48 protein-coding genes and 2 pseudogenes (2 of these 50 running past the window's edge) are annotated in these 56,463 nt (G+C 61.6%); 28 read left to right on the top strand and 22 right to left on the bottom strand.

Features of this window, described 5'->3' with window-relative positions; translation table 11 throughout:
- The 12 genes from ACQ4WZ_RS12920 to ACQ4WZ_RS12865 form a co-directional block, all read left to right on the top strand.
- On the top strand, positions 1-723 hold the 3' portion of the coding sequence (locus ACQ4WZ_RS12920) for a hypothetical protein (RefSeq protein ID WP_436573604.1). The gene continues 150 nt to the left of window position 1, outside the view; the window shows 723 of its 873 coding nt (coding positions 151-873); the start codon falls outside the window, past its left edge; it ends in the stop codon at positions 721-723.
- A gap of 380 nt (positions 724-1,103) precedes the next feature.
- Positions 1,104-2,528 carry a TolC family protein gene (locus ACQ4WZ_RS12915; RefSeq protein WP_436573603.1) on the top strand — a complete coding sequence of 475 codons (1,425 nt, stop codon included), beginning with the start codon at positions 1,104-1,106 and terminating at the stop codon, positions 2,526-2,528.
- A 2-nt stretch (positions 2,529-2,530) separates the two neighbouring features.
- Complete coding sequence (locus ACQ4WZ_RS12910; protein WP_436573602.1) at positions 2,531-3,505, top strand: HlyD family secretion protein; 975 nt, start codon at positions 2,531-2,533, stop codon at positions 3,503-3,505.
- Between the two features lie 6 nt (positions 3,506-3,511).
- Positions 3,512-4,693, top strand: coding sequence for an ABC transporter permease (locus ACQ4WZ_RS12905; RefSeq protein WP_436573601.1), 1,182 nt, complete (start codon positions 3,512-3,514; stop codon positions 4,691-4,693).
- Positions 4,690-5,847 carry an ABC transporter permease gene (locus ACQ4WZ_RS12900; protein ID WP_436573600.1) on the top strand — a complete coding sequence of 386 codons (1,158 nt, stop codon included), beginning with the start codon at positions 4,690-4,692 and terminating at the stop codon, positions 5,845-5,847. The genes ACQ4WZ_RS12905 and ACQ4WZ_RS12900 overlap by 4 nt, the downstream gene beginning before the upstream one ends.
- A 74-nt stretch (positions 5,848-5,921) precedes the next feature.
- Positions 5,922-7,499: an AAA family ATPase gene (locus ACQ4WZ_RS12895; protein WP_436573599.1), complete on the top strand. Its 1,578-nt coding sequence runs from the start codon at positions 5,922-5,924 to the stop codon at positions 7,497-7,499.
- A 17-nt stretch (positions 7,500-7,516) separates the two neighbouring features.
- Entirely contained in the window at positions 7,517-7,984 is a 468-nt protein-coding gene (locus ACQ4WZ_RS12890) for a hypothetical protein (RefSeq protein WP_436573598.1), read from the top strand.
- Positions 7,985-7,993: 9 nt separating this feature from the next.
- Positions 7,994-8,965 (top strand): hypothetical protein, encoded by a 972-nt coding sequence (locus ACQ4WZ_RS12885; RefSeq protein WP_436573597.1) that lies wholly within the window; start codon positions 7,994-7,996, stop codon positions 8,963-8,965.
- Positions 8,962-10,749 (top strand): VWA domain-containing protein, encoded by a 1,788-nt coding sequence (locus tag ACQ4WZ_RS12880; RefSeq protein WP_436573596.1) that lies wholly within the window; start codon positions 8,962-8,964, stop codon positions 10,747-10,749. Before ACQ4WZ_RS12885 ends, ACQ4WZ_RS12880 begins: the two co-directional genes overlap by 4 nt.
- Before the next feature lie 87 nt (positions 10,750-10,836).
- A complete protein-coding gene (locus ACQ4WZ_RS12875) occupies positions 10,837-11,430 on the top strand; it encodes a hypothetical protein (protein WP_436573595.1) in 594 nt (197 codons plus the stop codon).
- Positions 11,427-12,806, top strand: a complete 1,380-nt coding sequence (locus ACQ4WZ_RS12870) for a capsule biosynthesis protein CapK (RefSeq protein WP_436573594.1) — start codon at positions 11,427-11,429, stop codon at positions 12,804-12,806. Before ACQ4WZ_RS12875 ends, ACQ4WZ_RS12870 begins: the two co-directional genes overlap by 4 nt.
- Positions 12,803-13,837 (top strand): AAA family ATPase, encoded by a 1,035-nt coding sequence (locus ACQ4WZ_RS12865; protein WP_436573593.1) that lies wholly within the window; start codon positions 12,803-12,805, stop codon positions 13,835-13,837. Before ACQ4WZ_RS12870 ends, ACQ4WZ_RS12865 begins: the two co-directional genes overlap by 4 nt.
- Here ACQ4WZ_RS12865 and ACQ4WZ_RS12860 read toward each other — a convergent pair.
- Positions 13,803-14,390: a TetR/AcrR family transcriptional regulator gene (locus ACQ4WZ_RS12860; protein ID WP_436573592.1), complete on the bottom strand. Its 588-nt coding sequence runs from the start codon at positions 14,388-14,390 to the stop codon at positions 13,803-13,805. The two genes, ACQ4WZ_RS12865 and ACQ4WZ_RS12860, sit on opposite strands and share 35 nt — an antisense overlap.
- Positions 14,391-14,556: 166 nt before the next feature.
- Here ACQ4WZ_RS12860 and ACQ4WZ_RS12855 point away from each other — a divergent pair, with 166 nt between their 5' ends.
- Entirely contained in the window at positions 14,557-15,366 is an 810-nt protein-coding gene (locus tag ACQ4WZ_RS12855; protein ID WP_436573591.1) for an SDR family NAD(P)-dependent oxidoreductase, read from the top strand.
- Here the strand turns inward: ACQ4WZ_RS12855 and ACQ4WZ_RS12850 are convergent.
- The 11 genes from ACQ4WZ_RS12850 to ACQ4WZ_RS12800 all read right to left on the bottom strand — a co-directional run bounded on the left by ACQ4WZ_RS12850 (position 15,363) and on the right by ACQ4WZ_RS12800 (position 30,608).
- Positions 15,363-16,649, bottom strand: a complete 1,287-nt coding sequence (locus tag ACQ4WZ_RS12850) for an O-acetylhomoserine aminocarboxypropyltransferase/cysteine synthase family protein (protein WP_436573590.1) — start codon at positions 16,647-16,649, stop codon at positions 15,363-15,365. The genes ACQ4WZ_RS12855 and ACQ4WZ_RS12850 overlap by 4 nt on opposite strands.
- A gap of 94 nt (positions 16,650-16,743) precedes the next feature.
- Positions 16,744-17,655 carry a carbohydrate kinase family protein gene (locus ACQ4WZ_RS12845; protein ID WP_436573589.1) on the bottom strand — a complete coding sequence of 304 codons (912 nt, stop codon included), beginning with the start codon at positions 17,653-17,655 and terminating at the stop codon, positions 16,744-16,746.
- The gene (locus ACQ4WZ_RS12840) at positions 17,652-19,283 is read right to left on the bottom strand and encodes an alpha-amylase family glycosyl hydrolase (protein ID WP_436573588.1); all 1,632 of its coding nucleotides are present in this window, start codon (positions 19,281-19,283) and stop codon (positions 17,652-17,654) included. Before ACQ4WZ_RS12840 ends, ACQ4WZ_RS12845 begins: the two co-directional genes overlap by 4 nt.
- A 10-nt stretch (positions 19,284-19,293) precedes the next feature.
- Positions 19,294-20,184 (bottom strand): maltose ABC transporter permease MalG, encoded by an 891-nt coding sequence (malG, locus tag ACQ4WZ_RS12835; RefSeq protein WP_077402472.1) that lies wholly within the window; start codon positions 20,182-20,184, stop codon positions 19,294-19,296.
- Positions 20,185-20,194: 10 nt separating this feature from the next.
- Positions 20,195-21,706: a maltose ABC transporter permease MalF gene (malF, locus tag ACQ4WZ_RS12830; protein WP_101480614.1), complete on the bottom strand. Its 1,512-nt coding sequence runs from the start codon at positions 21,704-21,706 to the stop codon at positions 20,195-20,197.
- 137 nt (positions 21,707-21,843) lie between these two features.
- Positions 21,844-23,064: a maltose/maltodextrin ABC transporter substrate-binding protein MalE gene (malE, locus tag ACQ4WZ_RS12825; protein WP_180338408.1), complete on the bottom strand. Its 1,221-nt coding sequence runs from the start codon at positions 23,062-23,064 to the stop codon at positions 21,844-21,846.
- 98 nt (positions 23,065-23,162) lie between these two features.
- A complete protein-coding gene (locus ACQ4WZ_RS12820) occupies positions 23,163-24,248 on the bottom strand; it encodes an ABC transporter ATP-binding protein (RefSeq protein WP_101480615.1) in 1,086 nt (361 codons plus the stop codon).
- An 84-nt stretch (positions 24,249-24,332) separates the two neighbouring features.
- Complete coding sequence (locus tag ACQ4WZ_RS12815; RefSeq protein ID WP_436573587.1) at positions 24,333-25,973, bottom strand: alpha-amylase family glycosyl hydrolase; 1,641 nt, start codon at positions 25,971-25,973, stop codon at positions 24,333-24,335.
- A gap of 301 nt (positions 25,974-26,274) precedes the next feature.
- Complete coding sequence (locus ACQ4WZ_RS12810; RefSeq protein ID WP_436573586.1) at positions 26,275-27,288, bottom strand: substrate-binding domain-containing protein; 1,014 nt, start codon at positions 27,286-27,288, stop codon at positions 26,275-26,277.
- 340 nt (positions 27,289-27,628) lie between these two features.
- Entirely contained in the window at positions 27,629-28,846 is a 1,218-nt protein-coding gene (locus tag ACQ4WZ_RS12805) for a maltoporin (protein ID WP_101480618.1), read from the bottom strand.
- Between the two features lie 220 nt (positions 28,847-29,066).
- Positions 29,067-30,608, bottom strand: a complete 1,542-nt coding sequence (locus ACQ4WZ_RS12800) for an MFS transporter (RefSeq protein ID WP_436573585.1) — start codon at positions 30,606-30,608, stop codon at positions 29,067-29,069.
- A 125-nt stretch (positions 30,609-30,733) separates the two neighbouring features.
- Here ACQ4WZ_RS12800 and ACQ4WZ_RS12795 point away from each other — a divergent pair, with 125 nt between their 5' ends.
- From ACQ4WZ_RS12795 to ACQ4WZ_RS12785, 3 genes are all read left to right on the top strand, one after another.
- Positions 30,734-31,654, top strand: coding sequence for a LysR family transcriptional regulator (locus ACQ4WZ_RS12795; protein WP_436573584.1), 921 nt, complete (start codon positions 30,734-30,736; stop codon positions 31,652-31,654).
- A 310-nt stretch (positions 31,655-31,964) separates the two neighbouring features.
- Positions 31,965-33,080, top strand: a complete 1,116-nt coding sequence (locus tag ACQ4WZ_RS12790) for a patatin-like phospholipase family protein (RefSeq protein WP_101480621.1) — start codon at positions 31,965-31,967, stop codon at positions 33,078-33,080.
- A gap of 79 nt (positions 33,081-33,159) precedes the next feature.
- Positions 33,160-34,806 carry a methyl-accepting chemotaxis protein gene (locus ACQ4WZ_RS12785; protein WP_101480622.1) on the top strand — a complete coding sequence of 549 codons (1,647 nt, stop codon included), beginning with the start codon at positions 33,160-33,162 and terminating at the stop codon, positions 34,804-34,806.
- A 472-nt stretch (positions 34,807-35,278) separates the two neighbouring features.
- Here ACQ4WZ_RS12785 and ACQ4WZ_RS12780 read toward each other — a convergent pair whose 3' ends face one another.
- The 4 genes and pseudogenes from ACQ4WZ_RS12780 to ACQ4WZ_RS12765 form a co-directional block, all read right to left on the bottom strand.
- Positions 35,279-35,782, bottom strand: a complete 504-nt coding sequence (locus ACQ4WZ_RS12780; RefSeq protein ID WP_436573583.1) for an imm11 family protein — start codon at positions 35,780-35,782, stop codon at positions 35,279-35,281.
- Positions 35,783-35,857: 75 nt separating this feature from the next.
- Positions 35,858-35,977: pseudogene (locus ACQ4WZ_RS12775) on the bottom strand (hypothetical protein); the annotation flags it as partial.
- A 79-nt stretch (positions 35,978-36,056) separates the two neighbouring features.
- On the bottom strand, positions 36,057-37,715 hold the full coding sequence (locus tag ACQ4WZ_RS12770; protein WP_436573582.1) for a glycoside hydrolase family 13 protein: 1,659 nt from the start codon (positions 37,713-37,715) through the stop codon (positions 36,057-36,059).
- 322 nt (positions 37,716-38,037) lie between these two features.
- Positions 38,038-39,786, bottom strand: a complete 1,749-nt coding sequence (locus tag ACQ4WZ_RS12765) for a serine hydrolase domain-containing protein (RefSeq protein ID WP_101480625.1) — start codon at positions 39,784-39,786, stop codon at positions 38,038-38,040.
- Positions 39,787-40,358: 572 nt separating this feature from the next.
- Here ACQ4WZ_RS12765 and ACQ4WZ_RS12760 point away from each other — a divergent pair.
- A pseudogene (locus tag ACQ4WZ_RS12760) lies at positions 40,359-41,280 on the top strand (IS3 family transposase); the annotation flags it as partial.
- Between the two features lie 166 nt (positions 41,281-41,446).
- Here the strand turns inward: ACQ4WZ_RS12760 and ACQ4WZ_RS12755 are convergent.
- Both ACQ4WZ_RS12755 and ACQ4WZ_RS12750 read right to left on the bottom strand, forming a co-directional pair.
- The gene (locus tag ACQ4WZ_RS12755) at positions 41,447-42,913 is read right to left on the bottom strand and encodes an aminotransferase-like domain-containing protein (protein WP_436573581.1); all 1,467 of its coding nucleotides are present in this window, start codon (positions 42,911-42,913) and stop codon (positions 41,447-41,449) included.
- 10 nt (positions 42,914-42,923) lie between these two features.
- Complete coding sequence (locus tag ACQ4WZ_RS12750) at positions 42,924-43,508, bottom strand: LysE family translocator (RefSeq protein ID WP_101480629.1); 585 nt, start codon at positions 43,506-43,508, stop codon at positions 42,924-42,926.
- 345 nt (positions 43,509-43,853) lie between these two features.
- On the opposite strand from ACQ4WZ_RS12750, the gene ACQ4WZ_RS12745 reads away from it, so the two are divergent.
- Positions 43,854-44,156 (top strand): HNH endonuclease, encoded by a 303-nt coding sequence (locus ACQ4WZ_RS12745; RefSeq protein WP_101484460.1) that lies wholly within the window; start codon positions 43,854-43,856, stop codon positions 44,154-44,156.
- 1,020 nt (positions 44,157-45,176) lie between these two features.
- On the opposite strand, the gene ACQ4WZ_RS12740 is transcribed toward ACQ4WZ_RS12745, so the two are convergent.
- Entirely contained in the window at positions 45,177-45,596 is a 420-nt protein-coding gene (locus tag ACQ4WZ_RS12740; RefSeq protein ID WP_436573580.1) for a hypothetical protein, read from the bottom strand.
- 454 nt (positions 45,597-46,050) lie between these two features.
- Here ACQ4WZ_RS12740 and ACQ4WZ_RS12735 point away from each other — a divergent pair, with 454 nt between their 5' ends.
- The 6 genes from ACQ4WZ_RS12735 (at position 46,051) to ACQ4WZ_RS12710 (ending at position 50,682) form a co-directional block, all read left to right on the top strand.
- Positions 46,051-46,518: an SRPBCC family protein gene (locus tag ACQ4WZ_RS12735; protein WP_436573579.1), complete on the top strand. Its 468-nt coding sequence runs from the start codon at positions 46,051-46,053 to the stop codon at positions 46,516-46,518.
- A gap of 153 nt (positions 46,519-46,671) precedes the next feature.
- Positions 46,672-47,565 (top strand): creatininase family protein, encoded by an 894-nt coding sequence (locus ACQ4WZ_RS12730; protein WP_436573578.1) that lies wholly within the window; start codon positions 46,672-46,674, stop codon positions 47,563-47,565.
- Between the two features lie 57 nt (positions 47,566-47,622).
- Complete coding sequence (locus ACQ4WZ_RS12725; protein WP_436573577.1) at positions 47,623-48,894, top strand: YncE family protein; 1,272 nt, start codon at positions 47,623-47,625, stop codon at positions 48,892-48,894.
- A gap of 141 nt (positions 48,895-49,035) precedes the next feature.
- Complete coding sequence (locus tag ACQ4WZ_RS12720; protein ID WP_101480634.1) at positions 49,036-49,407, top strand: VOC family protein; 372 nt, start codon at positions 49,036-49,038, stop codon at positions 49,405-49,407.
- A gap of 26 nt (positions 49,408-49,433) precedes the next feature.
- Positions 49,434-49,769, top strand: a complete 336-nt coding sequence (locus tag ACQ4WZ_RS12715) for a hypothetical protein (protein ID WP_133992435.1) — start codon at positions 49,434-49,436, stop codon at positions 49,767-49,769.
- Positions 49,770-50,043: 274 nt separating this feature from the next.
- Positions 50,044-50,682 (top strand): phasin family protein, encoded by a 639-nt coding sequence (locus ACQ4WZ_RS12710; protein WP_436573576.1) that lies wholly within the window; start codon positions 50,044-50,046, stop codon positions 50,680-50,682.
- A gap of 115 nt (positions 50,683-50,797) precedes the next feature.
- Here the strand turns inward: ACQ4WZ_RS12710 and ACQ4WZ_RS12705 are convergent, their stop codons facing one another.
- Both ACQ4WZ_RS12705 and ACQ4WZ_RS12700 read right to left on the bottom strand, forming a co-directional pair.
- The gene (locus ACQ4WZ_RS12705; RefSeq protein WP_133992431.1) at positions 50,798-51,817 is read right to left on the bottom strand and encodes an alpha/beta hydrolase; all 1,020 of its coding nucleotides are present in this window, start codon (positions 51,815-51,817) and stop codon (positions 50,798-50,800) included.
- Between the two features lie 105 nt (positions 51,818-51,922).
- The gene (locus tag ACQ4WZ_RS12700) at positions 51,923-52,813 is read right to left on the bottom strand and encodes a LysR family transcriptional regulator ArgP (RefSeq protein WP_035817600.1); all 891 of its coding nucleotides are present in this window, start codon (positions 52,811-52,813) and stop codon (positions 51,923-51,925) included.
- A 204-nt stretch (positions 52,814-53,017) separates the two neighbouring features.
- On the opposite strand from ACQ4WZ_RS12700, the gene ACQ4WZ_RS12695 reads away from it, so the two are divergent.
- A complete protein-coding gene (locus ACQ4WZ_RS12695) occupies positions 53,018-53,623 on the top strand; it encodes a LysE/ArgO family amino acid transporter (RefSeq protein WP_436573575.1) in 606 nt (201 codons plus the stop codon).
- A 4-nt stretch (positions 53,624-53,627) separates the two neighbouring features.
- Here ACQ4WZ_RS12695 and ACQ4WZ_RS12690 read toward each other — a convergent pair whose 3' ends face one another.
- A complete protein-coding gene (locus ACQ4WZ_RS12690) occupies positions 53,628-55,070 on the bottom strand; it encodes a coniferyl aldehyde dehydrogenase (RefSeq protein WP_436573574.1) in 1,443 nt (480 codons plus the stop codon).
- Between the two features lie 147 nt (positions 55,071-55,217).
- On the opposite strand from ACQ4WZ_RS12690, the gene trxC reads away from it, so the two are divergent.
- The 3 genes from trxC to ACQ4WZ_RS12675 all read left to right on the top strand — a co-directional run.
- Positions 55,218-55,670: a thioredoxin TrxC gene (gene trxC, locus ACQ4WZ_RS12685; protein ID WP_436573573.1), complete on the top strand. Its 453-nt coding sequence runs from the start codon at positions 55,218-55,220 to the stop codon at positions 55,668-55,670.
- Between the two features lie 70 nt (positions 55,671-55,740).
- On the top strand, positions 55,741-56,262 hold the full coding sequence (locus ACQ4WZ_RS12680) for a MarR family winged helix-turn-helix transcriptional regulator (RefSeq protein WP_436573889.1): 522 nt from the start codon (positions 55,741-55,743) through the stop codon (positions 56,260-56,262).
- Positions 56,259-56,463, top strand: the 5' end (the start) of a protein-coding gene (locus ACQ4WZ_RS12675) for a HEAT repeat domain-containing protein (protein WP_436573572.1). It continues 542 nt past the right edge of the window; only the first 205 of its 747 coding nucleotides appear in the window; the start codon lies at positions 56,259-56,261; its stop codon lies beyond the right edge, outside the window. The genes ACQ4WZ_RS12680 and ACQ4WZ_RS12675 overlap by 4 nt, the downstream gene beginning before the upstream one ends.

Below are 56,463 nucleotides of genomic sequence, written 5' to 3'. Positions count from 1 at the left end.
ATGGCGCTGGCGCGTTCGGGCCAGGCGTATGCATTGCGCCGTTCGGAACTGCGCATGGTGCAGACGCGTGCCATGCAGGAAATCGCCACGGCGTCGGGCAGCGTCGATGTCGTCTGGGCCATGACGAGCCGCGCGCGCGAAACGCAATTGTTGCCGGTGCGCATCCCCATCGACCGGGGCCTGATCGGCTGGCGCGTGGCGCTGATCCAGGCGCGCCAGCCGCAGCTGCTGCGGTCCGTACGCAGCATCACCGCCCTGGCGCGGCTGTCTGCCGGCCAGATGCGCGACTGGCCCGACTCCGCCATCCTGCAGGCGAACGGCTTGCGCCTCGATACCTCGAGCACCTACGAAGGCCTGTTCCAGCAACTGGCGGCAGGGCGCATCGATTACTTTCCCCGTTCCGTCATCGAGGTGCAAAGCGAGTTTGCCAGCCATGCGCAATTGCCGCTGGCACTCGATGCCCATCTGGTCATCCGCTACCCGGCGGCGCTGTATTTTTTTGTCGGCAAGCACCGGCCGGAACTGGTACGTCACATTGAAATCGGGCTGGAAACCATGCTCGCCGATGGCAGTTTCGCGCAGCTGTTCCAGCGGCATTTTGGTCGTCTCGCAGATGGCTTGAAGCTGTCCCATCGGTACGTGCTGGAACTGGCCAATCCTGACTTACCCGAGGAGACGCCGCTGGCGCGCAAGGCACTCTGGTATCGTCCAAACCATTACTAGTCACGCCCTTGCAGGCGCAGAGGATCCTGTTCTTTCTGTTCTCCCCGATGAATGAAGAGCAAAAGTACAAGTAGTCGATGAAGCGCTGGCCGCGCAAATGCATGGCGCGGAGTTTTCGCAGGGGCGGCTGAACGGGATGAAGCCGAACGACGCGGCGTTCCGCCTGGCCGAGGAAACGGGCGTCAAGTAGGCGAAGCAGCAAGTGGGTAGCTGCTTGCTCCAAGTCAAGCGGGCACCCCGCAAGAGGCGCCCGTTTTGACATGGCAGCTACCGTAACCAATAGTGCAGGCTGGAATAGACATCCGTAGATATAATTGCTATTGTGAAAGTATAAACATGGCAACCCCGTGCTTTCCCCTCATTCATTGACTGGACGCTACATGGGCAGATTGCAAGGACACTTATCAGTATTGCTGGCGAGCGCGCTAGGCGCGGCCCTGCCCGCCCTGGCGCAGATGCCGGGCGGTGCGCCGCTGACCTTCAGCGAAGCGCTGCAGCAAGCGGCAAAGGCTTCGGGCGCCGTGCAGGGCGCCGCGCTCGACGTGCGCGCAAAAACACTCAAAGCGGAAGCCTTGTCGAATATCGACGGACCTTCCGTGGACTTGACGGCGTTTCGCGGCCGTCTGTCGACGGACTTGAGTATCGATACGAGCGGTTTGTCGGGCGTGGTGGGCGGTATCGAATCAGTGCTGCCGCCCATCCCCGGCTTGCCCACGCCGCACATCCCCAATTCCCTGAACCGCGAAGTGGTGACGGATTTGACCTCGTTCGGCTTGCTGGGCATGTGGCCCATCTACACGGGCGGGCGCCTGGACGCCGTCAAAGGACTCGCTTCCAGCCTGACCCTGGCCGCACAGGCGGAGCGCACGGAAGCGGAAGAGCAACTGGCTACCCTGGTGGCGCAGCGCTATTTCCAGTTGTTGCTGGCCAAGCGTGTGGTGGCCGTGCGGGCCGAAGTGACGGTCGGCGTGACGCAGCACCAGCGCGACGCGGCCAAGCTGGAAAAGGGCGGCCTGATTTCGCGCGCGGAACGCTTGCGCGCCGACGTGGCCCTGGATAGCGCCCGCAGCGAGGAAGCGCAGGCGCGCAGCGATGAGGAAATCGCGCAAGTGGCGCTCGACCGTTTGCTTGCCGTCAACACGCAAGTGCGGCCCAGCACGCCGCTGTTCGTCAATAGCTTGCCCGTTGGCACCTTGCAATCGTTCATCAGCACGGGTATGCGGGAAAATGCCAACTGGAAAAAGATCGACAGCAAGCGCGTGCAGGCCGAGCAAGCCTTGAAGTTGCATGGCAAGGAATACGCGCCCACCGTGTTTGCCATCGGTAACTACAATTTGAATCGCGGCAACGAAAAACTCGTGCGCTCAAACTGGGCAGTCGGCCTGGTCGTGTCCGTGCCGCTGGTGCACCGCATCAATACAGGCAAGATGATCGCCGCCGCCAAGCTCGACCAGGAGCGGGTGGAAGTGGTGGCGCGCCAGGCTGAGCGAGACATTCCCACTCTGATCGAAAAGAACTGGCGCGCGCTGGAAAACGCCCGCATCCAGTATCTGTCCACGGCGTCGTCGGTGGAGCTGGCGCGCGAAAATATCCGTTTGCAAACGGTGGCCTTCCAGCAAGGGCAAGTGACCTCGCTGGAAGTCGTCGACGCGCGCCTGAACCTGGCCAAGGTGGAAACGCAGCGAGCGCAGACTGCCTATAACTATGTGATGGGGCTGGCGCAATTGCTGGAAGCGACAGGCGAGACGCAGCGCCTGGGCAGCCTGGCCGCTGCGGCCGATATCCAATTACCTGTGGACAAATAATAATGAGTACCTCCAAAAAACCATTGGCCATCGGCGCCGCCCTCATTGTTCTGGCCTTCGTGGGCTGGGGCCTGTACCAGGCATTTCAGCCGCAGCGCCTGCCTTTGCAGGGACAGATGGATGCGCAGGAAGTCAATGTGTCGTCGAAAGTGCCGGGCAGGGTGGGCGAACTGTACGTCAAGCTGGGCCAGACGGTGCCGAAAGGCCACTTGCTGTTCCAGCTGACGAGTCCGGAAGTCGATGCGAAGATAGCGCAAGCGACGGCCGCCACGCAGGCGGCCGATGCCGTGGCAAAGAAGGCGCAAGCGGGCGCACGGCCCGAGGAAGTACGTGCCGCCAAAGCCAACTGGGAGCGGGCGCAAACGGGGGCGAATATTGCCAAAACCACTTATACCCGCGTCAACAATATGTTCGAGCAAGGCGTGATTGCGCAACAGAAACGTGACGAGGCGCAAGCGCAATGGCGCGCCGCCGACCAGCTGGCGCAAGCTGCCCGCGCGCAGTATGACATGGCGCAAACGGGCGCCCGTCCGGAAGACAAGACAGCCGCCGCCGCCCAGGCGCGCCAGGTGGGCGCCGTGTTGACGGAAGCGCAGATCGCCCTGGCGGAAACGAAGATCGCCGCGCCGGTGGCGGGCCAGGTCAGCAAGATCCAGATACAGCCGGGCGAACTGGCGCCGCAAGGTTTTCCCGTGATCACCCTGGTGAACCTCGATGATGCCTGGGCCGTGCTGCAAGTGCGCGAAGATGACATGGCGGCGTTTGGCATGGGCAGCACGCATGCGGCCAACGTGCCAGCGCTGAAACAGCAAGTGAGCTTCAAGGTCAGTTCGGTGGCCGTCCTGCCGGACTTCGCCACGTGGCGCGCGGCCCGTCCGGGCGGCACGGATTTGCGCACCTTCGAAATCCGTTTGCGCCCCGCCATCAAGGTCGAGGGCTTGCGTCCGGGCATGTCGGTCGTGTTTCCACCGCTCTGATAGCCGATGAACGAAGCGGATAAAGGGCCGGTCTCTACGCTGGCGCGCGAGTGGGCGCGGCTGCGCGGCGATTTTTGGGACTTCGGCATGCTCAGCTGGATTCCCATCGTGCTGTGCGGCATGTTGTGGCTGGTGTTTTCTGCCGGCATCGCGCGCGACTTGCCCATCGTCGTCATCGATAACGATAACTCCACCCTGTCGCGCCAGCTGACGCGCTGGCTCGACGCCTCACCTGGTATCGAGGTCACGGCGAAAGTGGCGTCCAGCGACGAAGCCCTGCATCGCTTGCGCGAACGCACGGCGTTTGGCTATCTGCTGATCCCGAATGATTTTGAACAGAAATTGCTGGGTGGCCGCCAAGCCACCGTACAGTGGTTGTACAACGCGCAGTTTTCCTCGCATGCGGGCGCCTTGCTGCGTGATGTGCGGACGGTCAGCACGACCTTGTCGGCCGGCATCGAGATGACGGCGAGGATGAAAAAGGGCATGTCGGGCGTGCAGGCGGCGGCCCAGTTCGAACCGATACGCACGACCTTGAACAGTTTGTATAATGAAAACATCAGCTATGAAGCGTTTTTGACCTTGGCCCTGATGCCGGCCATGCTGCAGATTTTCATCGTCGTCGCCGTGGTCACCTCCATCGGACGCGAGTTGCGCGACGGCACGGTGCCGCAATGGCTGGCCTCGGCCAATGGTAGCTGGCTGCGCGCTGTCGGCGCCAAGCTGTTGTTTCCCCTCATCGCCTACAGTGCGCTGGCGCTGCTGTATCTCTTGTTTTTCAGCCTGGCGCGGGACTGGGCCGTGGCGGGCAGCTTGCCGGCCTTGCTGCTGAGCATGTTGCTGCTGGTGCTCGCCTACTGCGGTCTGGCCACTTTGTTGATAGCCGCTACCCTGTCCTTGCGCCTGGCCCTGTCGGGCGCGGCATTTATTACGGCGCCGGCGTTCGCGTTTGCGGGCCAGGCCTTTCCCTTGATGGCCATGCCGGCGCCGGCCCGCGCCTGGGCGGAAGCCTTGCCGCTCACGCACTATTTGCAGTTGCAAACCAAATACTGGCTGGCCGGCGCGCCGTGGCGCTATGGCGTGCAGGAAATGTTGATACTGGCTGGCTTTGCCATCGGCTGTGGCACCGTGGGCGTATTCCTGCTGGCGCGCCGCGCGAATGCCCCGGATGCCTGGGGGCGCACATGAATAGCTGCTGGTCCGCCTTTATTGCCACCTGGCGCGCCATGCTGACAGACAAGGGCGCGCTGACCTTGCTGTTCATCGGCGGCATCATTTATTCCTTCTTTTATCCTTTGCCATACTCGACGGAAATCGTCCAGCGCGTGCCCGTGGCGGTCGTCGACCAGGACCGCAGCGCCATGTCGCGCCAGTTGACGCGCTTTGCCATGGCCCATCCGTCGCTGGACGTGATCGCCGTCACGCCGGACTTGCCCGTCGCACAAGATTTATTGTGGCGCGACAAGGTCATGGGTGTGCTGATCCTCCCCGACGGCTTGCAGACAGATGTGCTGGCCGGCCGCGCCGCCCACGCGCAGGTGGCGGGCAATGGCTTGTATCTGATGCTCAACAAGGTGGCCCTGAATGGCCTGGCCGAAGTGGTGGGCACCGTGTCGGGTGGTATTGAGCTCAAGCGTTTGGGCGCGGGTACGCCGTCCACCATCCAGGCCAACCAGCAGCGCTCGCCCATCGCCTTCACCGCCGTGCCCCTGTTTAACGTCAAGGAAGGCTATGGCGCGTATGTTGTGCCAGGAGTGGCGACTCTCATTGTGCAGCAGACCTTGCTGATTGGCGTGACCATGCTGTTCGGCACCTGGTATCAGCGCAAGCGTTTTCCCCTGGCGGGCCGGCGCAGGGCGGGCGGTTATGCGGGCATGCTGCTGGCGTTTGCCAGCGTGGCATTCATCAACTGCTGCTATTTCTTCGGTTTCGTCTTCTGGTTCCAGGATTACCCCCGTGGCGGCAACTTCGGCGGCATGCTCTTGCTGCTGGTGCTGTTCTCTCTGGCGGAAGCGGCTTTCGGCATGCTGCTGGGCATGCTGTTCCGCACGCGCGAACGGGGCACGCAGCTGATGATCGCCACCTCGATGCCCGTGCTGTTCCTCGCTGGCCTGACCTGGCCCGTGTCGTCCATGCCCGTCGTGCTGCAATGGCTGCGCTGGCTGCTGCCATCCACGGCCGGCATCCAGGGCTTTGTCGCGCTCAACCAGATGGGCGCCTCGCTGTATGAAATCCGCCATGAAGTGGCGGGTTTGCTGGCCTTGCTGGTGGCCTGCGTGGCGCTGGGCTGGTGGCGCTGGCGCAGGATGGATGAAACGGTTGTTGATTTGAACAAGGCGTAATGGGAACGATATGCAATAATTTCGTACCCGGGGTCAGACCCGCCGGGTCTGACCCCATTTAAAGTAAACGAACCATGTCCGCCTTCAATTTGTTCCAGCGCCTGTCCCAAGCCCCCACCAAGCCCAAGGCCGCGCCTGCCGCGCGGCAGTTCGACGTGGCGGACCTGTACCAGGGGCCCATCGCGCTGGGAGCAGAAGGCGAGGCGCAAGCGCGACCTTTCGATGAAAAACTGCGCCAGGCCTATTTCTGGATCGTCAACCACGCCATCATCAGCCCCCATTACGACATCGAGTACAACGATGGCCCGTCGCAGACGTATTCGGTGGGCGACAGCCGCCGCACCCTGAACTTGCCGTCGGCGCAAAGCTATTCCAGTTTTATTTTGCTGCCCCTGCTGACCTTTGCCACGCGCCGCAAATGTCTGTTCGTCGGCGGGCCGGGGCGGGGCAAGACGGCCAGCGCGCTGCTGATGGGCGTGCTGGCCGGTTCCTCCGTCAAGGAAGTCAAACGCGCCATGCAGCATGGCCACCCGCAGATGACGGTGGCCGACTTGCTGGGCAATCCGCTGCCTGCCGACCTGGTGAACGCGCAAAGCATGGACGATATCCGCATCGCCTGGCGCGCCTGGCTGGGCATGCGCGTCAAAATCGTCGATGAATACAATCGCATCCCCACGCGCACGCAGAGCGCGCTGCTCACCGTCATGGGCGACAATTACGCGGAAGTGCTGAACCATATTTACGAATGCCCGGAAGCGGCCTGGTATTTGACGGCCAACGACGACCAGGGCGGCGGTACGTATCAGGTGATCGAAGCGCTGCGCGACCGGGTCGACGTGACGGTGCAGGCGCTGGCTTTCAATCCGCGCTTCCTGAATGAACTGCTGCTGCGCGTGGAAGAAAACGTGCGCCCCGAAGAACTGGTACCGCCCGAGATCATCTTCACGGAAGGGGAGGTGGATCAAATTGGCGTATCCATCCGCCAGGTGGGCATACCCGACGCCGTGCGGCGCCGCCTGGAATTTTTCGCCAGCCAGTTCGAGCTGTTCGAGACGGCGGGCGGCCAGTTCGAATACATGACCAAGGATACGGCCCGCCTGGCCGGCGCCGACCGTGGCGCCGCGCAGGCGGCCGACAATGGGCGCGACCGTTTGAAGGACCTGGGCTGCCAGACCCTGAACGGCATCTCCGTGCGCACCCTGATGGCGCTGCTGATCTACGCCAAGGCCATGGCCTACTTCCGCGGTAACGGCGAGGTGGAGCTGGAAGACTTGCGCCAGGTGCTGCCCTTCGTCCTGCATAACAAGCTGCAGCCGGACCCGGACGCGCCATTTTTCGCGCTGCCGGAAAACGCCGCCTACCGCAGCGATAGATTGGGCTGGCTGCGCCGCCTGTTCGATTTGTCGAACGATGAATTCAACCGCCTGGACCTGGACCGCGATGATCCGGTGGGCGTGCTGTCGGCCGAATTCGACCTGGGCCTCGATGGCGTCAGCGAGCGCGAAACCCTGGCACGCCTGAACCGCATTGAAAAGCTGATCGGCGAACGCACCAAGGGGCGCAAACTGTATGGTCCCCTGTACGACGATCTGCTCAAGCTCAAATACCTGCACCAGCGCTATACCAATTACCGCAGCTGGCTGCGTTCGTAATGAATTACGCTCTGACTATGGATCACTGCCGAGGTTTTCTCGGCGCGCTTGAGAGGCTGAACAGCGAGGCCAGCGACCTGTGCGCAAGCTACGAGCTGCAGCGCCTGCCGGACGCGCCCGACCTGCTCACGGCGCTGGGCATGCGCGTGGAAGACCATGCCTTGCACGGCATCGAGCCCGCGCGCGACTTGCCGGCGCCCCTGTGGCACCTCAAGGTAGCGCCGTGCGGGCGCGCACAGCTGGAGCAGGTATGCCAGCGCTGGTTCTTCTCGTCGGACCACATGCAGACGGCGCCGCCGGGCCGTTTTCGCACCTGCCTCGTCGACGCATTCCTCGAAGCGCTGGACATGTCGCTGGCCGGATTCACAGTGCATGTCGTGAAGATGGCGCCGCCGCCTGGTTTCTGGTACGCCATCCACTGGGACGAGATCGCGTTCGAACTGGGGGATGAACGTTATTTGCTGCACTTCTCGCACAGCGATTGAGGAGCGGCGATGATCTCTCCTGCTTTTGCCTCGATACTTGCCAGCGGCCGCGCCCAGTTCAACGGCCGCGCTGCGGAAGCGCGCCGGCGTTTTCCATCGCTGGACATGGCCGCCTTCGGCGCTTTCCTGCACGATGGCGTCGATCCGCTGGTAGTGGCCGTGGCCGACGTTGCGCCTGAGCGCGCAGGCGGCGTCACCTTGGCCGCCTACGACATGGCCCTGGAGCTGGTGGGCCACGGCCTGGCAGGTCCGGCGGCGAAAAATCCCCTCCTCAATAGCGTCTGGCGCGAACTGGCGCCATCGTTTGCGCCGTTGCTGGCGACGGCGCCCGTCGAGGTGCTGGGCATGCTCAGCAACGCCGCCATCCACATAGCCTCCGTGGCGGGCGCGCGTCCCGCGCAGTGGCAGCGCGAGCTGGCTGCCCTGGCAGCGCAGATCGCCACGGTGGCGCAGCTGCGCGCCGTGGGCCAGGTCCTGGCCTGGCGCGCCGGTGTCGCGCATTTCCGCCTGGGCGCGCTGGCCGCCGCCGATACCTTGCCGCCTGCGCTGGCGCTGGCCGCCTTTGGCGAACCGGCTGCGCACTGGCCGCAGGTGCATGCGCAGTTGCTGGCGAATCCCTGGCGCGGCAATGCCGAGGGCAGGGAGTTTGGCAGCTTCAGCGGCCTCGGTGGCGCTTTCGGCACGCCGCCGCAAGTGCGCGCGACAAAGGACGGTTTTGTCGTGCGCAGCGCCGAGCTCCACTACCTGCTGGTGGCCGATGCCTGCGGCGCCGTGCTGCACAGCGCCACGGCGCAGGAGTTCGAGCAGGCGCCAAACGAGCAGCCATCGTCCGTGCGCGTCGATGGTGCGAGCCTGCATATCGGCGCGCGCAGCATCGTGCTCGATGTGCCGCCCGGCGACATCGCTATCGCCGCCAATGCGCATACAGTTGCCATTACGTCGCCGTGGACGCACGCGATCCGCTTGCTGCCGCTCGCATGAAAAAGGACGCCGAACCCGCCCTGATCGACGCCTGGCAGGCTGCCTGGCCCGAGGCCCTTGCCGTGTGGAGCAAATTTACGCGCCTGCGCGACCCGAGCCTGTGCACCAGCCACGTCCAGGCCAGCAAGAAGGGGCTGTCCGGCAGCTTTGCCATGATCCGCCTGCTGGACCAGAGCGTCGTGGTCGACTTGCCGCTGGTGACGGAGCTGGGGCTGGATGACTATGCGCTGGAAATCCTCGCGCATGAAATCGGCCACCACATCCTCGCGCCAGGCAGTGCCAGCGACCAGTTCCGCTTGCTGGCGCGCATGCGCCGTGCCTTGCCCACCCTGGAGCAGCACGCACCCATGGTGGCCAACCTGTATACGGACCTGTTCATCAACGACCGGCTGCAGCGCCAGGCGAATTTGCGCATGGCCGACATTTATCGCAAGCTGCAGCAGGGCCGCGAGCCTTCGCCGGACGGCAAGGCCAGGGCCAGCGGCGGCGTGTGGACCCTGTACATGCGCATCTATGAAAACCTGTGGCAGCTGGAAAAGGGTGAACTGGGCGGCGGCCAGGCCGACGAGCGCCTGGACACGGATGCCTGGCTGGGTGCGCGCCTGATCCGCGTCTACGCGAACGACTGGATGCTGGCGGCGGGGCGCTTCGCCACCTTGCTGTTGCCTTACCTGGTGGACGACACGGATGCCCTGGGTGGCAGTCTTGACCCAAGCCGCTACCTGCAGGACACGCGCGACGCGGCCCGTGGCTGCCAGACGTATGGCGCGCAGCAGATCGAGGATGACGAAGAGGGTGGCGCCATCCATCCCGTGCACGACAAGCGCATCTCCGGCCTCGACGGTGAAGAGTCGCAAGCCGAGGCGCCGGCCAGGGCGGGTGGCGGCCAGTTGCGCGAGCCGTTCGAGCTGGGCGACATTTTGAAGGCCTCGGGCATCAACCTGAGCGACCATGAGATCGCTATCCGCTACTACCGCGAACGCGCCTTGCCGCACCTGGTGGCGTTTCCCAGCCGCCCCGCGCCCGAGTCGCAGGAGCCGCAGATGGAAGGGCTGGAAGCGTGGGAGATCGGTGACCCTTTGGAAGACATCGACTGGCTGCAATCCGTGATGCAGTCGCCGCGCCCCGTGCCCGGCGTGACCACCATGCGCCGCGTGGTTGGCCGCGAACCGGCGCGCGCCATCGACGCCGTGCCCGTCGACCTGGACATGTACGTGGACAGTTCCGGCTCCATGCCCAACCCTCAGGCACACACCTCGTTCCTGACCCTGGCTGGCGCCGTCATCGCCTTGTCCGCCCTGCGCGCTGGCGCGAAAGTGCAGGTGACCCTGTGGAGCGGCAAGAATGAGGTGATGCAGACGCCAGGTTTCGTGCGCGATGAAGACATGATCCTGGGCGTGCTGACGGATTTTTTTGGCAGCGGCACCTGTTTCCCCATCCATTGCCTGCGCAAGACCTTTGCGGGCAAGCGCGAACGGCCCGTACACATCCTGATGATTTCCGACGATGGCATCACCACCATGTTCGACGACGATGAACTGGGCAACAGCGGCTGGGATATTTCCGCCAAGGCGCTGGCGCAGGGCGGTGCGGGTGGCACCATGGCCCTGAACCTGGAGCGCGGCTGGGATGGCGTGGCGGCCAACAAGTGGCTGCAGCAAACCTATGACGATCTGAAACGGGCGCGCCGCGAGCAGGGCTGGGATATCCACGCCGTCGAGCGCTACGAAGACTTGCTGGACTTTGCGCGGGCGTTCAGCCGCAGGCATTATGTGAAGAGTTAAATAAGATGAATATGCGCAGCAGAATTCCGGGGTCAGACCCGGCGGGTCTGACCCCAGCATTTGCCGTTGGGTTGAGGTAATGACATCATGATGCAAATCGGTCCCCACCTCGAAACACTGACCCACCGCCTGGCCGACGCCCCCGTCGAGTTCCTCGCCGAGCCCCGCATCGCCGGCGTCGCCAACGCGCAGGCGGTGGCGGTTGCCGCACTGGTCAACGACATTTTGCTGCTGCATGGCACCCGCGCGCCGGCCGCGTCACTGCAGGGTTTTATCGGCGCGCAAGTGAAGGCGGACCGCAATCGCCTGGCGCTGGCCATGATCTTGTGCTGGCTGCTGGCCGACGAGTGGTTCATCGGCCAGCAATTGCGGCAGCAGGATTTGCTGCAGGTGCTGGGCGAGACGGCGCGCGAACTGGCCGCCGCCACGCCAGCCCACCAGTTCACGCACGACCCGGAGCGGCGCGAGGAGCTGGCGCGCATCGTGCTGGCGCGCCTGGCCTTTCGGCCCCGTGACGAAAGCGTGGCGCAGGCGACGGACAGATTGTCCGCCATCAGCGGCACGGAGCGCCGCCGCCTGCTCGAAGCGAGCCGGCTGGCCGAACAGCGCGCGCGGGAGATCCGCGAGGCGCTGGCGAAGAAGGCGGCCGAGGAATCGGCCGACAAGTGGTCGCGCGAATGACGCTCGCTGGCAAACCTGATGTCAATCTGCCGGGCGGCGCCTGGGAATCGGACCGCCACTACTGTCCCACGCTGACGCAAGCAGGTGCGCGCATGCTGGAAAGACTGCGCAGCCATCCGGCCGCCCCCCAGTACCGCAACCGCAGCGGCAACAAGCTGCTGGCGGCGGAAGTGGCTGCCCTGCGTGTCTATGAGCAGGAAGTCATGGATGCGGCGATCTGCTGGAGCCGCGCCGCGCCGCCATCCTGGCTGCCGGATTTTCTCAGGGCGACTTATGCCACGGTGCCCTACTATCGTGCCTGCGGTTCGCCACCGGCGCGTCTCATCGATGCAACGCCCATCAGCCGCGCCGAACTGGCGCACGATATCGCCGCCTTCGTGCCCGACGATGCGGACTTGGCGCGCATGATCAATTTCCAGACCACGGGCACCACGGGGCACCCGTTGCTGATCGCTTCGCACCCGCTGGTGGCGGGGCGCTACCTGGCCTTCCACAAGCGCTCGCTGCGGCGTTTTGGCGTGACTTTACGCCATGGCGCGGGACAGGTGGGCGTCATGCTGCTGGGGCATCAGCGCCGCTGCTTCACCTATGTCTCCGTCACGCCCACGATGGGCGAATCGGGCCTGGCGAAGATCAACCTGCACGTGGACGACTGGCGCGAGCCGGATGACCGCGCGCGCTACCTGGACGCCATGGCGCCCGAATTGATCGCGGGCGACCCCATCTCGTTTGCCGAGCTGCTGACCTTGTCCATGACGCACAGGCCGGCCGCGCTGCTGTCCGTGTCGATGATGCTGTTGCCCGGCATGCGGGCGCGCCTCGAAGAACGTTTCGGCTGCCCCGTGCTCGACATCTATTCGCTCAATGAAGTGGGTCCCGTGGCCGTCTACGACGAACAGGCGGGCGGCCACGTGCTGCTGCAGCACCGGCTGTACGTGGAAATCCTCGACAGGGAAGGGCGGCCCGTGGCCGACGGGGAGCGCGGCGAAATCACCGTGACGGGCGGTTTTAACTTTTGCCTGCCCCTGGTGCGCTACCGCACGGGCGATTACGCGTCGCTGACGCATGGACCGCACGGTCCCGTGCTGGTGGGCCTGGCGGGGCGCAGCCCCTTGCGCTACAGGATGATCAACGGCGAATGGATCAACAATATCGACATCACGCACGCCCTGAAGCCGCTGGCCATCGCCCTGTTCGGCGTGCACCAGCATGGTGACGGCAGTGTCGTACTGCGCCTGGCGCCGGGCGCCATGCCGCAAGCCGACCGGGCGCGCGCCTTGCTCGCCCCCTTTTTCGGCGCCATTACGGTCGAGACTTTGCAGGCGGAAGACAAGATCATTCAATACACCTCGGATTTGCAGGAAGCAGTGGCATGAACCTTTATAAACGCGGCCTCGTGGTGGGCAAATTCTGCCCGCTGCACAAGGGCCACGAACTGTTGATCAATCGTGCGCAGGGGGCCTGCGAAGAGCTGCTGGTGGTTAGCTACACCAAACCCGAATTTCCCGGCCTGGACCCGGCGCGCCGGGAAGGGTGGCTGCGGGCGCAATTTCCCCAGGCTGTGATCGTCGTGCTGGACGATGCGCGCCTGGCCGCCCTGTGCGCGGTGCGCGGCGTGCCTGCGCGTTCGCTGCCGCACAATGACGACGAGGGCGACGAGCATCGCCACTTCATGGGCTGGCTGTGCTGGACGCTGCTGGCGCTGCCCGTCGATGCCGTGTTCAGCAGCGAAGACTATGGTCCCGGCTTTGCGGGCGTGCTGGAACGGCATTACGCGATGGGAGCGGTAGCGCATGTCAGCGTGGATCAGGCAAGAGCGCTGGTGCCCGTGTCCGGGACCTTGGTGCGGCAAGACCCGCAGGCGCACAGCGCCTTCCTGTCACCCATCGTGCGCGCCGATTTCGTCACGCGCGTGTGCGTGCTCGGTGGCGAATCGAGCGGCAAGACGACCTTGGCGCAGGCGCTGGCGCGGCATTTCGAGACGGAATGGGTGGCCGAATATGGCCGCGAGCTGTGGGAAAGCCAGGATGGCGTGCTGGCCTATGATGATTTGCTGAAGATCGGCCGGGAACAGCTGCGCCGCGAAGCGCAGATGCTATTGGCTGCGCGGCGCTGGCTGTTTTGCGATACATCGCCCCTGACCACCTATTTTTACTGTGTCGAGATGTTCGGCAAGGCCGAGCTGGAGCTGGCGCAACTGGCCGAGCATCGCTACGACCTGGTGTTGCTGTGCGCGCCCGATTTCCCCTTCATCCAGGACGGCACCCGCCGCGACGGGGATTTCCGCGCGCGCCAGCATGCGTGGTATCAGGCAGAGCTGGCGCGGCGGGGGATCGCCTTTGTCGATGTCTCCGGCACGGTGGATGACAGGGTCAGGCAGGTGGCGCAGGTGTTGGCGGCGCCATAGGGGCAAACGTGGCACTGACCGCCGCCAGGATCTCATCGGAAAACGCCGCATCGTCGACGGCGCGCGCGAGCGCCACGGCGCCCACCATGGCCGACAGCATGACGATGGCTTCCTGTCGTGGCTTGCGCTTTTTCTGCCACGGAAAATGCGTGGCCAGCTTGCCGATGATGGCTTTTAGGTGGAAGGTGAATGCGGGGCGCACGGCCGGCTGTTTGCGCGCATCGCCGGCCAGCGCGGCCAGCAGGCAGCCATTGCCGGGCACGTCGCGGTGGCCGGCGCTCACGTAATCACGCACATACTGGCGCATCGTTTCAGGACTGGCCATGGCCGCGTCAAGCGCCACGCGCGAGCGCTCCGAGCCGTGCAGGGTGCTTTCGGCCATCAGCGCTTCCTTCGAAGCGAAGTGGTTGTAGAAGGGGCCATGCGTGAGCCCCGTCGCCTGCATGATCTCTCCCACGCTGACGCCGTCGTAGCCCTTTTCACGGAACAGCCGCGCCGCTTGGGTCAGGATGCGCTGGTGCTTTTCGGCGGTTTCTTCGGCGGGATAACGCATGGCAGGCTCCTGATCGCGGCTTAAAAATAATAGTTGACATCATACATGATGTTCGTCATGCTTCAACACATTAAACATGATGATCGTCATGTTTAATGTGTTGAAGCATGATAGCTGTCATGTTTGACGGCGCCTATCCACCCCTATAGTTGAAGAAGGAATGATCATGAATGCAGTCACTACCCAAGGCACGGCCCTCGTCACCGGCGCCTCCTCCGGCCTGGGCGCCGTATATGCGGACCGCCTGGCCGCGCGCGGCTTTGATTTGATCCTGGTAGCGCGCAGGGTCGAGCGCCTGGGCACGCTGGCCGCCTCGCTGGCGGAAAAGTATGGCGTGGCCGTGCGCGCCATGGCGGCCGATCTGGCCGATGCGGACGATTTGCGGCGCGTGGCCGGCGAACTGTCGTCGAACGCGGCCATCACCATGCTGGTGAATAATGCGGGTGTATCGACCCTGGGTGCCGTAGCGGACGCGCCCCGCGAGGGCATCACCGCGATGGACCAGGTCAATGTGACGGCGCTGGCCGAGCTGACCTACGCCGTGCTGCCGCAATTCAAGCAGCGCAACCGGGGCACCATCATCAATATCGGTTCCGTGCTGTCCTTTCACATCCTGCCAGTCAGCACGATCTATAGCGCCACCAAGGGCTATGTGATGAATTTCACGCGGGGCTTGCAACAGGAATTGGCTGGTACGGGCATCGTGGTGCAGCTGGTTCTGCCCGCATCGACGGCGACGGAAATCTGGGAATTGAGCGGCGTGCCGCTGGCGCAGCTGGACCAGGCCACCATTATGCGCGCGGAAGACTGCGTCGATGCGGCGCTGGCGGGCCTGGACCAAGGCGAGTTGGTGACCTTGCCGTCCGTCGAAGACCAGGCCTTGTGGGAGCAGTTTGACGCTGCCCGTCTGGCCTTGTTCGCGGGCGCGATGCGCGGCAAGCCGGCATCGCGCTATGGCGTCAAAGGCAGCGATTAAGCGGCATTGAGTGCCTGTTCCAGGTCTTCGCGCAAGTCGTCGATATGCTCGATGCCGACCGACAGGCGCAGCATGTCTTCCGATACGCCCGCCTTGGCCAGTTCCGTGGCATTGAGCTGGCGGTGCGTGGTGGACGCCGGGTGGGTGGCCAGCGACTTGGCGTCGCCGATGTTGACCAGGCGCGTGAACAGCTGCAGGGCGTCGAGCACGCGGGCGCCGGCCGCGCGCGGGTCTTCACCAGCAGCCAGTTTCAGGCCGAAGGACAAAATGCCCGAGGCGCGGCCATTCATGTATTTTTTCACCAGGGCGTGGTCCGGATGGTCTTCCAGGCCCGCGTAATTGACCCACGCGACTTTCGGATGGTTTTTCAGGTGCTTGGCCAGGGCCAGGGTATTGTCGCAGATGCGGTCCATGCGCAGGGCCAGGGTTTCGATGCCCTGGATCAGCTGGAAAGCGCTCAAGGGCGAGATGGCGGCGCCCATATTGCGCAGCGGGACGACGCGCGCGCGGCCGATGAAGGCGGCGGGCCCAAAGGCTTCCGTGTAGACGACGCCGTGATACGACACGTCCGGTTCATTCAGGCGCTTGAAGCGTTCCTTGTGTTCGGCCCACGGAAATTTGCCGCTGTCGACGATGGCGCCGCCCACGGTGGTGCCGTGGCCGCCCAGGTATTTGGTCAGCGAATGGACGACGATGTCGGCGCCATGCTCGATGGGGCGGAACAGATAGGGGCTGGGTACCGTGTTGTCGACGATCAGCGGGATGCCGTGCGCATGCGCGATTTCGGCCAGTTTTGCCACGTCCGTCACATTGCCCAGCGGGTTGCCGATCGATTCGCAAAAGATGGCCTTGGTGCGGCTGTCGATCAGGGCGGCGAAGGTTTCGGGCTGGCGCGCGTCGGCAAAGCGCACTTCGATGCCGATCTGCGGCAGGGTGTGGGCAAACAGGTTGTAGGTGCCGCCGTACAGCTGGCTGGCGGAGATGAAATTGTCGCCCGCTTCGGTGATGGTCTGGATCGCGTAGGTGATGGCCGCCATGCCCGATGCCACGGCCAGCGCAGCTACGCCGCCTTCCAGCGCCGCGACGCGCTTTTCCAGCACGTCCTGCGTGGGATTCATGATGCGCGTGTAGATATTGCCGGCGACCTTGAGGTCGAACAGGTCGGCGCCATGTTGCGCATTATCGAAGGCGTAGGCCACCGTCTGGTAAATGGGGACGGCGGCGGCCTTGGTGGTCGGGTCGGGGGTGTAGCCGGCGTGTACGGCCAGGGTTTCGATTCTCATGTGGTCTCCGGTATCGGTGGTATGCGGTGGTCAAATCCGCAGCCATTGTGCCATGCGCCCGTTAGCTCGATGCTACGCTTAATAGAATATTAAGCTATAAGCTAGTGCTGTCTTGATATAAGTCATGCAGCTGTGGCAGCCCGATGAACCGTTCATGTGTGCCATTCTGCGCGCAGGCAAACGCGCCGGCGATGGCGCCGCAGCGCATGGCAGTGTCCAGGCCTGCATCACCCAGCCAGGCGTGCAGGAAGGCGGCGACAAAGGAATCGCCCGCGCCATTCGTGTCCACCACGGGCAACTTCAGGCCTGCCGCCGGAGTGTGCCGCACGGACGCGCTGCCCCGTTCCAGCACATACGCGCCCTGCGCGCCGGCCATGGCGATCACGGCCTGTGCGCGGCCTTCCGCGACTATCGTGCGCATGACGGATTCCGTGCGCTCGGCCAGCGCGGCCGTGCTGAGGAAGACCAGGTCGGCCCGCAGCGCGAACATCTTGTGGTGCGGGTTGATGCCATCCCAGTCGTGCAAATCGGTCGACACCGTGGTGCCGCACACTTGCGCGTCGTCAAACAGCGCCGCCACCCAGCCCATGATGGAAAAGTGCGCATGGCGGGCCGGGCCCAGGTAGGGCAGGTAGAAATTGGGCGGCATGCGCACGTCTTCCGGGTGGCGGCCATCGTACAGCGACAGTCTGCGTCCTTGCGGGTCGACCAGGTTGACGCTGCGCCGCGTGCCGGACGGTTCGACGATGTGTGAAAAATCGAGCTTTGCCGCTTTATAACGCTGCAGGATGGCCGCGCCTTGCGCATCGTCGCCGATGAAGTCGATGAACTTGCAGCGCAAGCCCAGCGCATGGCAGCCGAGCGCCACGCCATTGCCCGTGTGCGCCACGTAGTCGTGGATGGGTGGCACGTGTACGGAATCGGCGGCGGGCAATTGCAGGTCGGGGACGCGCACGATGGTGTCGATGCCGGCGCCGCCGACTACTAATACGTCATAGGTACTCATGGTGCAGCTTTCTCCAGCAGGACGGTGCCGGCCGCGTTCACGGCGACGGCGCCATCTTTGACGATATAGGTTTGATGCGTATAGGCGTCGCGCAGCTTGCTGCCATCGGCGAAAACGCCGTGTATCTTCAATGTGATGATCCCCTGCGCCTCGGGCACGGCGATGATGGCGTCATCCTGCGCCACGCGGGCAAACGCATACGGTTTCTCGTCGATCAGGCGATGCTCGCCGCGCGCCAGGGCAGGGTGGCGCAAACGGAACTGGCCCAGCTTGCGCGCATGCGCCAGGGTGGCAGCGTCCAGCGAGTCCCAGTTCATGTCGGAGCGGGTGGCCTGCTGTTCGTCGCCGATGGGTGCCGCGCCAGGCTGGCGGCCGCTTTCATCGCCGTAGAACAGCTGCACGCCACCGGGTGCCAGCAGCAGGGCGGACAATCCATGTTTCAGCTCCTTGCGCGGGAACAGGCTGGTATCGTGCGAAGAGATATACGACAGGATGTCGTAGCGGGGCTCCTTGCCAATGCGCTTGCCCAGCAAGCCCGCGTACTGGCGGTAGACGCCATCGATGCTTTTCCAGTCGCCGCCAGCGCGGTGTTGAAAGTCGAAATTGATCATCGAGTCGAAGCCCGCGTCATGCCAGCTGCTGCGCTCTGGACCATGGCCCCACGCTTCGCCCGTCATCCAGAACGGGGCATCGTCGATTTTCTGTTCGGGATGGCGCGTTTTCCAGTCCTTCAATGCTTCCGTGGCGGCAGCGCGCAGGGCCAGCCAACTGGCCGGCTCCACGTGCTTGACGGTGTCCGCCCTGAAACCGTCGACGCCGAATTCGCGCACCCAGTCGGCCAGCCAGTGGACCAGGTAAGCGCGCACGGTGGTGTCGGGCAGGGCGACGGCGCGCGTGTCGGACTTGCGCTGCAGGATAGGCGGCAAGCCCACGGCCTTGCCGCTTTCCGTGCGGAAGTCGGGCAGGAAGGCTAGCTGCATGGTGAAATCATCCTGGCCGCCGTCGGGATAGCCGGGCAAGCCCGCGCGCACCCAGTCCGGGCCCCACCACTGCTTGAATTCGAAGTTGTTGTAGTCGATGAAGCTATGATAGTCGCGCAGGGTGGCTTTTTCATGGCCGGGCCACAGCACGGGCACCTTGTACTGTGCCAGGGTGCGCAAGTCCGCGTAGCCGGGATGGTTCAGCACCACGTCGAACAGCACGCGGATACCCTGCGTGTGGGCCGTGTTGATCATCTCGCGCAGTTCTTCGCGCGTGCCCATGTTGGCGTCCATGGTGGTGTAGTCGAGCGCCCAGTAGCCGTGGTAGGCGTAGTGCTGGAATTGCTGCTTGCCGCCCACTACCCAGCCGTGGATCTGTTCATACGGCGCCGTGATCCACAAGGCGTTGACGCCCAGGTCTTGAAAATAGCCGGTTTTCAGCTGCTGCGTGATGCCGGCGATGTCGCCGCCGTGAAAGCTGCCCACATCGCCGCCTTGCGGGTCGGCCGCGCGGCCATAACTATGGTCGTTGCCGGGATTGCCGTTGGCGTAGCGATCTGTCACGGCAAAGTAGACGATGGGGTTGTCCGCGAAACTGCCCGCCTGCGCCGGTGCGCAGAAGAGCAAAGCGGCGAGGGCGGTCAGCATGGTCTTCATGTCAGCCCTTCACGCCGCCAGCCGTCAGGCCGGAGATCATCCACTTCTGCGCCAGCAGGAACACTGCCGTGATGGGCAAGCCGGACAAGATGGCCGCCGCGGCGAAGTCGCCCCACAGGTATTTTTGCTCGTACAGGAACAGTTTCGAGCCGACTGCCAGGGTCAGGTTGTTCTGTTCATGCAGCAGCACGGAAGCGATCGGATACTCGATGATGGCGCCGATGAACGACAGCAGGAATACCACCATGAGGATGGGCACCGTCATCGGCAGCAGCACGTAGACAAACGCTTGCCACTGCGTGGCGCCATCGACCTTGGCCGCTTCTTCGATCTCGATGGGGATGGTTTGATAGTATCCCTTGATGGTCCAGATATGCAGGGCGATGCCGCCCGTGTAAGCCAGCACCAGGCTGCCGTGGTGGTCGATGCCCAGCCATGGCACGTAGCTGCCCAGCACATCGAAGATGGCGTAGATGGCCACCAGGGCCAGCACGGCGGGGAACATTTGCAGCAGCATCAGCGCGGACAGGGTCTGCGACTTGAAGCGGAACTGCATGCGCGCGAATGCATACGCACAGGTGGTCGACAGCAGCACGGTGACGGTGGCGCTCATGCTGGCCACCTTGATGGAATTCCACAGCCACAGCAGCACGGGAAAGTCCGGCTCGACCAGGGTGCCGTTGGGCGCCTGGTAAGACATGCCCAGCGCCAATCGCCAGTGCTCGAAGCTGATCTCGGGCGGTATCAAACTGCCCGAAGCGAAGTTGCCGGGCCGCAGGGAGATCGACAGAATCATCAGGAAGGGAAACATCACCAGCGCGATCAGCGCGATCACGGCGACATGGGCCGCCAGGATGCGCCAGCGGTTGGAACGGTCGACAACGATAGCCATGAACTGTCCTTTATGCTTTGTTCATGCGCGTCAGGCGCATGTTGACCAGCGAAATCGCGGCCACGAGGAAGAAGATCAGGGTCGAGATGGCAGCGGCCAGGCCAAAGTTCTGGCCGGAATCCTCGAACGCGATGCGGTAGGTGTAGGACACCAGCAAGTCCGTCGTGCCGGCCGGCAAGGTCGTGTCGAGGAAATCGGGACGCCCGCCCGTCAGCAAGCTGATCAGCACGAAGTTGTTGAAATTGAAGCCAAGGCTGGCCACCATCAGCGGCGTGAGCGGCTTGATGATCAGTGGCAGGGTGATCTTGAAGAAATTCGTCAGCGGTCCCGCGCCGGCCAGGGCCGACGCTTCGTACAGGTCCGACGGGATCGCCTTGATCAGGCCCATGCACACCACCATCATGTAGGGGTAGCCGAGCCAGGTGTTGACGATCAGGATCATGGCCTTGGCCAGCGTGGTGTCCGAGAACCAGGCGGGCTTGATGCCGAAGAGCGCATCGAGCACCAGGTTGATTTCGCCAAAGTTATTGTTGAACAAGCCCTTGAAGACGAGGATGGAAATGAATCCGGGCACGGCATACGGCAGGAACAGCAGGGTGCGGTACAGGCCGCGGAAGCGCAGCGCATCCCAGTTCAGCAGCACGGCCAGCGCCATGCCCAGGCCCGTCGTGGTGGCCACGCTGATCAGGGCGAAGACGATGGTCCAGACGAAAATGCGCAGGAAGGGGCCGCGAAACGCTTCGTCGGAGAAAATCTTCACGAAGTTGGCGAAACCGACGTTGACCTTGAAGCCCGGTTCCAGTTTCGTGCCGTCCGGCATTTCATAAAATCCTGTCTTGAAATTCGGTGTCACGAGTTCGCCCGTGGCGATCTTCTTCAGCGTCTTGTCGGGGAGTTGCTTGTAGACATGCGCAACGGGGCCGAATTCACGCAAGCCCACCATGCGCAGCTCGATCCTGTTAGGCAGGATGAGTGTCAGCAGCTTCAAATCCTTTTGCAGGGCGATGATGTCCTTGATGGGCAGCGGCGGGGCCAGCACGGGTGCCTGCACGGGATCCGGCGGCGCCACCTCCACGTTCAGGGGGACGGCGCGCTTCAGGGCCAGCGGCTGTGTCAGCAGCACTTCGCCCGTGTCCGGGCTTTCCAGGCGCAAGCGGTATTCCTTGTTGTCCGGGTGCACGGTCAGTGCGTAGCCCGTGCTTTCCACGCGCTGTGTCTCGTCGAGCAGGTATTGCGTGGCCCGCTCATAGGTGAGCAGGTTGCGCGAACTGAAATTGGTAAAGCCGATCGACACCGTGTACACCATCGGCAGCAGCACGAAGACGATGACTGCCGTGATGCCGGGAAACAGGTAACGGTAGGCATAGGCGCGCGGCGACGTGAAGACAAACGTCGTCAGGGTCAGCAAGCCGAGGAAAATGGCGGCCAGCATGGTCTGGCCGGAAATGTACAACATGAAGAGCAGATACAGACCCAGCGCCATGCTGATGGTCAATACCGTAGGGCCGATAAACTTGCGCACGATGGATACCTGTGAAGATGGAATGATACGAGGTGGCGTAGGTCGGATTAACGCTTGCGCGTAATCCGACAACACTGTTGGCTGCTGGTGTCGGATTACGGCCCTTCGGGCCTAATCCGACCTACGCCTTGACCTGCTTAATTGGCGGTCGTAATCCGCTTCGCCGCCGCATCCAGGCCATCCTTGGTGGTCTGGCGGCCTTGCGTGATGTTTTCCAGCGCCGATTGCATCGACGACCAGAAGCGGCCCATTTCCGGGTTGTTCGGCATCGGGCGGCCCGCTTGGGCGCTTTCCATCGTCGCCTGGATGTTCGGATTGGCTTTCAATTCCGCGAACAGCACTTTGTTGGCTGGCGTGCCCAGCGGGACGTCGGCGTTGATGGTTTTCAGGCCATTGAGCTGCAGCATCTGGTTTTCCAGGAATTCCGTCGCCAGGTCCTTGTTCGGGCTCGCCTTGGAAATCATTGCGCCCAGCACGCCCACGAATGGGGTGGCCGTCTTGCCTGCCACGGTAGGAATCGTTGCCACGCCGTAATTGATCTTCGATTTGCGCGCATTGTCCCACGACCATGGGCCGTTGATCATCATGGCGATCTTGCCCTGGTTAAAGCCGGCTTCCATTTCCGCGTAGCCCGCGCCCTTCGGCATGGCGCCACTGTTGATCAAGGTCATCAGCGCATTCACGCCAGCTTGCGAACCGGCATTGTTGACACCCGTCTTGGCCGCATCGTAGCGCCCATCAGCCTTGACTTCAAACGGGAAACCGCCGCCCGCGCCCAGCAAAGGCCAGGTGAAATAGGTATTCGTGTAATCCCACAGGATGGCTTTCTTGCCTTGCGCAGACAGTTTTTTGTCCAGCGCGGCGATTTCCTCGAAGGTTTTTGGCGGCGTCGGCACCAGGTCCTTGTTGTAGACGAGGGCCACGGCTTCGATGGAGATCGGGTAGCCCCAGGTCTTGCCGCTAACGGTGAAGGCGTTCCAGGCCAGCGGCAGGATGGCGGCGCGCGCTTCTTTGCTTGGCGTCACTGGTTGCAGCAAGCCGGCGTCAATCCAGCCGCCGATACGGTCATGCGGCCAGATCCAGATGTCCGGGCCCTTGCCGGCGGCCGCCGCCTGCTGGAATTTGTTCGGTGCATCTTCCGGGTGCTCGACGACGACCTTGATGCCCGTCTTCTTGGTGAATTCTTCGCCGACCTTGGCCAGGCCCTTGTAGCCCTTGTCGCCATTGATCCAGATCAAGAGGGTACCTGCTTCGGCCGCGTGCGCCATGCTGACGGCGGCCAGGTTGCCAATGCCGGCCAGGGCGGCGGCGATCAGGGTGGTTTTGATGAAGCTGCGTTTCGGGTGTGTGAAGGACATGTCAATCTCCAGTGTCTTTTTTTATGTGAAGTATCAAGGCTGAAACGATGCAACCAGGCCAGGCGGCGCCTGTAGCGCCTGGCCCCTTAAATTCGGAATCAGTTACGGGTCTGGCCGTGCTCGTCGAACACGTGGACGCGGGCGGGCGCCACTTGCAGCGCCACGGACTGGCCGATGGCCCAGTCAGTGTCTGCATCGGCGCGCACCACCAGCGGCTCGTCGCCGCCCGGCACCTGCACATACAGATAGCTGATGTCGCCCAGTTTTTCCACCGCCTGCACGCTGGCCGTGATGGCGGCCGCGGCGCCGGGCGCGCACGCCTGCACGTGTTCAGGGCGGGCGCCGATGGTGACGGGGGTGCCGCTGGCCAGCGGCTGCTGGAGTGCCGCCTGCAGCAAGCCGCCTGCATTCGTGGCAATGGTGGCCACGCCGTCTGCGTAGCTGTGGATCTTGCCTTTGAGGAAGTTCATGCGGGGCGAACCGAGGAAGCCGGCCACGAACAGGTTGGCGGGATGGTGGTATAGCTCCAGCGGTGCGCCCACTTGTTCGATGCGGCCCGCGTTGAGCACGACGATGCGGTCGGCCAGGGTCATCGCTTCGACTTGATCATGCGTGACGTAAATCATGGTCGAGCGCAATTCGCGGTGCAAATTCGCCAGTTCGATGCGCATCTGCACGCGCAGCGAGGCGTCGAGATTCGACAGCGGTTCGTCGAACAGGAAGACGTCGGGTTTGCGGACGATGGCGCGGCCGATGGCCACGCGCTGGCGCTGGCCGCCTGACAAGTCTTTTGGCTTGCGTTCCAGCAAAGGTTCGATGCGCAGGATTTGCGCGGCGCGCTGCACGGCGTCAGCAATTTGTACCTTACTCATGCCGGCCAGTTTCAGGCCAAAGGCCATGTTTTGCGCCACGCTCATGTGCGGATACAGGGCGTAGCTCTGGAATACCATGGCGATGCCGCGCTTGGCGGGCGGCACGTCGTTCATGCGCGTCTTGCCAATATACAAGTCGCCGCCGCTGATTTCTTCCAGGCCGCAGATGCTGCGCAGCAAGGTGGACTTGCCGCAGCCCGACGGTCCCACGAACACCATGAATTCGCCGTCGGCGATCTCCAGGTCGATGCCGTGCAGGGTTTGCACGTCGCCGTATGCCTTTTTCAGGCCTGTTAACTTCAGTCCAGCCATGTCGTCCTCGTTCTCTCAATTTGGCCCCGCTGATGCGCGGGGCTCGTTATTGTAAATGGCGGCATGGCCGCCAAAGCCTGCGATTTACGCCAAGGTGCCGAACCAGCCGCCATGCGGAGGCAGACTGATCTGTTGGTCAACTTTGCTGCCCGGTAAGCCATGACCGGCCAGGTCGGCCGCTGGCGCCGCATCGGGCCAGGTGAACGTCACGGCTTCCGTGCCCAGGTTGAAGGCGGCTAATACAGCAGGTTGGCCGGGCAAGTCGCGGCGCAGGGCCAGCACGGGTTCCGGCGCATCGAAGAAAACGATGTCGCCACGCAGCAATTGCGGCAGGGTGCGGCGCCAGGCGAGGATGTTCTGCGCAAACTGCAAAGGCGAGGCGGCGTCGCGCTCTTCGACGTCAACGGCACGCGCAAGATGCTCGGGTGGCACGGGCAGCCAGGGTTTTGCATTGCTGAAGCCGCCGTGCGGCGCGTCGGCCACCCACGGCATCGGCGTGCGGCAGCCGTCGCGGCCCTTGAACTGGGGCCAGAACGGGATGCCGTACGGGTCCTGCAGCGCCTCGAAAGGAATGTCCGCTTCCGTCAGGGCCAGCTCGTCGCCCTGGTACAGGCACGGTGTGCCTTTCAGCGCCGCCTGCACGGCCAGCACCACCTTGGCCAGAGATGGCGATGGATTCTCGCCGCCCCAGCGCGTCATGACGCGCACGCTGTCGTGGTTGCCTACGGACCAGGAAGCCCAGCCGTCGGTCACTTTGGCTTCGAATTCTTCCACCTGCGTGCGGATGTGCGCGGCTGAAAACTCCGCCGTCAGCAAGTTGAAACTGTAAGCCATATGCAGCTTGTCGCCGCCCGTGGTGTAGGCGGCCATGGTGTCCAGCGCATTGTCGTCGCCCACTTCGCCGATGGAAATGGCTTGATATTCGTCAAGCACGGCGCGCACGCGCTGCAGGTAGGCGATGTTTTCCGGCTGCGTCTTGTCATACACGTGCGCTTGCATGCCATACGGGTTGATGGCCGACACGCTGCTCGCGTCGCGCTGCGCGGCTGGCGGATTATCGCGCAGCAACTGGTCGTGATACGGGAAGTTGCAGGAATCGAAGCGGAAGCCATCGACGCCGCGTTCCAGCCAGAACCGCAGGTTATCCAGCTGGGCCTGCTGAACGGCCGGATTGTGGAAATTCAGGTCGGGCTGGCTGGCGAGGAAATCGTGCAGGTAGTACTGGCCGCGGCGCGGCTCCCATTGCCAGGCGGAACCGCCAAACACGGACAGCCAGTTGTTTGGCGCCGTGCCGTCCGGTTTCTGGTCGGCCCACACATACCAGTCGGCCTTGGCATTGTCGCGGCTGGAGCGGCTTTCCACGAACCACGGGTGAAGGTCGGACGAGTGCGACAGCACCTGGTCGATCATCACTTTCAAGCCCAGTTCGTGGGCGCGCGCCACCAGGCGGTCGAAATCGGCCAGGCTGCCAAACATGGGGTCGACGTCGCAGAAGTCGGCCACGTCGTAGCCGAAGTCTTTCATCGGCGACGTGAAGAAGGGCGAGATCCACACGATGTCGGCGCCCAGGGCGGCGATGTATGCGAGCTTGGAGGTGATGCCGGGCAAGTCGCCGATGCCGTCGCCATTGCTGTCGAGGAAGCTGCGTGGATATACCTGGTAGATGACGGCGCTGCGCCACCAGTCGGCGGGCAGGTTGGCGAGATTGTTCTGGATGGTCGGCATGAATGATTTCTTAAAAGTTGCCTGTAGCCGTGGCTATCAGGGTGGCGCTGATGGTTGGTAGGCGAACGTCTTATTTTAAAATTCAAAGCGCTTTGGGTATGAAATGAGTATAGTTCAAAGCGCTTTGAAAAGTAAAGCGATACACGCACCAGACATACGATTTTTTTATGAGGGTAATTCAGGACGGCGAGGCGGGAGAGCCGGGGTCAGACCCGCCGGGGGATTGCGTCCCAGTGGGACGCAATCCCCTCACGCCGTGACTGACCCTGGTATTTTACGGCTTGTGCGGCGAGAGGCTGAATCAGGAGGGTATTGCCGGTCCGGCCGACTCGCCCGGCAGCAGCTCGCACGGCCACAGTTCCTGCAGTTCGGTGACGGGCGTGCCGTCCATCAGGGCCAGCAGCATGTGGATCATCTTCGCGCCGGCGCCACGCGGGTCGGGCTGCACGACGGTGGTGACGTTGTGGCCGGCCAGGGAGTCTTCCATCACGCCCCAGACGATCAGGGACATCTCGCTGCCGATGGCGATGCCCGCGTCGAGCAGGGCGCACACCGCGCCCACGCCCGACATGTGATTGTCGACGATGACGGCAGTAGGGCGGGGCGAGCGGGCCAGCAGGCGCTGCATGGCCTGGTAGCCGGCGCGGCGGTCGTGCGCATTGTCGACCAGGTTGTCCGGGTCGACGGCAAGGCCGCCCGCCTGCATGGCGTGCTGGAAACTCTCGACGCGCTGGCGCACGAAGTTCAGGTCCGGCGTGGCGCTGATCAGGCCGATGCGCTGGTGGCCCAGCTGTGCCAGGCGTTCGACGGCCAGGCGCATGCCCGCCTCATTGTCGTAGTCGAACCAGGCGTGCGGCTGGTTCAGCTGCGTGCGGCCATGGGCGACAAAGGGCATGCCCTGCTGCGCCAGGTAGGCGATGCGCTCGTCGAACGGTTTTGTCCGTCCGACCACCAGTCCGTCGATGCGGCGTCCCTTGACCATACGTTCATAGGTGTGGAATTCATTGGTGGCCGACGCGGGCGCGATCATCATGTCCATCTGCTGCGCTTCCAGCGCTTCCGACATGCCGCCCACGATCTCGATGAACATGGGGTCGGCCAGGTCGTTCGGCATCAGCGGGTAGATGATGCCGACGATATTCGTGCGCCCGACGGCCAGGCTGCGCGCCATGGGATTGGGACGGTAGCCGGCCGCCTGCGCGGCGGCCAGCACCCGCTCACGCGTGCGTTCACTCACTTCCGGATAGCCATTCAAGGCGCGGCTGACGGTGGTTTCGGATATTCCTAGCGTTTTGGCGAGATTTTTGAGGTTCATGGATGCTGCAGTCGGGGGCTATCTTGAGTGGGTCTTGCCGCTGCCGGCGTCCTGCCGTTGGGCGGGAGCGGTGCAGTGCAATGCGATTAGGAGTAGTTTATCTGATAAATGCCGGAATGATCAGGGTCATGACCAGCGGCGGCAGCGCCCAAAAAAATACGCGGGCAAACCCAGGGGCGCCCGCGCTAAAAGAGGATACTGCTGAATCACTACATTGAAGCTGCCGGCCATCGCGTGCAGCGGCGAAATGGTGGGTCCGGGTAAAGCATGCCCCCAGGAAGGCGGGCGGTGTTGCTGCCAGTGGCTGGCGCCTTGCGGCATCAGCCAGTGTTGGATGCTCTTACCACCAGGATTCCACTTGGAAACCCATGGAGCTGCCGTTTGTTTTTCCACCAAACACGCCCGTCGACGACAGCGCGGTTTCCGCTGCGGCGGCCGACTGGGCTGCCTTGTTCCATTTGGCGTAGGTGTAGAAGGCGCGCAGCACAGGGCGCGACCAGAAGCTGTTGCCAGCCGACAATTGCGGCGCGAAGGTCAGCTTGGTCAGGTTGCGGCTCTCGCCACCTTCCGGCTTGACGATGTCGTGGCCCAGTTCCACGGCCAGGCTGTAGTTGTCCGTGAAGTGGTAGATGGGACGCGCGCCGATCGAGGTCCATTTGCTGCTGACGCCGGCCGTTTGCTTGTCTTCGTAGACGAAGGTGCCCATGCCGGACCAGGAACCTTTGGGCTGGATCATGATTTGTTCCGTCAGGCGCGTGACCTTGTCGTCCTTGTCGGCGCCCAGGCTGAAGCCGCCCGTGTTGGCCGCGCTACCTTTGCCGAACTGCAATGCTACTTTGTTGAAGCCGCCCAGCAGATTGCCTTGCGTATGCATGATGGTCAACAAGTGGCCGCTGGCGATGGGGGCCGCGCCTTGCGCATTGCGTTTCTGATTGAATTGCAGGCCCAGCGTCAGTTCACCGTCCGGGTTGACCTTGATGCCGGAAAAGCGCAAGTCGTGGGACAGGCCCATGCGCTTGCTGTCCTTGTCGTCGGCCGTGCGTACGATGGCGTAGGCCAGCTTGGCGGCGCCCAGGTCGATGTTTTCCAGGCCGGCGCCAGGGCCGCTGTTGTTCCAGAAGTAGTAATCGGTGATGTGCACGTCCTGGCGGTCGTAGTAGCGCTTGCCGACCCAGGCGCGCGCTTCGGCGAAGGCGCCCGTGCCGATCTTGTCAGCCACCACGTTCATTTCACGCCACGACGGGTCCGATTGTTCCCAGTCCTGGTTTTGGTTGACGGAAAACGCCACCAGGGTATTGATGCGGAAGGTGGTGCCGTTGGCTGCCTTGAACGCTTCGCCGCCGAATTTCAGCTCGCCGTAGGTTTCGCACTCATTGCCCAGACGATACTTGGACGAGGCGCCGGCCAGTCCGAAGCAGGCTTCCTTGCCGCCTTCGCTGCTGGTGCCGAAGCCCGAGCGGATGTAGCCGCCGAAGTCGATCGGCAAGGCAGCCTGGGCCGATGCGCTCAGGGCCATGAGCACTGCCGCTGGCAACGCTTTCAAGAAAATTTTGTTCATTGTGTCTCCAGGTTTTTTATAGGTGTGGGATCGGCGCGCATCATTTTGCACAACCAAAGCGCTTTAACTATATTTCAAAGCGCTTTGAGTATAGTTCAAAGCGCTTTGATAAGTAAACTCGTTTTATTCTTCACATCCTTTGGAAACTTGGCAGATGTTGCAGAGAAACATCAAAGGCGGGCGGCGGCGCATGGGCGCCGCCGTGTACGGCAAGAGGGAATCAGGATGGAGCGTCGCAGGCGGGCAGGGCGGCCGTGTCCGTTGCCGCAGGGGCCGGATGACGCAAAAAAGCCAGGATCAGAAGGGCTGAGGCCGTCGTAATGCTGGCCAGCACATACAGCAAGTGGCGGAAGGCATTGCCATACGCTTGCGCCAGCTCGGCGGTTCCTGCCTGCGGCAGCAGGGTAGCCGCATGGCGCAGCTCACCCAGCGCCAGGAACGGCCCGGCGTGCGCCGCCTGTGCCGTGCCGACGCCGGCAATGCCGGCGCCGCCCAGCGCTGCCACCGTGAAGGTGCCCAGCAGCGCGCTGACGATGGCCAGCGCCAGGCCTTCGCCCGCCACGCGCGTCGTATTGAAGATGCCGGCCGCCATGCCCGCCCGCTCGACCGGCACGACGCTGATGGCCAGGCCATCCATCAAGCCCCAGGGCAGGCTGATGCCGCAACCGATCAGCAGCAGCGGTCCCAGCAAGCTGGCGGGTGACTGTCCCGGCGCGCAGCTCGATAGCCACAGCAGGCCGCCCGCCGCCAGCAGCAAGCCGCAGGCGCAGATGTGCGCGGCGTCAATGCGCTGCGCCGCCATGCCAGCCAGGACCGGAAGCACCAGCATGGGCGCGGACAGGGCGATCATCATGCGTCCCGCTTCCAGCGCGCTGTAGCCTTCGATACCGATGAAGCGGGCCGGCAGCAGCACCAGCAGCACGACAAAGGAAAACGCGGGCGCGGCCGCCAGCAGTTGCACGCCGGCAAAGGCGGGCAGGCGGAATAGCGACAGATCCAGCATGGGTTGCGCGGCGCGCCGCTCCACGCGGATGAAAGCGGCCAGCAGCAAGGCCGCGCCACCGAGCAGCCCCATGCTGGCGGCGCTGCCCCAGCCACTATTGGGCGCCTGCAGCAAGCCATACGTAAACAAGGAGAGCGCGCCGGTAAACGTCAGGGCGCCGGGCCAGTCCACGCCCTGCGCCTGCGGGTCGCGCGATTCGCGCATGGCGCGCGCGGCGGCCAGCAGGGCGGCCAGGCCGGCTACGGCCGTAGCGATGAAGATGGCGCGCCAGCCCGTGTGCGTGATCAAGGTGCCTGCCATGAAGGGGCCGAAGGCCAGGCCCACGCCGAAGGCCGTGCCGATCAGGCTGAAGGCGCGCGCGCGGGACTGGCCGTCGAATTCCTGCGCCAGGGCCGCCAGTCCGCTCGACAGGGCCATGGCGCAGCCCAGGCCCTGGACGGCGCGCAGCACATCGAGCCACAGGATGCCGGGCGCGGCTGACAATGCCAGCGCGGCGGCGGAAAACACGCTCATGCCCAACAGGAACACGCGTTTGCGGCCATAGCGGTCGGCCAGCGCGCCGGCCACCATCAGGCAGCCGCCAAAGATGAGCATGAAGGCATTCGTGATCCACGCCAGCGCCAGCGGCGTGCCGTGCAGGTCGGCGGCGATGGCGGGGATGGCGATGGCGGGGCCCGTAAAACTGAGCGGCATGCACAGGGCTGCCAGGCAGACGGCGGCCAGCACGAAGGCGCGCCGGGCCGGGGAGGCAGGCTTCATACGGTGATTCGTATCCATGGGAATGATTCCAGAAAGAGGGAATCCGATGATAATATGGACGCAATCTATGAAAAAGTGGCTGAAATTCCACTCATAGCGGACATTTTTTCCCTAATCGAGATGACATGGATAATCTGAACGGCATCTCCGCTTTCGTGCGCGCGGCGGAAACGCGCAGCTATGTGGCGGCCGGGCGCCTGCTCGGCGTGTCGGCTTCTGCCGTGGGCAAGAGCGTGGCGCGGCTGGAAGAAAAGCTGGGCGTGCGACTGTTGAACCGCAGCACGCGGCGCATCAGCCTGAGCAATGAGGGCGCGCTGTTCTACGAGCGTTGCCAGCGCATCCTTGCCGACCTCGGCGATGCCGAGGCGGAACTGTCGCACCTGGCCGTGGCGCCACGCGGCAAGCTCAAGGTCAGCCTGCCCGTGATCGGCTACCGCATCATCCTGCCCCTGCTGGCCGAGTTTACAAGGCGGTACCCGGAGATCGAACTCGACCTCGATTTCAACGACCGCCTGGTCGACGTGGTGGCCGAAGGCATTGATGTGGCCGTGCGCAGCGGCACCTTGACCGATTCGCGGCTGATGGCGCGCGAGCTGGGGCCGTTTGCCTTTGCCATCGTTGGCGCTCCCGCGTATTTCGCCCGCCATGGCGTGCCGGCCACGCCACGCGCGCTGGAAGGGCACGCCTGCGTACGCTATAAATTCCCCACCACGGGGAAATTACAGGAATGGGCGCTGCAGCGCGCCGACGGCGACGGCGACGGCGGTGGCGAACTGCGCTTGCCGACGGCCTTGACCTGCAACAATATCGAGGCCTTGATCGGCGCCGCCACGCAGGGCGTGGGCCTCGCCTATTTGCCTGACTTTATCGTGCGTGACGCCATCGCACGGGGCGAGTTGCAAGCCGTGCTGGGCGAGTACCTGCTGTACTCGAGCAAGTTCTGGGTGCTGTGGCCGTCGAGCCGCCATCTGTCGCCCAAAATTCGCGTTTTTGTTGACCATTTGTGTACCCACCTGCATTTTTCCGCGCCCCCTTCCTCCCTCTGACCAGCCTGGCGGCCGCCATGGCGGCCAGTTGAGGAATATTCCTACCCCAAAGAGATTTTTCCTAACATTGCAGAATATTTATTTGCTGCGATGCACCACGCTACGCCGCATATTGTCAGCTTATACCCTTTCTGAATACCCATCATGCGTTAATTAAATTGCCATAAGGAATTTATTTATGTTAATTTCATATCTGTTTCTGCAATATTGCAATAGTTTCCTGTTGCTGGAACATGGGCATGAATCAGCGTAATAAGCGTGTAGTAACCAACAATTAGGGCGTGAGCCCGGTTCCGTTCAGGGAGTGTGCATGAAGACAGTAAGCACGACGCCGCCACATCCGGCGCCAGCCGCGACACCTGCCCGCAAGACGGGCTTGCTGCTTGGGGGCGGTGCACCAAACTCCACCTTGATCGCGGGCGCGCTGGCCGCGTTTCTCGACGAAGGCATCGAATTCGATGTCATTTCGGCCTCCGGCGCCGGTGTGCTGATGGGTTTGCTTTATACGACGCCGCATGAGGCCACGCCGCGCCAGGCCTTGCAAAGCTGGGCCGACACGGGCGTAGCCGACAGTATCTACAAGATGATTCCGATCAACTACAAGGTGTTCCAGAAGCCGGGCATGCATGCCAGCACATTTCGCGACGCCTTCCAGCCGCCGGCCAACAATCCTTTTTTCCAGGCGTTCCAGCAAACGTTTGCGGGCGTGCCCACGGCCTGGTCGGACTGGGGGAAATTGATGGTGTCGTCGCTGTCGCCATCGGACCTGTCGGCGAAAAGCCTGGGCCTGTGCGCGCACTTGCCCTTCCTGGAAAAAGCCGTGGATTTCTCGGGCGTGGCGCGCATGCGCCCCGATTTTTACATCAATGCCTACAACCTCAGCGAGCACCGCATGCAAATCTGGGGCAAGCACGAGATCGCACCGATCCACGTGCGCGCGGCCCTGTCGTTCCCCTTCCTGTATGCGCCGACGACCATCGATGGCGACGACTACATCGAAGGCGCGGCGCTCGATACGCTCAATTTCGAGCCGTTTATCGAAGGCAAGGGCGAACACCATGACGCCGATACCCTGGTCATCCTCGACATCCTCGGCGATGAGCGATTGCTGCGCAAGCCGCGCAATCTGTACGACGCCTGGGTACGCTCCATCATCACGCCGCTGGTAAAAATTTCCAAGAGCGAGCTGCGCCTGTTCGAGCTCGAGCACAACACGGACGCGCGCACGGGCCAGCCCAAGCGGCGCCTGCTGAAACTCGACCTGATGGGCGGCATCCCGGAGCAGCACTGGCCCGATACCCTGGACTGGTCCAGTTCGAACATGCAGCTGCTGTTCGACGTGGGCCACAAGGCGGGCCTGGCGTTTTGCCGCCAGCATGGCGACTTGCTGCGCCGCACGCCTGACGCTTCCCCGCTGGCGGCCTAGCACCGTTCTCCGGCCACCTGATCGGCAGCTACTCATCCTGCCTGGCCTCGCCAGGCTGTTTTTTTGACTGTGAAACACCATGAATATCACCAAGCAATTAATTCTGACCCTCACCATCGCCTTGCTGGCCCTGCTGGTGCTGGGCGCCGGCGGCGCCATCCAGCTGCAGCGCGCCCAGGAGCGTTTTGACACCGTGCAAAACCGCATCATCCCCAGCATCCAGGGCTTGAATGCTGCCAAGGGCTTCCTGGCCGATTCGCGCCTGGCCGGCTACCGCCTGTCCGTGTTCTCCAACCTGGCAGACAAGACGGCGCTGGACAAGGCCGTGGCTGACGCCAACACGAATTTCGACAAGGTCATCGCCACGTATCGCGCCGAGCGCCTGTACGACGCCACGGACAGCAAGATGCTCGACGCTGACCAGGCCGCCATGGAAGCCTACCGCCGCGCGCTGGTACCATTCTTTGCCGCCGCCTACGCGGGCGACATGGATGGCGTGCGCGCCACCTTGCTGGCCGGCACGCCGCTGGCCATCACGGCCGCCGCCGCGAAAAAAAGCATGGATGACCATATCGCCTATAACAACAAGCTGGTCGATGACGTAAAGGCCGAAAGCCTGGCCGCCTACGATACGGCCTTCAACACCATGCTGGCCGTGCTGGGCGTGGCCGTGCTGCTGACGGGCGCGCTGGCCTGGCATATCTACCGCACCATCAGCGGCGGCCTGGGCGATATCGAGCATACTCTTGAACGTGTCAGCGCCTCGCTGGACCTTTCCGCCGCCATGCCCGTCGAGCGGATGGATGAAGTGGGCCGTACGGCCACCGCCTTCAACAAATTCCTCGAACGTATCGTCGACGTGATCGCCACCGTGCGCACTTCGGCTGATACGGTCAGCGTGGCGGCCGCGCAGATTTCCGCCGGCAACGCGGACTTGTCCGTACGCACGGAGCAACAGGCGTCTTCCCTGGAAGAAACGGCGTCCAGTCTGGAAGAGCTGACTTCGGCCGTGCGCCAGAATACGGACAATGCGCGTCAGGCCAATACCCTGGCCGTGTCCGCCTCGGACGTGGCCCGCAAGGGCGGCGCCGTGGTGGCGCAAGTGGTGGGCACGATGGGTTCCATCAATGAATCGGCGAAGAAGATTGCCGACATTATCGGCGTGATCGACGGCATCGCCTTCCAAACCAATATTTTGGCGCTGAATGCAGCGGTGGAAGCGGCCCGTGCGGGCGAGCAGGGCCGCGGCTTCGCCGTGGTGGCCACCGAAGTGCGCAACCTGGCGCAGCGCTCGGCGGCGGCGGCCAAGGAAATCAAGGGCTTGATCGAGGATTCCGTGGATAAAGTCAACACGGGCAGCGCGCTGGTCGATCAGGCGGGCGCGACGATGGAAGAAATCGTCGCCAGCATCCGTCGCGTGACGGACATCATGGGCGACATCGCCGACGCCAGCCACGAGCAAAGCGCCGGCATCGAGCAAGTGAACCAGGCCATTTCGCAAATGGACCAGGTCACCCAGCAAAACGCGGCCCTCGTGGAAGAGGCGGCCGCCGCCGCTTCCTCGCTGCAAGAGCGCGCCGTGGAACTGGTCGACGTGGTGGCCGTGTTCCGCCTGCGTGGCGATGCCCAGGCCAAATCGTTGAAGGTGGCGGGCGGCTTGCCAGCCCGTGCTACACCAGCCTCTGGCCGGCGCCTGGCGCTGCCCGGCCGAAGCGTCAGCGCTTGACCCTTGTGATTACCCCGGTACGCCGGGGTTTTTTTTTGCGGTGGAGCCATCCAGTGCGTAAGCGTTGACGTGCTGCACCTGTGGCGGGCGGCGGTAAAGTTGCCCGGGCTGGCAGGGCGGAAGGGATGGTGGGAGGCACCGCCTGGTTCTGCACAGGGTATCAGCCTGACTTTCGTGCGCGTGATTCCGCTTTCGTCCCGAAGCAGACCTTCGCAATGCTGTCATGTGCGCCCAGCCATTGGTGAACATATTCAAGGTCGGAAAAGCTCTTTTTTTGGTCGATGGCGGACGGTGGTGATACCGATATTGTCTCAGGTCGGACAGCCGCAGGGAACGGTACCAGATGAATAAATCAGTGCCTCATCGGAAACTGTTGTAGCTCAAAAGCTTTTTAGCCGGCTTTTTCAATATTCAACCGGAGCCCTCTACTCTTCGCAGCACGCACAATTTCCTCAGAAAGCAATGGATCAATTCATATGATTTTATCGACAAAGAAAAAATCTAGCTTCTCACCTTCAGGCTGTTCTATACAAAGATTTTTTATCCCCCTGACCTTATAATCAGGTGAAAGCTCACCACTGGCAAGCTTGCCTAAAACCATAGGCTTTCCCGCATACTCCGAATTGATATAATCAAAACATAAAACTTTATCATTGGCATGAATTAGGAAATACCTTCCCTCTGTGGCTTTCCCATTGAAATAACTGGCGTCCACTGGAAAAAATTCCAAGGAGGTATTATGTTCATCTATAATTTCTTTCATTTGTTCAGAAATAAAGAAGGCGCCGCATGTTGTAAGAAAAAAATCGGCTTTGAGTTTTTTTATGCGCTTATCTAAAACAAGGCTAACCTTAGTCTCACGCAAGAGAATTTTTTCACCTAGCTGATAGTGCTCAGGAAGTGCCGGGAAAAACTCCACATCACCATCAATAAACCCACCATCTGGATCTTCATGCCGAAGAATATAGTATTGCACCTTACTTCTCCTAACAAGTCAAACGAGTACCTTCAGGTCTCGGATCTGTATTTTTTAATAGCAGGTTATCAGTGCCTAAGTAGCGACCTCGAAGAGATAATAGTCAAGTAACTCTTGAGCGGACAAGGATAAGCTCAATTCCTCATATACCTCGCGCTCTACGCATTCTGCAGGAGTCTCGCCAATCCCGATGCGACCACCAGGAAGTTCTCACTCATCCCAGCGCCATTTTCCCAGGCGATCGCGCGACTCGATGTGATTGCACAACAACGCTTTACCCGAGCCCTGCCTCACACACATAAGCAATAGCAAACGATTCGTATGGCTGCAGGCTGAGGTGGTCGGTCCAGCTATCACGCTGGGCATAGTTGCTGATCAAGCCTTGCCCGGCAATGCCGTGCAGCATTGCCGGCAGATCCAGTTCGACATGTTCGCCGGAGAAGTTGTTGACGACAACCAGCTGTTGGCTCCCCAAGCTGCGCCGGTAGGCGAATACCTGCGGGTGCTGCTCCAGCAATGGCAGGTATTGTCCGTAAACCATGACGTCCCAGTGCTTGCGCAGTTCGATCAGCTTCTGGTAGTGGAAGAAGACCGAATTGGGTTGTTCCAGCGCGGCCGCGACGTTGATCTCACGGTAGTTTGGATTCAGCTTTAGCCATGGCGTGCCACTACTGAAACCGGCGTTGTGTGTGCTGTTCCACTGCATTGGGGTGCGTGCATTGTCCCGCCCGTTGGCGTGGATGCCGGCCATCATCGTCTCCGGTGAAACGCCGGCGGCCGTGCGTTCGCGGTAGAGGTTGAGCGATTCGATGTCGCGATAGTCGTCGATGGAATCGAAACGTACATTGGTCATGCCTATTTCCTCGCCTTGATAGACGTAGGGGGTGCCCTTGAGAAAATGTAGCGCGGTGGCCAGCATCTTGGCCGACTCGACCCGGTAACGGCCGGGGTCGCCGTATTTGGATACGGCGCGCGGCAGGTCGTGGTTATTCCAGAACAGCGAGTTCCAGCCGGCATCGGCCAGCTCGGTCTGCCACTTACTGATGATCTGCTTGAATTCGATCAGATCGAACGGCCGCGACTTCCATTTCCCTTCCTTGGTATCGTGGGTCATTGTGATGTGCTCAAACTGGAAGACCATCGACAGCTCCTGGCGCGCCGGGTCGGAATACAGCTTGGCGGTCTCCGGGGTGGCGCTCCAAGTCTCGCCCACCGACAATACATTACGTGCCGCCAAGGTCGCTTGGTGCATTTGCTGCAGCAGCGGGTGCAGTTGGGCGCCGTTGGCGATAATCTGCTGGTCGACCTGTTTGCCGATGAGATCGATCACATCCATGCGGAAGCCGCCGATGCCCTTGTCCAACCACCAGTTCATCATGCGGTGCACCTCTTCCTGCACCTGGGGATTTTCCCAGTTCAGGTCCGGCTGTCGTCTCGAGAACAGATGGAAGTAATACTCACCGCTGGCGGCATCGTATTCCCATGCACTCCCGCCAAAATACGAACGTTGCTGGTCGGGCGGGGAGCCATCGGCGCCTGCATTGCGCCAGATGTAATAGTCACGGTAGGGGCTATCCTTGGATTTCTTCGCCTCGACGAACCAAGCATGCTCGTCAGAGGTGTGGTTGACCACAAGATCCATCAAAATACGGATGTCGCGCTTGGCCGCCTCTGCGATCAACTGCTCCATCTCGGCCAATGTGCCGAATTCAGCGGCGATATCCTGATAGTCGGAGATGTCATAGCCGTTATCGTCCATCGGCGACCGGTACACCGGCGACAGCCAGATCAGGTTGATTCCCAGATGTTGCAGGTAGTCCAGTCTGCCGATGATGCCGGCCAGATCACCGACCCCATCGTGATTGCTGTCTTGAAAACTACGTGGGTAGATCTGATACACGACGGCGTTATGCCACCATTTCTTATCCAACATGATTATCTTTCTCGCTTATGGATTGGCGGCACTGTCTTGCAACGTGCCAAGGGATCGCCAGGGGTAGGGGATATCCGATCTCGTCGTTGGATCCGGCAGCGATGAGATCGCACACCAGGAGTGTGGCAGGACACCGAGGCTCCAAACACGATCCATCGTGTTTTCATCGTCCGAGAACCATGGATGAGGAGATTCTAAGCTACCGATGGCGTTTTGCTGCAATGGCATCGTCCGCTTCCGCACCTTACAGCGGACAGTCAGAGGTTTTTCCTTTTAACTGGTCTCAACATGCTCGCCCATCACTCAGGCGCAGGCCGCCGCTTTAGTCGATTTGGACACCGCTACGCTCTCTAGAAAAGACGACATTGAGCACCCGCGGGTTGTCGACGATGAATCCGGTGATCCGCTGACGGCTGTCACGGGTGAAACGCAATAGGTCTTGATCATCGACGGTCACAGTGAACGCGTCCTCGAAAACCGGATTCATCGGTTTAGTCGCCTCGCGCTGCACTTGCTTGAATAGCTTGCCGTCTTTCGCAACGATGGTCCAATGCACGTTGATTTCCGGACTAAAATAAGTTCCGGTATAGTCTTCCAAGTGTATGTAATCTGTTTGAATAGGGCGTACTCGATCCAGTTCGACCGGTTCCCCAGACTGATATACGATATTCAAGAGCTGACGCTTATCCTGCTTCGAAAACTGAAAGGTATTCTCCGTTTTTCGCGGTAATCGGAAACGCTGTTCGCCGCTCTGCTCCAGGGCAACACGTTCCCGCTGCGGCGCAATATACCAAAGTTGACCGTCCTTGAGCTCAATGGTATGGAGCGACTGAGCGTAACGGTCAAGATAAACGCCGGTGTAGCTCGCGAGCTCGGATTCCGAAGACATCGTCTTTCGAGCGGGCGCAATGACAGCATCCTTCGCAGTTTGATTCGAGGAAGTCGCGCCGCGTTTCTTGATCTCCTCGGCCAGGAAAAGATCGGCCACTTTAAAGCTGAGCAGAGTCTGGTCTACGCCGTCGACATTACATAAAACCATTGCAGAAAATCTCTCGTCGGGCAGCCGCAACAACTGCGCGTGGAAACCTGCGGTATCTCCAGCGTGGTGTACCGACCTCATTCCGCGATAAGCACCATCGACGATCAGTCCACGTGCATAGCTCAAGGCGACACCGTCGCTTCGAACAGCATTCTCTTGCATCTGCTTGACCAGCCATTCGCCACCAACGCGTGATTCGTAGAAATTCTGGTCCCATTTCGCTAGGTCCGACACGGTGGTCAGCACGCCCGTATTGCCTACCTGCTCCCAGTTGACGTCCTTCATGCTGAATCCGCCGCCCCCCACTGGTGCATAGCCCATTGCACGCTGCGCTACCACGACGTCGTACTTGTCACGAAGACGAGTGTGGTGCATGCCCAGCGGTTGAAAAATACGGTCCTGCAGGAATTTGCCGAAATTCCTATGGCTGACTCGTTCGACAATCTTTGCCAGTAAGAAGTAATTCGTATTGCTGTACATGTAATGCGATCCCGGTGCGAAATTCAACGACCTCTGCCGCAGAATGACCGCCATCGCATCCGCATCTGACGAATAGTCAACTTCACGCACACCAGTCCCCATCGTCATAAGAACCGTATAGTCCCGCAAGCCGCTAGTATGCGACAGCATTTGATCGACTGAAATCGCCGTGCCGTAATTGTGCATCTCAGGTAGATGCTTGCGAATATCATCATTCAGAGAGATTTTTCCATCCTGCACGAGCAACAGAATGGCCGCAGCCGTGAATTGCTTGGAGGTCGATCCAATGGCAAACAGTGTTTTTTCTGGATCAATAGGTACGCCAAATTCAAGACTGGCGTTTCCGTATCCCTTTTTGTACACAAGCTCGCCGTTTAGGATCACGCCGAGTGCGCAGCCCGGACTGTCGGCGGCATAGGCCGAAAACAAGGCATCCACACGGCGTGCAAGTTCGGCTTTTTGCAAGGTGTTGTTCACGTCGGCCATCGCTGCAGCGCTGAAAAAGATGGGCGCAATTGAGAAAAAATGCCGGCATGTTGCAAGGAAGTTCATTACGACCTTTCATTAAAAGACGCTGCATGGTTATAGTCCGGTCAGGTGCACAAGTTCGATCGTTGCGCTCCTTTGCGGAAAACACCTTCGACTCCACGGACGCCGGCTTCTGGCCAGCGTTTTCCTTCAGCACCAAGATGAAATGCTCCCATGCTCATGAGGAGCCTGTTTGCACGATAAGAGTTCCGAAAATAGTAAGCATCAACTCCTTCATTGGCGGGCTGCAGCAAGAGTGAATTCAGCAATCCGCTGCTGACCGGTAGTTGCCGGATGCTACCCAGTCCCAAATCAGCAAACTCTGCCTCCAATTGTCAACGGCCTCAGAGGATAGCAAATTACCAAATGGGGAAACTCACACATTGTTACGTCAACGCGAATGGCTGCTCCTGGCAATGCAGGGTTGATGAAAATGGCCATCGCAACCGATTGCGCGTGCCAAATTTGGCAGGTTTACCTGCATGAAAATTACGACGATTAGCCCAGTTGGAAGGCCAACATACAAAAGTCACCTTCCTTGGAGTCTTTAAAAAATACTGGAACAATCCAGCAGGGTAATCCCTCCCAGCAAATGATCGCGTTTGAAGCTGGAGGACGAAAACCGGCGCCTGAAGAAGATGTATGCCGAAGAGCGCTTAAAAGCCGAGATCGTCGACGAGGCCCTGACAAAAAAATGGTAGCGCCATCTCAGCGGCCGGAGATGGCGCAATGGGCCGTGGCCCAGCGTTCAGCCACCATAAGAATGGCCTGCCAAGCACTATCCAGGCCTGCAATCGCTAACGCGCCAAGCTCGATGCGGAAAACGCTGTCGTGGCTGACTGGCTGCGACGCCTGACCAGCGAGCAGCGCAACTGGGGCTTCGGCCTGTGCTTCCTGTCTTTGCGCAACGTGAAGGGCTTTAAATGGAACCGCAAGCGCGTCGTCTACCGGATCTATCTCGAACTGGAACTGAATTTGCGGATCAAGCCACGCCATCGGCCGGTGCGCGAAAAACCGCTGCCGCTGGCCGTGGCTGTACAAATCAACGAGAGCTGGTCGATGGACTTCATGCACGACCAACGGGCTGATGGCCGTAGCATCCGCTTGTTCAACGTGATTGACGATTCCAACCGTGAGGGACTCGGCATCGAGCTTGATTTCTCATTGCCGTCCGAACGGGTCATCCGGTCCCTTGACAGTATCATCGAATGGCGTAGCAAACCCCAGGCCATTCGCTGCGATAACGGCCCGGAGTACATCAGCGCCGTGACGCCGGCCTGGGGCGCCAGGCGCGGCATACGCATCGTTTTTATCCAGCCTGGCCAGCTGCGGCAGAACGCTGATGTCGAGCGTTACAACCGCACGGTGCGCTATGATTGGTTGGCCCATCACTTGTTTGAAACGTTCGAGGATATCCAGGATTTCGCAAGCCGCTGGCTGTGGAATTACGATCACGACCGGCCCAACATGGCACTTGGCGGCATCACGCCAAAACAGAAGCTTGCCTTGGCCGCTTAACCTCTACTTTTAGCGCGCTCTGGAAATGGGCGGATTACCCCGATGATTTTCCGTTCTCTAGGTGAATTTCAGAGTCATCGCATATCTCAACCAGGCAGTAGCCGCCTCGGACTGAATACTTTGGCTGTCACGATGAAGTGCAAAGGAAGGAGGGCGCAGCCGATACTCAGGACTTGCCCGCGCTGCTGGCGGCGCCGCTGGCGCGCGCCAGGCTTGAGCGCGCGCCAGCCACCGCGCGCAGGCGCTCTTCAAGATAAGCGCTCACGCGGGGATGCTGGCTGAAGGCGACGTTGAAGCGGATGTGCTGGTTGGGCGTGTCGTTGGCCGAGAACGCCGCGCCGCGCATCAGCAGGATCTTGTTGCGGTAGGCATCCTGCACCAGCAAGTCCACGTCCAGCCCTTCGGGCATGCTGCCCCACAGGAAAATTCCTGCATCGCCGGGCCGCTCGAACAGCACGCCGGCCGCGCTCAGTTGCTGCGTGCTGGCGTTGCGTGCCACCATGATCTTGCGTTGCAGCCGCTCCAGGTGCTTGCGCAGGTTGCCGGCCTTGAGCACTTCCAGCAGAACGTATTCGTTCAGCGCAGGCAACGTCATGATGGCGTGGATCTTGGTTCGCATCAGCAGTTTGAGCAGGGCAGGCGCTGCGGCCAGGTAGCCCATGCGCAGGGCCGGGCTCAGCGCCTTGCACAGGCTGGAGTAGTAGATCACGCCGTCCAATCCGGACAGCGATGCCAGCCGCGTGCTGTGGGCCTGCTGGAAATGGCCGTGCACGTCGTCTTCGGCGATCAGGAAGCCATGTTGCTGCGCCATGATCAGCACCTTGTGCAGGTTGGCGGCGCTGCTACTCCACCCGGTAGGATTGTGCAAAGCCGTCTGCACGAACAGCAGGCGCGGACGGTGCGCGCGGCAGGCGGCTTCCAGTTCATCCAGGTCGAGGCCATCGGGGCGGCGCTTGATCGGCACCAGGCGCACGCCGTCCTGGCGCAGCCTGCCGAACATCAGGAAGTATCCGGGGTCTTCCACCATCACCGTATCGCCAGGCTGCAGGAAGGTGCGGCAGATCAGATCGATTGCATGGGTGCCGCCGAAAGTGGTGAGGATGTGGCTGGCGTCCGCAGCGATACCGATGCCGCGCAACAGCAGCGCGATCTGTTCGCGCAGTTCGGCCAGCCCTTGTGGCGGACAGCGCGAGGCCATGCCGGCTGCGCTGCGCGCCAGGCCACGTTGCACGGCGGCCGCCGGCAGCGCATCCTGCAGCCAAGTGGGCGGCAAGGCGCCGCTGCTGGCCAGCAGCACGCCCGGCCGCTGGTCGTTCACTTGCTGGCTTAGCCAAACGGGTTCCTGCTCCTGGCCCGCTTCCAGCGCCACCTCGTCGGGAATGGCGTGGCTGGCATCAGTTGGTGCGCAGACGAAGAAGCCCGCCGTGCCGTGCGTATCGATGACGCCTGCGGCCACCAGCCTGTCATAAGCCACCACCACGGTGTTGGTGCTCACCGCGAGCTGCGTGGCGAGCTGGCGGATCGACGGCAGCTTGGTCCCGCCAGGCAGGACGCGTTGCGCGATCTGCTGGCGCAATGCGGCCTCGATCTGCTTGAACAGGGCGATGGGTGAGGAGCGGTCGATGGCGAACATGGGTAGAAGTCTAGCGTAAAAACATCACGGCGAGAACCAGCAGAATAGCACCCATCGCCAGATTGAATATGCGCTGGTTGCGGGGCGCTTTCAGTACGCTGCGAATCGAGACGCCGAACAGCGCCCACATGGTGTTGCACGGCATGCCTACCACGGTGCCGATCACGGACACCAGCAGCGCGTTGGCGAGCATGTTGCTTTGCGAAGGCATGAAGACCGACGCCATGGTGATCGCCTTGAGCCAGCTCTTGGGATTCAACGCCTGAAACAGCGCCGCCTGCGCAAACGACACGGCCTTTGGTGCGCTGCTTCCCGCCACCGAGGCGCCGGCAAGCTTCCAGGCCAAAAACATCAGGTACAGCGCGCCCGCGATCCGCAGTCCCTGCTGCGCCATCGGGTACGCGACGAAGACACTGCCCAGCCCCACGCACATGAGCATGGTCTGCACAAAGATGCCGACCTGTATGCCGAGGATCACCGGCAGCGCACCGCGATAACCGAAATTGGCGCCGGTGGTGGCCAGCATGACGTTGTTTGGCCCGGGCGTGGCGGACATTACAAAGCAATAGCTCATCAGGGGCAGGAGTTCGGTCATGGTATGCAGTCGCAGCGTGGAGAAGGCCCCAGTCTAGAAGCGCGGCACGGCAGAGACAAGACACAAGGCGCCGCATACAAGCACATGCTGTATCAATCGAACGACTGCTACAGCGGCGAGACAGGCCGGCCCGTCCGGACAAACGTCAGAGACATTGTCGCATCTGCTAGCGCAGCAAGCTGTTCGCGTATGTCATCCCTCGTTGTTGGATCAGGCAGCTACGACATATTCCAAGAACTATGGGGCAGGAAAGTGCAGGTGGGTGGGGCTAGCGTCTATTTTGGCGTGATGCCGCTAGGGGCGAATGATATAGTAGCGGGAATGTATACACTGAAAGAAACTGCCATGAAAAACGACGCAAGCGCCCGCCCGAAAGCAAGTCAAGCCCCTGCCAGGCTCAGCAAAGGGGACTTCGTCACCGCACTGCGCAAACTGCTGCAAGAAGCAGGAAAGGCCGGCGAGACCAGTGTGGACGTGCGCGCTGCGACCCTGCACACCGACGTTGGCGTGTATCCGGCGCGCGGCCATTCGATGCCGACCTGTTGCACGGTGATGTATGAAGAGATGCAGCCGGGTGACGAGATACTGCTGACGCCACCCAGCGGCAAGGGACCGACGCTGCTGGTACGGTATAAATTCCCGCGCTGAAAATCGTGGTCTTAGAGACAGTTTATAACTTGGCGGAGATGTAGGTGATGCAGTCGCAGCGAAGCCATTGCCAAGTAATTCATGGTCTCTGATTCGTCCATGCGCTGCTCGTCATCACGCACCAATCGTTGGTAACTTACAATCTATCGGTTTTTCATCATTCAAGAACTATGGATCAGGAGAGTACAAGCTGCTGTCGGCGATGAAGCGCGCCAATCGGCTCCGTCTGCTTCCGCCCCAGTGCAGTCATTCAGTTTGCTAGTAGTCGACTGCTGCGGGAGGCGCTCATTAAATCGGGTTTTACCTGACTAGTGCCAAGCAGTAAAAGCGATCCGCTCCACTTTCTGGTTTTGGGTCCGGGCCACGAACCCATCCCAAAGACTCATACAGGTGAACCGCAGCCCCCATGTCGCCCCAAGTCTCGAGTTCCAGGGAAGAGCTTTACGGATTGACATTGCTACCTTTTAAGTGAATCAGAGTAATGATTCTATGCGAGGGCTTCGCGTCAGTCGAGTGAGCGCCATTCTTCCCATCAATCACGGACCGTCTGGTATTGGCCGTACTCGGTTCAGAGCAGGGGGCGCTTCTTGTTCATGCGAGAAGCTATCGAATTGTCGCGCCGGAAGTTCTTTCAATTGAACCGGCACCATTTTCGTAACGCCGCCATCTTCGTATCTCGCCTCAATGTCATAGTCCGCTGACTCGACGAGAGCGAAAGACACTTCCCTACCGATACGCGTTCCAATGCCGTGGCAAAAAAGAGCTGCTTGACGACCTTCCAATAATGGCTTCAATTGATGAGCGCGAAGCGCTGTAATTTTATATGGTAAGCCGTCTAACAGTCCGCCACATTGAATGCGTCTCAACCCATTTTGGATTAGTCCAGGGAGATTCACAGTTATGCGGTTGCACTTGCTTCGTTTGACGATGCGAATATATAGCTTTGAATTCTTGCCTCCACTACAGTTGAGATAATAGCTGCTTTCCAGTAATCCATCCGCTTTTGGCTGAACCCGAGCGTTAATCAGAGAAAATGCGCTGTCCCACCTCGAATTCATTCTCATGGCAATAAAACAAGATGAGCGGCGTGTCGTTCGAATAGACCATTGCATCGTCACGTGAAGGGATAAAAATATCCGACCAGTTTTCGACCAGGAACACGCTGCTGCATAGGAAACAGTCGTTTTCTCCAAACACAACTACGACCTGCTGAATTTCAGGCACACGCGCACGTAACCACTTGGTTGCGATGGCCGCATCATCTCCAAATTCGATTCGTTCGATTGAGCCAACGGTGTTAACGTTCAAGCCGAGATGCGTCTTCGAGTCATGAAGGCCCACTAAATCATATGCACGGCGCGCACTCTCGGCATTCAGCCAGGCGATATTCGCGGAGTGATGCTCCAGCTCCTGAATCCTCCAATGTGTTGTGTTCATCATCTCTCAAAATCCAATATGCTCACCGCCATGACGGGTAGAATTCTGTCGTCGAACCCGGCCAACGCTTTCAGGATGGTATCGTGCCAGTGTTTGAAATACCTGTCTCGTTATTTGTCTTGCCCAGCGTGCGCCTGCGCACTGGCATACCGCTTAAGCCTGGCTCCAAACAAGGAGTTCGTCATGGCCCGATTCTGACTGCGACAAGTATAAACAGAATCTAATTATACTTATATGATAAAAAAACAGTGTATCCTTCAATCCCGGCAGGTACATTTTTGTCGATGCAAAGGAAAAGCAGCTGTGTTTTTCCGGCAGGAGGAAGATCCTTTGATAGTCGCAGTTATCCTGGCGATGCTGCATGATGAATTCCATGCTGCCGACCAATATCCAGATACGGTGCGATGCCGGATAGCAGACCCAGTTACTTTCATTAGAATGAAACGGAGATTCCAAATTGAGGCATATCGAAGAAAGCATCCACATTGCAGTCGCGCCCACGGTCATCGACCAAATTTGGAGCGAAGTCGACCGATGGCATCTGTGGGATCCGGACACAAAGCAAGCGCGACTCAATGGGCCATTTGCGGCTGGGACACATGGCAGGATAGTTCCCAATAAAGGGATGGGTATTCCGATGGTGGTTACCGAGCGCTCCGCAGGCCGCTCGTTCACCGTCGAGGGCTATATCCCGCTGTTCCGTATCCACTTCGAGCACACGGTTATTGCCGTAGACGGCGGATCGGAAGTCGTTCACCGCGTGTGGTTCACTGGAGCGCTTGCCTTTCTGTTCGGGCCTGGCGTTGCCAAGCAAGTTCGGCAAGGGCTTCCCAAAACGATGCGCTCACTCAAGGCCTATGCCGAGAAGCGCAACGAGACTCTCCATGATGGCGAGGTGGGCGAGGCCAGGGTGACAACAGCCTGATAGATAGTTTCCCCTCGTCAATTCCTTGCAAAGTGCCGCGTCAAATTAACGTGCCCTTCCCGTCATGATGGAATACAATTCCTGCGTGGCAGCCAGCGTGCCTGGCAAGGCCGGGCACGGCGTCACGCTTTGACCTTGGAAAGATGTTTGCTTATGACTCTGCAGTTCCCCCTGCCGAATGTGCCCCCTGCGCCGCGCGCGCCCTCGATTTTGTTTCAGCCATTCGGCTCTCTGCTTACCCTTACCCTGTTCTGCCTGATTCCCGCAGCGTCCGCTTTGGCGGCCGCGCCTGCCAGCAACAGCGTCATGCTGGAAGAACTGACCAGCTCGGAGTTGCGCAGTCGTATCGACCACGGTGCCACGACAGTGCTGGTGCCGATTGGCGGCGTCGAGCAGAGCGGGCCGTATATCGCGCTGGGCAAGCACAATGTGCGCGCCGGGCTGCTGGCGCGCCAGATTGCGCAAAAGCTGGGCAACACCATCGTCGCACCCGTCGTTTCCTACGTGCCGGAAGGCGCGATTTCTCCGCCGGCCGGCCACATGCGCTTTGCCGGCACGATCTCGATACCGCCAGCCGCCTTCGAAGCCGTGCTGGAAGGTACGGCCGCCAGCCTGCGCCAGCATGGTTTTCGCGACATCATATTCCTCGGTGATCACGGTGGGTATCAGAAGAACGAGCAGAATGTGGCGAATAAACTCAACCGTGCCTGGGGGAAAGCTTCTGCTGCCAAAGATGCCCGTGCGTATGCCTTGCTCGACTACTATGACATTACGCAATCGCAATATATTGCCGATCTGCAAAAGCGCGGCTACAGCAGCGCCGAGATCGGCCTGCATGCGGGCTTGGCGGACGCGGCACTGATGCTGGCGACGGACCCGTCGCTGGTGCGCAGCGAAGCCATGGCCCACGGACCCAAGCCCGGCGTGGCGGACGGCGTGCGCGGCGACGCCACCCGCGCTACGGCTGAATTGGGCCAGATCGGCATCAAGCTGCAGGTGGACACCTCGGTGGCCGCCATCAAACAACTGCTACAACGTAACAAGTAAATTCTCCGCCGGAAGTGCTTAACTTCTGGCTTTTGCAACGAAAAGACGCGAAATAACATGAAAAAAACTCAACGACGCACTCTCGTCACCTTGTCCGCCCTGGCTGCCGCGCTGGCAGGCCTGGGCATGGCCAGCCAGGTCATTGGCGCCAGCACGCCGGCCACTGCCGCTGCGGCGCCGGCTGCCGCCTATTCTCCGCTGCCGGGCATGCCGCCGCTGGTCGATCCGAAAAACGTGTATGGCAGCATTGCCAGCAGCAATATGAGTCCCGTCGTCAAGGATCACTTGCGCCGCGTCTACGTGCCCAACCTGCGCTCGAACGATGTTTACGTGATCGACCAGGACAGCCTGAAAGTGGTCGACAAGTTCAAGGTCGGCAGCGGTCCGCAGCACGTGGTGCCCTCGTGGGACTTGCGCACCTTGTGGGTGGCGAACAACGCCGAACGCACGGACAAGGGCAGTCTGACCCCGGTCGACCCTTTGAGCGGCAAGCCGGGCAAGGAAGTGCCCGTGGATGATCCCTACAATATGTACTTTACGCCGGATGGCAAGTCGGCCATCGTCGTGGCCGAAGCGCGCCACCGCCTCGATTTCCGCGATCCGAAGACCATGGCGGTGCAGTATTCGATCGACACGCCCCAGTGCGGCGGCATCAACCATGCGGATTTCTCGAATGATGGACGCTACGCCATGTTCACCTGCGAGTTCGACGGCACCATCGCCAAGATCGACCTGGTTGGGCGCAAGGTCGACGGCTACCTGAAATTGCAGATGCCGGCCAAGCGCTTTGCCGAGTCCGGTCCCGTGGGTGGCCCTGCGAATGAAATCTGCAGCGTCAAGAAGGGCATGCCACAAGATATACGCATCTCGCCGGACGGCAAGAAATTCTATATCGCCGACATGGACGCCGACGGTGTGCACATCGTCGATGGCGCCACCCTGAAGGAAATCGGCTTCATCCAGACGGGCGTGGGCGCGCACGGCCTGTACCCTAGCCGCGATGGCAAGAAACTGTACGTGGCCAACCGCGGCACGCACCGCATCCACGGCAAACCGAAGGGCAAGGGCAGCGTCAGCGTGATCGATTTCGCCACCGAAAAAGTGGTGACGCAGTGGCCGATTCCCGGTGGGGGCAGCCCCGATATGGGCAATGTCAGCGCCGATGGCAAGTATCTTTGGCTGTCCGGCCGCTTCGACGATGTGGTGTATCGCATCGATACGAACAGCGGCGACGTGTCCAAGGTGAAAGTCGGCCAGGAACCGCATGGCCTGACCGTGTGGCCTCAGCCGGGCCGCTATTCGCTGGGCCATACGGGCAACCTGCGCTAGGCGAGGCAGCTGCACGGTCATCGTACCGGGGCGCCTGCGCGGGTATACTCCGCCCGCGCAGGAGTTGTTGTTTTGATTGCCTAAAAAGCAATATTGGCGCATACTGTGCTTCCTGTCCCCTTACCTGCAAGGAGCGCCACCATGATTCTTGATCACATCGGTTTGAATGTCAGCGATGCACAGGCCAGCAAGGCCTTTTTTTCGGCCGCCCTGGCGCCCCTGGGCGTGTCGGTGGTGATGGAAGTGCAGGGCTGGGTCGGCCTGGGCAAGGACGGCAAGCCCGATTTCTGGTTCGGCGTGGGCGGTGCGCCGCATGCCGGCATGCATCTTGCCTTCGCGGCGGACAACCGTGCTCAGGTGGACGCGTTTTACAAGGCCGCGCTGGAAGCAGGCGGCAAGGATAACGGCGCCCCAGGCATCCGCGCCATCTATCACCCGAATTACTACGGCGCCTTCGTCCTGGGGCCGGACGGTCACAATGTCGAAGCCGTCTGCCACCATCCCGAACCCTGACACCGTTCATTACCAAAGAGAGCAGCATGAAGCACAGCGCCACCCTGTTTGCCGACGATGCCGGCCGCTATGCCTATGTGAAAGCGGGTTTTTCCTGGCCGGCCCTGTTGCTGGGCTCGTTCTGGGCCGTGGCCAAGCGCCGCTGGTGGCTATTGCTGCTCATGCTGGCGATGGATGCGTGCCTGTGGTTTGGCAGCCATTTGGCCACCGAACTGCGCATTGGTCCGATGATGCTGCTGATGGCCGCCGCGGAACTCAGTTACCTGCTGGCGCGTGGCTGGTATGGCAACCGCTGGCTGGAAGCCTCGCTGCGCAGCCATGGTTACAAGCCCGTCGTGCCGGCCACGGGCACTGTCCGTTGAGCGTGCCTGGCACAGATTTTCTTTCCCCTCACTGACGTTTTGCCAGGGCAAGCCGTCCAGCCAAAACTTTCTGCGCAGCTTAACGCACGTTTGATCCAGATCATCCCTCACCTGCGGTGCTCGCGTAGCCTTGGGACTCGCGTTGCAAAGCATCTTCCCACCAATCGGATATGTTTTTTCGCGTTTCGTGGCGTAGCCCGGTCGTCTGCTTCACCGTTCGACAGCCGGTGGTGTCGCCTTGTGTCTACCCAACCGCTATTGAATGAGGAATTTCATGTATCCATATCCCCGTAGTGTTACCCCTGCCGTCAAAAACCACCTGGAAGCGCAACTGGCTTTTTTCAATAGCCTGTCGAAGTCCTTGTTCCAGTCGGTGCAGCACTTCAATGACCTGAACATGCAGCTGGCGCAAGGCTTGCTGGAAGAAGCCACTGTCTCCAGCCAGAAGCTACTGACGGTCGAGCGCGCTGAAGATGTGTTCCAGGTGGCTGCCGCTGTGGGCCAGCCAGCCGCCGAGCAACTGCGCAAGTACCAGGAACAGGTATCGCGCCTGGCAGCCGATACGCAGGTCGAACTGGCCAATGTGGCAGAGCGGCATGTGACTGAAGCGAGCCGCACTGCCAAGGCCCTGGCCGAAGAAGTGGCCCGCACGGCTTCGGAAGAAGCGCAGAAAAACGTGCGCAAGCAGCAGGAAGTCATGCAGCGCGTCGCCGAACCATTTCAGGCCAACCATCAAAACGGCGCCAACCGCGACCAGCAGCGCGGTGCGCACAACCGTGAGGGTCAAAGCCTGCAAAGCGCCAGCCAGCAAGGTAGTCAGCAGTCGGCCGGCAGCGAAAGCTCCGCCAGTGGCAGCGCATCGCAAGCGGGTTCGGCACAAAGCAAAACCAGCGGTGCAAGCCGTAAAGAGTAAGCGGGCTGCTGCTGTTAGCCGATGACAGCTGAATACGCATCGCGAGGGGCTAGCCTTGGGATGCGCTTAGCTGGCGCAGCATCGTGCGTCGTGGTCCGGGCAGAACGCCCGTTCTTCAGGGGGCGGGCGTTTTGTCGTGGGCGCGCGCGGCGCCAGCCTGCGTGACGGCGCTCTGCGCCTTTGCCGGACGTGGCAGCGTGGCGGGGATTTCCCGCCCGTCCGTGGCCGCGCCCATATTACGTGTCAGCGTGGTATCGACCTTGCTGTTGGCGTCGATAAAGGCGCTCACGGCGTCCAGCGTGGGGGCCAGCATGCGCAAGGGGCTGGCCAGCGAAGCGACCAGGGTGGTATGGCTGACCTTGTCGAAATACGTTTCCGTCACGGGCCTGGCCAGCGTTCGCAAGGCATTGGCAAGGCCACCCGTGTTGCGCTGCGGATTGACCAGCTTGTCCTGCCCGGGCAGGGGGGCTATCAGCAGGGCGGGCGGGGCTTCGGCGGTTACGTGATGGATAGGCTGCGAAGAGGCGGGCGTGTCCGGGTAAAAGAAGACGGGCCGGGTGGTGGTGTTTTCAATCGGCAAGAAATCATAGGGACCGGCCAGGCCTATCCAGCCCCGCAAGTCGTGCGGGTGCATGCCGTGGCGTGCCAGCAGGCTGGCGTCGAGCGCCACCATCGCCGCATTGTAAGCGCCGGCGCTATGGCCCATGACGAACAGGCGGGCGGGGTCGCCGCCATGGCGGCTGGACTCCATCGCGGCCCAGGCCACGGCGCGGGCCGCATCTTGCAAGATCTCGGGGTAGTGCACCTCCGGATATAGCCGGTAGTCGGCGATCACGGCCATGTAGCCGCGCGCAGCGAGCGCGTGGCCAACGAAGGCATAGTCTGCGCGCTCGCCCGCCGTCCAGTTGCCGCCATAGAAGAACACCACCACGGGCACGGGTCCTGTGCGGATTTTTGGGACATACACATCGAGTTTTTGCCGTGGCAGGGGGCCGTAGGCCAGGCCCCGCGTCACTTGCGAGGCGCTGCCGGACGACAAGGCATTGATGGCGGTCAAGGGGGAGCAGGCAGCCAGGCCTGTGGCCAGCGGGATGGCCGCCAGCAAACCGAGCAATGTAGTGCGCAGGATCGTCATGCTGGCTCCTGATACTTGTGGGTGATGCTTGCAGTGTAGACCAGGCAGGGCAGGGCGCGCATGGGGAAGTTGCTGTCCGTCATAGATAACTGTTGCATGCGACAATCAATCCTGCAGCAGCCATTTGCGCGCCGTGGCGATGACGGCGTCCGACAAGGTGCGCGTGAGCGGCGTCTGGATATCCCAGGCATGCCAGGTCAGGGGCACGTCGAGCGCTTGCCCCGCCGCCACGTCGACGAGCCTGCCGGCGGCCAGCGCCGTTTCCGCCTGCAGCAAAGGCACCATGCCATAAGCATAGCCCGCTTCGATGAAGCGCACGAAGTCGCGCGCCGAACCGAGCACATGGTGCGGATAGCGGCCCGTGTAGCCGAGGCGGTGCTGCAAATAGCGCTCGTGCAGGGCATCCTTGCTGCCAAACGTAATGGCGGGCGCCTGGCTGACGGCCTCCACTGTAAAACCATGGGGGAACCATTGCTGCGCAAATGCGGGCGACGCCACGCACAGGTAGCGCATGCCGCCCAGCGGCGTGGCCGTGGTGCCGGCCACCAGGTCGTTGGCGCTGGTGACGCAGGCAAACACGCGTCCTTCGCGCAGCTGGCTCAGGGTGTGGTCCTGGTCGTCGAGACGGATGTCGAGCAGGCAGGACGGTGGCGACAGCAGCGGCCCCAGCGCTTCCGGTATCCAGGTGGCGGCGCTGTCGGCGTTGACGGCGATGGCCAGCGCCGGCAATTGCGTGGTGGGGCCGGGCTGGGCGTCGAGCGCCGCCTCGAGCAGCTTGACTTGCCGGTAGTGGGCGATCAGGCGCTGGCCCGCTTCCGTGGGCAAGGGCGGGTGGCTGCGGATGATCAACAGGGTGCCTTCCAGGTTTTCCAGGGTGCGTATGCGCTGCGACACGGCTGGCTGGCTGATCGCCAGCGCCTGCGCGGCCTTTTCAAAGCTGCCCAGGCCGATTACGGCGTCGAGGGCGGCCAATCCACGGTAATCGACGACGCGCATAAGTTTCTCTTATATATGGTTAGAATCATTCATTATACTTATATTTACTTTTTCTTTACACTGTTGAAATAGGGTAACAACTCCACTCTCCCGCGCGGTCCTCCTGGTTCCGCTACACCCTCCACCTACCTCTGATGACTTTGCCGTTGCCGGCAGAGCGTGGGCGGCCGTGCGCGTGATGGAAAGCAATGGAAAGGAATCGATATGGACAGCGCAATTTTCTTGAAAGGCATGGGGCTCGGAGCGAGCCTGATCGTGGCCATCGGCACGCAAAACGCATTCTTGCTCAAGCAGGGGCTAAAGCGCCATTACGTGCTCACCTGCATCCTGGTGTGCTTGCTGTGCGACGCCATCCTGATCACGGCTGGCGTGGCTGGCATGGGCAGGTTCATTGCCGATAACCCTAATTTCCTGCTGTGGGCCAAGGCCGGCGGCGCCACGTTCCTGATTGCGTATGGCTTGCGCGCTGCAAAGTCGGCCTGGCGTCCAACGGCCATGACAGTGTCGGCTGCCAAGGCGCCCGAAGGCTACTGGGCCGTGATCGGCGCTGCGCTGGCGTTCAGTCTGCTGAACCCCCACGCCTTCCTCGACACGGTCATCCTGCTCGGTTCCATCGGCGGCCAGCATGAAGGCGTAGGACGCTTCTACTTCGCCGGCGGCGCCATCATGGCTTCGGCCCTGTGGTTCTTCCTGCTGGGCTTTGGCGCCCGCTACCTGGCGCCCGTGTTTGCCAAGCCCATGGCGTGGCGCGTGCTCGACGGCATCATCGCCCTCGTGATGTGGGCCATCGCTGCCTCGCTGTTCTTGTAAGGCATCAACGCGTCAGGAAGGCCAGCACGCGGCTGGCCAGCTGGCCATACGGCGGCCACAGCAGTTTCAGCGCGCTGTAGCGGGCCTGGTAGAACACGGGCCGCAGCTTGCTGAAGGTGTGGAAACCTTCCACGCCATGGTAGTGGCCCATGCCGGACTCGCCCACGCCGCCGAAGGGCAAATCGTGCTGGCCCACGTGGTACAGGGCATCGTTGACGGATACGCCGCCCGACATCACCGTGTCGATCAGCAGTTGCACGGTATCTGCCTGATTGCTGAATGGATAGATGGCCAGCGGGCGCGGCCCCGCGTTGATGCTGTCGATCACCGTGTCTAGGGTCGCATAGCCGCGCAGCGGCAGGATGGGGCCGAAGATTTCGCGCGTCAGCAGCACGCTGTCCTCGGGCGCATCGAGCACGATGTGCGGCGCGATCTTGCGCGTGGCCCGGTCGTAGGCAGGCCCTGGCAGCAAGGGAATCACTTGTGCGCCCTGTTCCCGCGCTTCGTCCAGCGCCTGCAGCAGGCGCTCAAAGGCGGCCTCGTCGATGATGGAGGTGTAATCGGGCGTATCCAGCCGCGGGTAGCGCGTGGGCATGATCTGGCGCGCGTGTTCGACGAAGGCGGCGATGCTCGCTTCGGGCAGCCAGGCGTGGTCGACGCTGGTGCAGATTTGCCCCGCGTTCAGGTATTTGACAAACAGGATGCGCTCGGCGGCCGTGCGCAGGGGAAAGTCTGCGCAGACGATGGCCGGCGCCTTGCCGCCCAGTTCCAGGGTGACGGGGCACAGATTGCGCGCGGCTGCCGCCATGACGGCGCGGCCCGTCTGGCCGGACCCCGTGAACAGCAGGTGGTCGAACGGCAGCTGTGAAAAAGCCATGCCCACGCCGCCTGTCTCTTCAAAAAACTGCAATTTTTCCGGCGGGAAGTAGGCTGGCATCTTCTCGATCAGCAGCCGGGCCAGGTGGCGCGAGTTTTCGCTCATCTTGACCATGGCACGGTTGCCAGCGGCAAAGATGTAGGTCAGGGGAACCAGGCTCAGGTTCACAGGAAAATTCCACGGCACGATGACGCCCACCACGCCCAGCGGCTGGGGAAGCACGCGGTTGCGGGCGCCCAGGAAATTGCGCCAGTCCACGCCACGGCGCTGCGGTTTCATCCATTTTTTCAACTGTTTCAGGACATGGGCGATGCCGTCGATGGCGGGAAAGATCTCCGCCAGCAAGGTTTCGTGCCGGGAGCGGTTGCCATAATCGGCGCTGATCGCCTCGCACAGCGCCTCTTTATGGTCCTGGATGAAGCGCTGCAATGTTTGCAAGTCGCGCTTGCGCTCGGCAAGCGTGGGCACGGGGCGGGCCAGGTAGGCTGCATGCTGCAAGGCCAGGGCGGCGGCGAGTTCTGCGTGAGCTGGCTTGCTGCTCAAATCCATGTTTTCTGCGACATCGGGCATTGTTTTCCTTGGCTGGCCGGGCAATGTGCGCGCCGTTCCAGCGCACTATAGTGGAGTATTGGCAAATGCGCCGCCAGCGTGCCGACGGCGCTGCACGATACACCGTAAAATGTTCGGCAACTGTACGCCACCCTTTCCAGGAATGCCATGACCTCGACCACGCCAGACTCCCTGCACATCGTTTGCCCCCATTGCGACGCCGTCAACCGCCTGCCGCCCGCCCGGCTCAACGAGCAGCCTAGCTGCGGAAAATGCCAGAAAGATTTATTTACAGGCCAGCCCGTGGATCTGGCCAGCGCCCGTTTTCTCAAGCATATCGAGCGCAGCGACATTCCCGTGCTGGTGGATTTCTGGGCGCCCTGGTGCGGCCCGTGCCGCAGCATGGCGCCATTCTATGTCCAGGCCGCCAAGACACTGGAGCCCGCGTTTCGCGTCGTCAAGGTGAATACGGAAGCGTCGCCGGATCTGGGCAGCCGGTTCAATATCCGCAGCATTCCCACCCTGGCCCTGTTCTCGCGTGGCGTGGAAGTGGCGCGCCAGCCGGGCGCCATCGATGCGCAAGCCATCATCGCCTGGGCGAGGGATAAAGCCCGCCTTTGAGCCGCTAGGCAAACCATCATGGTTTTCCATTTGACATTTAGTATGGCGCCATATTATATTGCGCCATATGATAAAGCTCGAACAGAAATACACGGCCCTGCTGGGCGACGTGCAGCGCCGCGCCAGCGGTCTCGACATGACGCAGTCCACGGCGCGCCTGCGCCTGTGCTTTGAAGTGCTGGGCCTGGCATCGGCCATCGATGGCGATTGCGCCACGCGCCTGGGGCGGCATGGCTTGTCAGAAGGCAAGTTCGTGCTGCTGTCCCTGCTGCGTGACGTGCCCGAAGGACTCTCGCCGCACGCACTGGCCGAGCAGGCTGGCGTGACGCGCGGCACCATCACGGGCTTGCTCGACGGCCTGGAGCGCGACGGTTTTCTGGCGCGCCACGCGGACCAGTTTGACCGGCGCAAGCTGCTGGTGCGCCTGAGCACCAAGGGGGAAGCTGCCGCCTCCACCCTGGTCGATGAGCACGCGCAATGGATCGCCAGTCTGTTTGCCGATTTCTCGGCCGAGGAAATGCAATTGTTGAGTTCGCTGTTGGAAAAAGCCTGGCGCAAGACGGATAAAGGTGAAATGCAGGGTGCATCATGAGCCGCGGCGTCGCCGATGTGACTGCGGAGCGCCTGGCCCTGCTGAACGGGGGAAGCGTGGCCAGCGCCACCCTGACGGAAGGGCTGGCCATCGATTTTGCCCAGTTGCTGGCTGCTGCCGTACCCGCTATCGGCGCCATCCGCCTGGACCGGATGCGCGCGCAGGCCGCTGAGGGCATCACCCGGCGCATGGCCTTGGCGG

Source organism: Janthinobacterium darwini (assembly GCF_051380905.1).
Taxonomy (GTDB): Bacteria; Pseudomonadota; Gammaproteobacteria; order Burkholderiales; family Burkholderiaceae_D; genus Janthinobacterium.
This window is presented reverse-complemented; position numbering and strand designations above follow the sequence as displayed.

Bases quoted from the DNA above. Each gene is read 5' to 3' on its own strand.
- ACQ4WZ_RS12790 (WP_101480621.1), top strand. From the start codon at position 31,965: ATGAAGACAGTAAGCACGACGCCGCCACATCCGGCGCCAGCCGCGACA.
- ACQ4WZ_RS12785 (WP_101480622.1), top strand. From the start codon at position 33,160: ATGAATATCACCAAGCAATTAATTCTGACCCTCACCATCGCCTTGCTG.
- ACQ4WZ_RS12720 (WP_101480634.1), top strand. From the start codon at position 49,036: ATGATTCTTGATCACATCGGTTTGAATGTCAGCGATGCACAGGCCAGC.
- ACQ4WZ_RS12710 (WP_436573576.1), top strand. From the start codon at position 50,044: ATGTATCCATATCCCCGTAGTGTTACCCCTGCCGTCAAAAACCACCTG.
- ACQ4WZ_RS12875 (WP_436573595.1), top strand. From the start codon at position 10,837: ATGATGCAAATCGGTCCCCACCTCGAAACACTGACCCACCGCCTGGCC.
- ACQ4WZ_RS12795 (WP_436573584.1), top strand. From the start codon at position 30,734: ATGGATAATCTGAACGGCATCTCCGCTTTCGTGCGCGCGGCGGAAACG.
- ACQ4WZ_RS12715 (WP_133992435.1), top strand. From the start codon at position 49,434: ATGAAGCACAGCGCCACCCTGTTTGCCGACGATGCCGGCCGCTATGCC.
- ACQ4WZ_RS12705 (WP_133992431.1), bottom strand. From the start codon at position 51,817: ATGACGATCCTGCGCACTACATTGCTCGGTTTGCTGGCGGCCATCCCG.
- ACQ4WZ_RS12870 (WP_436573594.1), top strand. From the start codon at position 11,427: ATGACGCTCGCTGGCAAACCTGATGTCAATCTGCCGGGCGGCGCCTGG.
- ACQ4WZ_RS12690 (WP_436573574.1), bottom strand. From the start codon at position 55,070: ATGCCCGATGTCGCAGAAAACATGGATTTGAGCAGCAAGCCAGCTCAC.
- ACQ4WZ_RS12905 (WP_436573601.1), top strand. From the start codon at position 3,512: ATGAACGAAGCGGATAAAGGGCCGGTCTCTACGCTGGCGCGCGAGTGG.
- ACQ4WZ_RS12880 (WP_436573596.1), top strand. From the start codon at position 8,962: ATGAAAAAGGACGCCGAACCCGCCCTGATCGACGCCTGGCAGGCTGCC.
- ACQ4WZ_RS12855 (WP_436573591.1), top strand. From the start codon at position 14,557: ATGAATGCAGTCACTACCCAAGGCACGGCCCTCGTCACCGGCGCCTCC.
- ACQ4WZ_RS12815 (WP_436573587.1), bottom strand. From the start codon at position 25,973: ATGCCGACCATCCAGAACAATCTCGCCAACCTGCCCGCCGACTGGTGG.
- ACQ4WZ_RS12840 (WP_436573588.1), bottom strand. From the start codon at position 19,283: ATGCTGACCGCCCTCGCCGCTTTGCTCTTCTGCGCACCGGCGCAGGCG.
- ACQ4WZ_RS12750 (WP_101480629.1), bottom strand. From the start codon at position 43,508: ATGACCGAACTCCTGCCCCTGATGAGCTATTGCTTTGTAATGTCCGCC.
- ACQ4WZ_RS12800 (WP_436573585.1), bottom strand. From the start codon at position 30,608: ATGAAGCCTGCCTCCCCGGCCCGGCGCGCCTTCGTGCTGGCCGCCGTC.
- ACQ4WZ_RS12725 (WP_436573577.1), top strand. From the start codon at position 47,623: ATGAAAAAAACTCAACGACGCACTCTCGTCACCTTGTCCGCCCTGGCT.
- ACQ4WZ_RS12820 (WP_101480615.1), bottom strand. From the start codon at position 24,248: ATGGCTGGACTGAAGTTAACAGGCCTGAAAAAGGCATACGGCGACGTG.
- ACQ4WZ_RS12695 (WP_436573575.1), top strand. From the start codon at position 53,018: ATGGACAGCGCAATTTTCTTGAAAGGCATGGGGCTCGGAGCGAGCCTG.
- ACQ4WZ_RS12700 (WP_035817600.1), bottom strand. From the start codon at position 52,813: ATGCGCGTCGTCGATTACCGTGGATTGGCCGCCCTCGACGCCGTAATC.
- ACQ4WZ_RS12915 (WP_436573603.1), top strand. From the start codon at position 1,104: ATGGGCAGATTGCAAGGACACTTATCAGTATTGCTGGCGAGCGCGCTA.
- ACQ4WZ_RS12845 (WP_436573589.1), bottom strand. From the start codon at position 17,655: ATGAGTACCTATGACGTATTAGTAGTCGGCGGCGCCGGCATCGACACC.
- ACQ4WZ_RS12865 (WP_436573593.1), top strand. From the start codon at position 12,803: ATGAACCTTTATAAACGCGGCCTCGTGGTGGGCAAATTCTGCCCGCTG.
- ACQ4WZ_RS12850 (WP_436573590.1), bottom strand. From the start codon at position 16,649: ATGAGAATCGAAACCCTGGCCGTACACGCCGGCTACACCCCCGACCCG.
- ACQ4WZ_RS12910 (WP_436573602.1), top strand. From the start codon at position 2,531: ATGAGTACCTCCAAAAAACCATTGGCCATCGGCGCCGCCCTCATTGTT.
- ACQ4WZ_RS12755 (WP_436573581.1), bottom strand. From the start codon at position 42,913: ATGTTCGCCATCGACCGCTCCTCACCCATCGCCCTGTTCAAGCAGATC.
- ACQ4WZ_RS12895 (WP_436573599.1), top strand. From the start codon at position 5,922: ATGTCCGCCTTCAATTTGTTCCAGCGCCTGTCCCAAGCCCCCACCAAG.
- trxC (WP_436573573.1), top strand. From the start codon at position 55,218: ATGACCTCGACCACGCCAGACTCCCTGCACATCGTTTGCCCCCATTGC.
- ACQ4WZ_RS12805 (WP_101480618.1), bottom strand. From the start codon at position 28,846: ATGAACAAAATTTTCTTGAAAGCGTTGCCAGCGGCAGTGCTCATGGCC.
- ACQ4WZ_RS12745 (WP_101484460.1), top strand. From the start codon at position 43,854: ATGAAAAACGACGCAAGCGCCCGCCCGAAAGCAAGTCAAGCCCCTGCC.
- ACQ4WZ_RS12885 (WP_436573597.1), top strand. From the start codon at position 7,994: ATGATCTCTCCTGCTTTTGCCTCGATACTTGCCAGCGGCCGCGCCCAG.
- ACQ4WZ_RS12860 (WP_436573592.1), bottom strand. From the start codon at position 14,390: ATGCGTTATCCCGCCGAAGAAACCGCCGAAAAGCACCAGCGCATCCTG.
- ACQ4WZ_RS12810 (WP_436573586.1), bottom strand. From the start codon at position 27,288: ATGAACCTCAAAAATCTCGCCAAAACGCTAGGAATATCCGAAACCACC.
- malE (WP_180338408.1), bottom strand. From the start codon at position 23,064: ATGTCCTTCACACACCCGAAACGCAGCTTCATCAAAACCACCCTGATC.
- ACQ4WZ_RS12900 (WP_436573600.1), top strand. From the start codon at position 4,690: ATGAATAGCTGCTGGTCCGCCTTTATTGCCACCTGGCGCGCCATGCTG.
- ACQ4WZ_RS12740 (WP_436573580.1), bottom strand. From the start codon at position 45,596: ATGATGAACACAACACATTGGAGGATTCAGGAGCTGGAGCATCACTCC.
- malG (WP_077402472.1), bottom strand. From the start codon at position 20,184: ATGGCTATCGTTGTCGACCGTTCCAACCGCTGGCGCATCCTGGCGGCC.
- ACQ4WZ_RS12890 (WP_436573598.1), top strand. From the start codon at position 7,517: ATGGATCACTGCCGAGGTTTTCTCGGCGCGCTTGAGAGGCTGAACAGC.
- ACQ4WZ_RS12770 (WP_436573582.1), bottom strand. From the start codon at position 37,715: ATGTTGGATAAGAAATGGTGGCATAACGCCGTCGTGTATCAGATCTAC.
- ACQ4WZ_RS12730 (WP_436573578.1), top strand. From the start codon at position 46,672: ATGACTCTGCAGTTCCCCCTGCCGAATGTGCCCCCTGCGCCGCGCGCG.
- ACQ4WZ_RS12765 (WP_101480625.1), bottom strand. From the start codon at position 39,786: ATGAACTTCCTTGCAACATGCCGGCATTTTTTCTCAATTGCGCCCATC.